The organism is Noviherbaspirillum agri (assembly GCF_054780595.1).
In genome coordinates this window covers 172,190-229,860 of the sequence record NZ_BAAGWA010000004.1, presented here as the reverse complement: position 1 = coordinate 229,860, position 57,671 = coordinate 172,190, and the positions used below count along the sequence as shown (strand labels likewise).

Sequence of the window (57,671 nt, the reverse complement as noted above, 5' to 3'; positions counted from 1 at the left end):
GCAAGCGCCATCATCACGATGACTGCAAGCGGATAGAACAACTTCTTCCAGAATGCAATCTCGTAACGCTCGGTGCTCTGTTTATTTTCTGCCAGATGCCGCGTGTACATTGCCAGTCCGTACGCAGACATGCGATCCGGATCCGAAAACAGCACCGAGAGAATATTCGGCGTAACCTCCGACACCAGGTCTCTGCTTGGCGCGGTCTTCGTGGACACGGTGGCGGTGAGGTCTGGTTTGCCCGCTGAAAAGCGAGTTTCCGTCACGTTGGCAAGTCGCCAGAGGTTTTCACCCTGGTAGTCGCCATATTCCGCAGTGAGGACCGCAGTGAGTTGCAAGTCGCGATCGAACTCATACACTTTCACTTCCTGCAGGCGACCATCGGACGTAACGTCCCTGACGTTCAGAAAACGTGAACCAATCGTTTCGCCGCTCATGCCGCGCTCGCGGATGACATCCTTGGTCCACAAGCCGGAGCGAAATTCTTTAGACACCGTCGAGTCACGCGCCTGCAGCTTCAAGCGCTCGGCCATTTCACTCGTGGCCGGCGCAATGAATTCGCCGAACAGGAAGGTAATTAGCACAAGCACGATTCCCACCCTGGCCAGCATCCAGCCCGCCATGCCCGTCGACAGGCCGGACGCGCGCATGATGGTGAACTCCGACTTGGCAGCCAGTTGCGCCAGCGCGTAGATCGTGCCGATCAGTGCGGCAATGGGCATCAGGTCATAGATATAACCGGGCAGCCCCATCGCCACATACAGGAAGGCGTGTTGCAGCTGGTAGTTGCCACGCCCCACATCACGCAGTTCCTGGATGAGGTCGAAAAAGGCAAACAGCGCCAGGAAGGCAATCAGCGTGAAGAACACCGCGCCGACAATTTCGGACGATACATAGCGATACAAGACTTTCATTACGCAGCCGCCTTCCTGGTGAAATAGGTGCGCTTGAATGCGCCCCACGCAGCCGCCGGATGATATGGGCTATTGATCAGCAAGCGCCATGAAAACAGCACGATGACAAGGAATGCTGCGAGCAGATGCAGTGGCCACCATGCCATGGCGAGCGACAGCTTTTGCTGTACCACCGCGGCCTGGAACACGCTAACCATGTTGCTGTAGATAACAAATAGCAACAGGGCAATCAGCAGGTTCGCGGAACGCCCGCCGCGCGGATTCACGAAACTTAACGGGATCGCAAGCAGCATCAGCAACGTCCCCATCACCGGCACGGAGATGCGCCACAACAGTTCTGCGCTGTTGAACCGATTCAGATTTGCCAGCAACTCCGGCGTCGTCAGGGAACTTGCGGACAGGTCGCCAATCATGGCTTGCGACTGGCGCGCGACCAGCACGCCATAACGTTCGAACTCCATCACCCGGAAGTCAGGCTGGGTCGGAATTCCGTCATAGCGTCTTCCCTGGTCCATCACCAGGAACTTGTCGCCGCGTTCATCGATGTTGATCGAACCTTCCTTGGCGACGACGATGCTGGTACGGCCATCCTTCACCGTATTGACGAATACGTTCTTCACCTTGCTCGCATCGCCGCTCACGCCTTCCACGAAGAAGATGCGATTGGCCGAAGAGGACTCCTGGAACTTGCCCGGTGAAACCCTGGCGATATCTTCCCGCTTCTGGAAGCGCTCCTGGAACTCGGCGCTCTGCCGGTTCGCCCATGGCGTCACCACAAAGCTGAGCGTGGCGGTCAGCAGGATGATCGGCATCCCGAAAATCAGGATCGGCTTGACCCAGCGCGACAAACTCATACCGGAAGCGAACCACACGACCATTTCCGAGTCCTGATAACTTCGGGTGACAACCACGAGCACGGAAATGAAGCCGGTGAGGATGAGGATGATTGGCAGGTACTTGAGGGCTGCAAAGCCGATCAGGGCGACGACATCCGCGGATGCGACCTTCCCCCCGGCCGCGCGGCCGAGAATCTTGATCAGCATGACGGTGATCGTAATCGTGAAGAGTGTGGTGAAGACGGCGCCAGCGGTACTGACCAATTCGCGTCGAAGAGCGCGCTGAAAAATCATTGAATAGAAGACTATAATTGCGTCTCGAGAAGGAGCGACCCATGGACTTTAGCATAAAACCTATCGACGCTAAAACCGGCCTTGCCGGCGTCAAAACAGGCTGTATTGCAGTTGCTGTATTCGAAAACAAGAAGCTGTCCCAAGCCGCACGGGAGCTCGATGGCAAAGGCGAAATCACTGCCGCGCTGAAGTCCGGCGACATTACCGGAAAACCGGGCACCACCTTGTTGTTGCGCGGCATCAACGGCGCGGCGGCAGAGCGCATCCTGCTGGTCGGACTCGGGACCGACGAAAGCATCACCGAAAAGAATTTTGTATCAGCCGTTCAGGCCATCGCACGCGTGTTTTCCACGCTGGGTGCGAATGACGGCGTGATTGCGCTGCCGGTGGAAGACGTTAAGGATCGAGATGCCGACTGGGCTGTCCGTGCGTCCGTACTGGCGCTGCGCGAAGCGGCCTACCGCTACGACATCACCAAGAGCAAGAAGGAACCGGCGCCGAATGGCGTTAAAAAAGTGTCATTCCACCTCGCCGCGCCTGTTGCAGGCGCAGCCAAAAATGCTGTTGCCGAGGCCGTTGCGGTCGCCAACGGCGTGGAGCTCACAAAGGAGCTCGGCAACCTGCCCAGCAATATTTGCACGCCTACTTATCTGGCAGACACCGCAAAGAAGCTTGCGAAGGATTTCGGCTTCGGCGTTGAAGTGCTGGAGCGCAAACAGCTTGAAGCCCTGAAGATGGGCAGCTTCCTGTCCGTCACCAAGGGCAGCGAAGAGCCGCCGAAGTTCATCGTGTTGAAGCACATGGGTGGCAAGGCAAAGGATGCACCGACTGTGTTGGTCGGCAAGGGCATTACTTTCGATACCGGCGGCATTTCGCTCAAGCCGGGTGCCAGCATGGACGAGATGAAATACGACATGTGCGGCGCAGCGTCGGTATTGGGCACTTTCCGGGCCATCGGCGAACTCGGCCTGAAGCTGAACGTCATCGGCGTCATCCCGGCGTGCGAGAACATGCCTTCCGGCCGCGCTTCCAAGCCGGGCGACATCGTGACCTCGATGTCCGGCCAGACCATCGAAATCCTGAACACGGATGCGGAAGGCCGCCTGATCCTGTGCGACGCGCTGACCTACGTCGAGCGGTTCAAGCCGGCGGTCGTGGTCGATATCGCAACGCTGACCGGTGCCTGCGTCACCGCGCTGGGCCATCACAACACCGGTCTGTTCACCCGCCATGACGATGCACATGACCAGTTGGCCAATGAGCTGCTCGCCGCCGGCAAGACGACCGGCGATACCGCCTGGCGCATGCCAATTGAAGATGCTTACCAGGAGCAGCTGAAATCGAATTTCGCGGACATGGCCAATATCGGCGGCCCGCCCGGCGGCAGCATTACCGCCGCCTGCTTCCTCGAACGCTACACGAAGAACTATACCTGGGCGCACCTCGACATTGCCGGCACCGCATGGAAGAGCGGCGCGGCCAAAGGCGCCACCGGCCGCCCGGTTCCGCTGCTGACCCGCTTCCTGCTCAATCGCGCAAACAGTGGCGCAGCCGGCAAGAAAGCCGCATGAAGCTCGCGACCTGGAATGTCAATTCGCTGAAAGTCCGCCTGCCGCAGGTATTGCAGTGGCTGGCGGACAATCCGGTCGACGTCCTCTGCCTGCAGGAGCTCAAGCTCACCGACGACAAGTTCCCGGCGGCGGAAATCGAGAAGGCCGGCTACCAGGCGGTTTTTACAGGACAGAAAACCTATAACGGTGTCGCCATCCTCTCGAAGCATCCAATGAGCGAGGTGGTGAAGAACAATCCCCGTTTCGAAGATGAACAGCAGCGCATCATTGCCGCGACCATCGAAGGCATGCGGGTGGTGTGCGCCTACTTCCCGAACGGGCAATCCGTTGGCTCGGACAAATACGAATACAAGCTGAAATGGATCGCTGCCCTGCATGACTGGATTGCGGAGGAGCTGAAGCAGCACGAGAGCCACGCCTTGCTCGGCGACTACAACATCGCACCGGATGAACGCGACGTACATGATCCAGCCGCATGGGAAGGACAGATATTGTTTTCCGAACCTGAGCGCACTGCATTCCGGCAATTGCTGGAACTCGGCTTCAAGGACGCCTTCCGCCTGTTCGACCAGCCGGAGAAGACCTTCAGCTGGTGGGACTACCGCATGATGGCCTTCCGCCGCAACATGGGCTTGCGGATCGACCATATCCTGCTGTCGCCGCCGCTCGCCGCGCGGTGCACCGCATGCGCAGTCGACCGCGCACCGCGCAAATGGGAGCAGCCTTCCGACCACGCTCCCGTTGTCGCAACCCTTACCTGAGGGTACTGAGTGTACTAAGTGTATTCGAGCACGCCTGCCCCGACAGGCTAGGCGTGCGTTTCACCACCTGCACTTCACCACCTGCACTTCACCACCTGCACTTCATCACCTGCAATCACTGCCTGCATCCGCAGTCCGTGTTTTACTTGTACAGCCATACCCGCAGTTGCGATAACAATTGCTCGGTATCGATCGGCTTGGACGCATAATCCGATGCGCCCGCAGCAAGGCACTTTTCCCGGTCTCCCAGCATCGCCTTCGCCGTCAGCGCAATGATCGGCAGGTCCTTGAACTGCGGATCCTGGCGAATTCGCTGCGTGGTTTCGTAGCCATCCATTTCCGGCATCATGATGTCCATCAGTACGATGTCGATGCCTGGCGTGTCGTGCAGCCGTTCAATTGCGTCCATGCCATTCTCGGCGGTGACCACCCGCATTCCCTGGTTTTCAAGCAGGCCGGTCAATGCGAACAGATTACGGACATCGTCATCGACGACTAGTGCCAGTTTGTCCTTCAATAGCTCGCCCGACGGTGAAAGCTGCTCCAACATCGCCCGTTTTTTTCCGGGCAGTGCAACGGTGACCCGGTGCAGGAACAATGCAGTTTCCAGCATCAACCTGTCCAGTGACCGAGCACCTTCGGTCAGCACGTTCGCGCCCAGTTTCTTGAGCTCGTCTTCCGTCCTGCGATCGAGCGGGCGCGCGGTATAGATCACGACAGGCAGCTCGGCAAGTTTGGGATTCTCCCGGATCTCCTGCAGCAACGCGTGGCCATCCGTGTCAGGCAGGTCGAGATCCAGCACCATGCCCTGGTAGGCGCGTGACGCCAGCGCCGCGCGCGCCTCCGTGGCGCTGGACACGGCTTCCAGCGCAATGTCCTCGCCTTCGAGCTGGCGAATGATGGCATCCCGTTTCTCCGGATCCTTTTCGATCACGAGCAGCGCCCGCAATGGCTGCTTCGTTTCCTGCGCAATCTGTGCGAAAACATGCGCCAGCGCCGCGATATCGGCCGGCTTGGCAAGATAGCTCATGATGCCGTACTGCTCCGTCGATGCCGGCTGGTCACGCACCGATATCACATGGACCGGAATGCCGCTCGTCTGCGGGTCGGCCTTCAGGTGCTCGATGACATCCCAGCCGTCACAGTCCGGCAGGCTGAGGTCGAGCGTAATGGCATCCGGCCGCATCGCCCCGGCAAGAGCGATACCTTCGTTTCCGCTTGCCGTCATCACGACCCGGAAGCCGCGCTCAAGCGCCATTTCCTCGAGCGCCTTTGCAAAGATCGGATCGTCCTCGATGATCAGCAACTGCGGCGACTGCAATGCGCCTTCCGCAGCTTTGCGTTCAGGTATGGGCCTGGGCGGGGCGGCTGGGGCCACGGAGGGTCTCGCCGCCTGCCGTTCCCGCTCGATTTGCGGCGCGGAAGCAGCCGAAGGCGTTAACGGCGCGGGCGGCAATGCAGCCGTCGGTGGCAATGCCGCCGCAGCACCACCCAGGCGAATCGGTACATAAAAGGTGAACGTGCTGCCAACGCCTTCCTCGCTTTCCACCTGCAGCTCCCCCTCCAGCAACTGCGCGATTTCGCGGCTGATGGCCAGCCCGAGCCCGGTGCCGCCATAGCGGCGCGAGGTGCTGGCATCGGCCTGCTGGAAGGCCTCGAAGATCAGTCGCTGTTTGGAGGCGGGAATGCCGATGCCGGTGTCGGCAACACTGAATGCGATTACCTGGGACACGCTGTTGAGTGTCGGGTGATCCGCACGCCAGCCTGCACGCGCCGGTTGCACGGAAAGGGTCACCCCGCCTCGGGACGTGAACTTGATGGCGTTGGACAACAGGTTCTTCAACACCTGTTTCAGGCGCTGGCCGTCCGTATGGATCGTGGCCGGCAGGTCCGACGAAAACTCCAGCCGGAATGCCAGCCCCTTCTCCTCCGCAACATGGCGGAAAGTTTGCTCGACGTGTTCCGCGAGCTCTGCAAAGGTCACATCCTCCACGTTGAGAGTGACACTGCCGGACTCGATTTTCGACAGGTCGAGGATGTCATTGATGAGGTGAAGCAGTTCGCTGCCGGCGCCATGAATAATGCGAATCATCTCGAGCTGCTTCGGCGTCAGGTTGCGCTCGATGTTCTGCCGCATCTGCTCGGCAAGCAGCAGCAGGCTGTTGAGTGGCGTGCGCAGCTCATGCGACATGTTGGCGAGGAATTCCGACTTGTACTTGGACGTCAGCGCCAGCTGCTCCGCCTTATCCTGCAGGCTGCCGCGTGCGACTTCGATCTCGCGGTTCTTGCGTTCAACCTCCGCATTTTGGTCCGACAGCTGGCGTGCCTTCTGCTCCAGCTCGGCATTGGTTTTCTGCAGTTCGTCCTGCTGTGCCTTCAGTTCACCGGCAAGCGACTGCGATTGCTGCAGCAGGGTTTCGGTGCGGGATGCGGTTTCAATGGAGTTGAAGACGATGCCGAGGCCTTCCGCCAGTTGGTCAAGGAAATTCAGGTGCACTGCCTGGAATTGTTCAAACGTCGCCAGTTCAATCACTGCCTTGACCTGCCCTTCAAACAGGATGGGCAGCACGACGATATTGCGCGGTGCTGCCTGCCCAAGACCGGACACGATCTGTACGTAGTTCTCCGGCATGTTGGAGATCAGGATGCGCTGCTTCTCGAACGCGGCCTGGCCAACGACACCTTCGCCAAGCGACCACTCGTTGGACAAGTTCTTGCGCTCCTGGTAACCATAACTGGCCATCAGCTTCAGCCGGACCACGCCGGACTGCCCAATGCGCTGCATGATGTACAGCACCGCATGCTGCGAGCCGACCAATGGTGCCAGCTCCGACAGCAGCGTGCGGCCGAGCGTCATGATGTCGCGCTGCCCCTGCAGCATGCGGGTAAAGCGTGCGAGGTTCGTCTTGAGCCAGTCCTGCTCGGTATTGCGCTGCGTGGTCTCCTTCAGGTTGCGGATCATCTGGTTGATGTTGTCCTTCAGTTCCGCCACTTCACCCCGCGCAGCAACCTGTATCGAACGCGTGAGGTCGCCCTTCGTCACGGCAGTCGCCACTTCGCCGATTGCGCGCACCTGCGTGGTCAGGTTGGCCGCAAGCTCGTTAACGTTGTCCACCAGGTCTTTCCAGCTGCCCGACGCGCCCGGCACCACCGCCTGGCCGCCAAGGCGCCCTTCCACGCCAACCTCGCGCGCCACGCGGGTTACCTGGTCGCTGAAGGTAGCGAGCGTATCGATCATGTTGTTGATGGTTTCCGCAAGCGACGCGACCTCTCCTTTCGCGGGCACCATCATTTTCTGTTTCAGGTTGCCTTGCGCCACGCCGGTCACCACCTTGGCGATACCTCGAACCTGGTCGGTGAGGTTATCGGCCATCATGTTCACGCTCTCGGTCAGATCCTTCCAGACGCCGGAGATGCCCGTCACTATTGCCTGCCCGCCGAGCTTGCCTTCCATGCCCACTTCGCGTGCCACGCGCGTCACTTCGCTGCCAAAGGCATTGAGCTGGTCGACCATGACATTAATGGTGTTCTTGAGCTCCAGTATCTCGCCCCGCACATCGACCGTGATCTTGCGTGACAGGTCGCCGTTGGCAACGGCGGTGGTCACGGCAGCAATGTTGCGCATCTGCCCAGTCAGGTTGCTCGCCATGAGGTTCACATTGTCGGTCAGGTCCTTCCATACGCCGCCGACGCCGGGCACGTAGGCCTGCCCGCCGAGGCGCCCTTCCGTACCCACCTCGCGTGCCACGCGTGTCACTTCGCCGGCAAATCCATTCAGCTGGTCGACCATCGTGTTGATAGTCTCCTTCAATTGCAGCACCTCACCGCGCACGTCTACCGTGATCTTTTTCGACAGGTCGCCGGTTGCGACAGCTGTCGTGACGGTGGCGATGTTGCGCACTTGCGCGGTCAGGTTGCTCGCCATCAGGTTCACGTTGTCGGTCAGGCCGCGCCACACGCCGGACACGCCCCGCACCTCCGCCTGCCCGCCGAGTTTGCCTTCAATGCCCACCTCCCGTGCCACACGGGTCACCTCGCCGGCAAAGCCATTGAGCTGATCGACCATCGTGTTGATTACATCCTTGATCTGCAGGATTTCGCCCTTCACGTCGACGGTGATCTTCTGCCCGAGGTCGCCGCTCGCAATCGCGGTGGCCACCTTCGACACATCGCGCAGTTGCACCGTCAGGTTGCCCGCCATCGCATTGACGTTGTCGGTCAGGTCCTTCCACGTCCCTGCCACACCCGGCACCTGCGCCTGCACACCCAGCTTGCCCTCGGTCCCCACTTCGCGGGCTACCCTCGTGACTTCGCCGGCAAAGCCGTTCAGCTGATCGACCATCGTGTTGATCACGTTCTTGATCTGCAGGATCTCGCCCCTTACGTCCACCGTGATCTTCTGTGTGAGGTCGCCGCTCGCAATCGCGGTGGCGACCTTCGATACGTCCCGCAGCTGCACCGTCAGGTTGCCCGCCATCGCATTGACGTTGTCGGTCAGGTCCTTCCATGTCCCTGCCACGCCCGGCACCTGCGCCTGCACGCCAAGCTTGCCCTCGGTCCCCACTTCACGCGCGACACGGGTGACCTCGCCGGCAAAACCATTGAGCTGGTCGACCATCGTGTTGATCACGTCCTTGATCTGCAGGATCTCGCCCTTCACATCGACGGTGATCTTTTGTCCAAGGTCGCCACTCGCGATCGCAGTGGCCACTTTCGATACGTCCCGCAGCTGCACCGTCAGGTTGCCCGCCATCGCATTGACGTTGTCGGTCAGGTCCTTCCATGTCCCTGCTACGCCCGGCACCTGCGCCTGCACGCCGAGTTTGCCCTCGGTACCGACCTCCCGAGCCACGCGCGTGACCTCACTGGCAAAACCATTGAGCTGATCCACCATCGTGTTGATCACGTCCTTGATCTGCAGGATCTCGCCCTTCACATCGACGGTGATCTTCTGCCCGAGGTCACCGCTCGCGATCGCAGTGGCCACCTTCGACACATCGCGCAGCTGCACCGTCAGATTGCCCGCCATCGCATTGACGTTGTCGGTCAGGTCCTTCCATGCACCGGCGACGCCGGGCACCTGCGCCTGCACGCCAAGCTTGCCCTCGGTCCCCACTTCACGCGCGACACGCGTGACCTCGCTCGAAAAGCTGTTGAGCTGGTCGAGCATGGTGTTGATGATCTTCGCGTTCTTCAGGAACTCCCCCTTCAGCGGCCGTCCATCCACCTCGAGGTCCATGCTTTGCGTCAGCACGCCACGCGCCACTGCGCCGATCACCCTGCCGGAGTCGCGAATCGGCTGTACGAGGTTGTCGATCAAGGTATTGACTGCGCATGCCTTGACGCTCCACGAGCCGAGGTTCGAGTCGAATGCGACGCGCCGGCCGAGATTGCCTTCCGTACCGACCACGTGCGAAACATCGGCGATGGCGTTCGTCAGACGCTCACTGCTTGTGACGATGGCATTGAATGTATCCGCGATCTTGCCATCGATACCGTCCCAGTCGAGGGGAAGGCGCACGGAGAAGTCTCCGTTGCGCATGGCGTCGAGCGCCTGGAGCAAGACAACCTTGTCAAGCATTGCAGTTTGCTGCGCCACGTCCTTCTCCTTAAGCTGTATGGTGTGCGAGGTCGAAATAGCCGCGTTTGAGCAGTGCCAGCGCTTCGTCGGTCGGTACCGGCTGGCTGAAGTAGTTGCCCTGCATCTCGTCGCAGCCGTGCTTGATCAGAAAAGCCACCTGCTCCGCGGTTTCCACACCTTCGGCAATCACGGTCAGGTTAAGGCTGTGCGCCAGCGTGATGATGGCCAACACGATCGCCTCGTCTTCGGGGTCGGTCGCAATGTCACGCACAAAGGCGCCGTCAATCTTGAGCTTGTCGAGGGGAAAACGCTTCAGGTAGGCGAGCGACGAGTAGCCGGTGCCGAAGTCGTCGATGGAAATGCGCACGCCCAGGTCGCGTATCTGGTGCAGCGCCTGGATCGCCTTCGACGGATCCGTCATCACGGCCGATTCCGTCAGCTCGGCTTCCAGCATGCCGGGCGGGATGCCGGTTTCCTTGAGCACCGACTCGATGCTGCGCGCAACGCTGTCCTGTCGGAACTGTCGCGCCGATACATTGACGGCAATCGGACAGCAGTCCTCGCATTCGCCGCGCCAGCGCTGCACCTGCTGTGCGGCTTCCTGCAATGCCCATTTGCCGATCGGCTCGATACGCCCGGTTTCCTCGGCAATCGGGATGAACTGGCCGGGCGGCATCCACTGGCCGTTCTCCTGCGGCCAGCGGATCAGTGCCTCGAAGCCGCTGATGCGTCCGTTGGAGGCACGCACCTTCGGCTGGTAATGCAGGATGAATTCGCCCTCCTGTATTGCGCGCTGCAATGCGCCGCCGACGGCGAGGCGGCGGCTCGCCGCATCGTTCATGTCGTGCGTGAAGAACGAGAAGCGCCCGCGCCCTTCCTGCTTGGCGTGGTACATCGCGGTGTCGGCGTTACGCAGCAGCTGGTCCATGTTCTGACCATCACCGGGAAAGATCGCAATGCCGATGCTCGGCGAGATGCGCAGCTCCTTGCCGCCGATATGGCACGGCTCCGACACCCTGTGCACGATCTTGTCCGCCACCACGGCCGCGTCCTGCACGTCATGCAGTCCGGCCAGGAGCACGACGAATTCGTCACCGGACAGGCGTGCCACCGTATCGCCCTCGCGCACACAATGTCCGAGACGCTCTGCGACTTCCTGCAGCAAGCGGTCGCCGGCGGCATGCCCGAGGGTATCGTTCACATCCTTGAAGCGGTCGAGGTCGATGAACAGCACCGCTACCGGCGCATGCTGGCGCCCCATATGGGCGGTTGCCTGCTTCATGCGGTCTTCCAGCAGCAGTCGATTAGGCAGGCCGGTCAGGGTGTCATGGAAGGACTGGTGCAGGATGTAGGCCTCCATTTCCTTGCGCTCGCTGATGTCGCGCGACACCATCACCACCTGCACCACCTTGCCGGACGCCTCCCTGATCGGACTGGCCTCGGACTCCAGGTGGCGTTCGCCGCGCTCCGGCGTCTTCACCCTGTACTGCAGACGGGAGTTGGCACCGCCCTCTGCGATCTTCGAGAAGGCGGAGGCGACCTTGTCCCGGTCCTCGGCATGCACGATCTCGAAGTATTCGCGGCCCTCCTCAATCCCCGCGCCAAACTCGGTGTGATAGGAGGGACTTGCATACACCCAGCGCGCGTCTGCGTCCAGCAGTGCCACATAGTCGCCCGCATGCTGAACGATCAGTCGCTCTGTTTCACTGCGCTGCGCCAGGTCCTCGGCCTCGCGACGGGCGGCGACCTCGGCACGCAAGGCCTCGTTCAATCGCGTCACGTGTTCCAGTTCCTGTTTCAGCGCCTGGTTCAGGTATTCCAGCTCGACATCCTTGCGGTCGCGCCGCCGATTCTTCCTGGCGAGGTCGATGAAAACCTGGGTCTTGGACTTGAGCAGCTCGGGTGCGACCGGCATGAACAGGTAATCGACTGCACCAAGTTCGTAACCCGTGGCGCGGTCAAGGTCGGTGGCACGATGCGCTGTCAGGAAGATGATCGGCGTGTATTTCGAACGCGGCCGCTGGCGGATCAGGCGCGCGGTTTCGAAACCGTCGAGCCCGGTCATTTTGACGTCGAGGATGATGACTGCGAAGTCACGCTTGAGCAGCAATGCCAGCGCTTCCTCACCGGAGGCGGCAGTCTCGATGGTCGCGTCGAGATCGTTCAGGATGGTGTGCAGCGCAAAGCGCGATCCGGCATCATCATTGACGAGCAGGACCCGAACCTCGTCAGCTGTGGTCATGAAGTGTTCGACCTTGCATATTGAATATTCCTGCTGTGAAAGCCGTTCCACCCTGACGGCGATCCCTGCTTGATGTGCGACGCCGGCGTGGCGTCATGTCTTCTGGATAGCGACAAGAAGGCTGAAGCAAAAAAACCGCGTCGTGCGAACGCGGTTCACTGCCTGCATGCTGGTCCGATATGAAGTGCATTGTCCTGCTCCCACTGCGCCGCTGCCGATGCAACGCCCTCTCCCTCGCTTCCGATGCGAGTGCCAATGTGCCGAGGCGCTGCTCCCTGTCTGCCCTGCCGCATGCACGGCCCGGAATCTCTCCATCGAGCACGCGCGCACCATCGCGCGTCATGGGATGGAGGCGCACGCGTGAACCTTTCTGACGCGCGCGCACGCCATCACGCGGCGCGATGCAGTGCGGATGGGTTTGACAACAATTGGTTTATTAATGACAACAGAACTTGGACGAGGAAAGGCTGGCGATGTTCCCGTCCGCACAATATAGAGCGGGCCCCTTGTTCCGCGGGCAATCCGCCTCGGCGTCAATCGGCCAGTCAGACCAAAACTGCTCTAGAAAGACAGAGAGCCCGGGGCAGCGATGCTCCCGGGCTCTCGAATGACACGTCATGCGTGTTGCGAAGGCAGACTACAAGTTACGAGGCGCTCTTCACCAATTCACACATGTATCGCTTCGGCAAAACATGCGCACGCATCAGGCGCTTGTAACTGCCGCCTTCACTTGCTGCAGCGAGGTCGGATCCTCGATCGTGGTCAGGTCGCCCGGATCACGTCCTTCACAAATTGCCTGGATGGAACGACGCAGCAACTTACCAGAACGTGTTTTTGGAAGCGTCGTGACGAAGTGAACGCGTGCGGGACGCGCAACCGCGCCGAGCTGCTTGTCGACCACGGCCATCACTTCGGCTTCCAGTGCCTTGCGGCCTTCCGGCGTGGCAGCAGGATCCGCATTCTTCAGGATTGCGAAGGCAACTGCCACCTGGCCCTTCAGCTTGTCTTCGACGCCGACGACAGCAACCTCGGACACATTCGGATGGCTGGAGATGCTTTCCTCGATCTCGCGCGTGCCGAGGCGATGGCCGGCAACGTTGATCACGTCGTCCGTGCGGCCGAGGATGAAGTAATAGCCGTCCGCATCACGGATACCCCAGTCGAAGGTGGAGTACACCTGTTCCTTGAAGTTCGCCCAGTAGGTATTGACGAAGCGCTGGTCGTCGCCCCACACCGTCTGCATGCAGCCCGGGGGCAATGGGCCTTCGATCACGACCACACCCTTTTCATTCGGTCCGCACACTGCGCCGGTAGTCTCGTTGATCAGCTTGACGTTGTAGCCGTACATCGGCACGCCAGGGCTGCCCAGGCGTGTCGGCTTGTCTTCGATGCCCTTGGCGATCGACAGAATCGGCCAGCCGGTCTCGGTCTGCCAATAGTTGTCGATGATCGGCACGCCGAGCTCTCCGGAAATCCATGCGGACGTTGTCTCGTCCAGCGGCTCGCCAGCGAGATACAACGCCTTCAGCGACGACAGGTCGTACTTCTTCATGAATTCCGGCGGCTGCTTCTTCAGCACGCGCACGGCGGTCGGCGCGGAGAACATGCGCGTGACCTTGTACTTCTCGACGATGCTCCACCAGATGCCGGCGTCCGGACGGATCGGCAAGCCTTCGTACATCACGGTCGCCATGCCGGCGATCAGCGGGCCATACACGATGTAGGAGTGACCGACGACCCAGCCGATGTCAGACGTGGAGAAATAGGTCTCGCCCGGATTGCCGCAGAAGATGTGCTTCATCGACGACGCGAGCGCCACCGCATAGCCGCCGACGTCGCGCTGCACGCCCTTGGGCTTGCCAGTCGTGCCGGACGTGTAGAGGATGTAGGAGATGTCGTTGGATTCCAGCCAGGTGACCGGCACCTGTGCCTTCATGTGCTGCTCGCGCAGCGTGGAGTAATCGACGTCGCGTCCCTCCACCGTTGCCATCGGCACGAGTCCGCGATTGACCAGCAACACCTTCGCCGGCTTGTGCTGCGCGAGGTTGATTGCTTCATCGAGCAACGGCTTGTACGCAACGGCCTTGCCGCCGCGCGAGCCGGCATCGGCAGAGACGATGAGCTTCGGCTTCGCATCGTCGATGCGGGTGGCGAGACTGTTCGATGCAAAGCCGCCGAACACGACGGAGTGGATCGCACCGATGCGTGCGCAGGCCAGCATCGCGAATGCCGCTTCGGCAATCATCGGCATGTAGATCAGCACGCGGTCGCCCTTGCCGACGCCCAGCGATTGCATCATCGCCGCGGCACGCATGACTTCTGCCTGCAGCTCCTTGAACGAATAGACCTTCTCCTGGTTGGTCTCGGTGGAGATCGCAATCAGTGCCGGCTTGTCGGCCTGCGTCGCAACCCAGCGATCCACCGCGTTGTGACACAGGTTGGTCTTGCCGCCGACAAACCACTTGGCGAACGGCGGCTTCGCGTAATCGAGCACCTGCGAGAAAGGTTCGTTCCAGTCGATCAGCTTCGCTTCGTTCCCCCAGAACGCTTGCGGATTGTCGATCGATTGCTTGTAGAAGTCTGCGAAGTTCATGATGTCTCCAGGTCAGATCAGATGAGGGCTGTGCCCGGCTGGGACACAGTGAATATTCCTTGTTGCCAATTATCGGAAACGTGACTTACCGAGCACTTACGCTGAGCCTCGGCCAGCAAAAAAACCTTGAAAAAAAAGCGCGATGACGAAAGTGTCGTTGCGCTTTTTATCCGTGTCACGGTTGCGTTATTTCTTAGAACGCATCACCGGGAACGCGCACCCAACCTTCCATGAGCACCCGGGCGCTGCGGCTCATGATGGCCTTGGTTACCGTCCATTCACCATTCACCAGTTTGGCTTGGGCGCCAACGCGCAAGGTGCCCGAGGGATGACCAAACCGCACCGCCTCGCGCTCCCCTCCTCCGGCGGCGAGATTGACCAGCGTGCCGGGGATGGCCGCCGCAGTGCCGATGGCCACGGCGCACGTGCCCATCATGGCATGGTGCAGCTTGCCCATGGACAGCGCACGTACCAGCAGGTCCACTTCAGATGCCTTCACGTCCTTGCCGCTGGACGCCTTGTAGTCCTTGGGCTTGGAGACGAAGGCGATCTTGGGCGTGTGCTGGCGGGTCGCTGCTTCTTCCGGCATCTTGATGAGCCCCATGCGCAACGCACCGGCCACACGGATCTTCTCGAACCTGGCCAGCGCGGCCGCATCGGAATTGATCTGCTCGCGCAGCTCGGTGCCGGTGTAGCCGATCTCTTCGGCATTCACGAACACAGTGGGGATGCCTGCGGTGATCATGGTGGCCTTGATCGTGCCGATGCCGGGCACGTCAAGGTCATCCACCAGATTACCAGTGGGGAACATCGAGCCACCCTCTTCTGCATCATCGGAGGGATCGATGAACTCCAGCACGATTTCAGCGGCCGGGAAGGTCACGCCGTCCAGTTCAAAATCACCGGTCTCCTGCACCTGGCCATTGGTGACCGGGACATGGGCGATGATGGTTTTCTTGATATTGGCTTGCCAGATGCGTACGACGCAGGTGCCGTTTTCCGGAATGCGCGAAGGATCAACGAGGCCTGCATGGATTGCGAAAGCACCTGCTCCCGTGGAGAGATTGCCGCAGTTGCCGCTCCAGTCCACGAATGCCTTATCGATGGAAACCTGGCCGTAGAGATAATCCACGTCGTGATCGGGCACGTTGCTCTTGGAAAGAATCACGCATTTCGAGGTGGAGGACGTAGCGCCTCCCATGCCATCGATATGCGCCGAATAAGGATCGGGGCTGCCGATCACGCGCATGAAGAGCCTGTCGCGCGCTTCGCCCGGCACGCGTGCTGCTTCCGGCAAATCCTGCAGGCGGAAGAACACGCCTTTGCTGGTGCCGCCGCGCATGTAGGTGGCGGGGATTTTGATTTGGGGTACGTGGGGCATATGTTGTCCTGAGATTTCAGTTTCGCTGAACTGTCCCATCCCCCTGCCAGGGGGATGGTTAGGGTGAGGGTAGTGAGGTTGGATCACCTTATTCGGATGCACGACCTTCCTACCCCCATCCCAGCCTTCCCCCTGGAAGGGGGAAGGTGCCTTACAAGGTTGCGGATTACACCGCCTTCACATCCGAAGCAGTCGTTCGCGTAGGGCGGAAAAGCGAAGCGCCTTCCGCCGCACAACAAGCTCTTACGCTGCCTTCACTGACGACGCCAGGAAGTCCTGCGCAAAGCGCTGCAACACACCGCCCGCTTCGTAGACAGACACTTCTTCTGCCGTGTCGAGACGGCAGGTCACCGGCACTTCCACGCGCTCGCCGTTCTTGCGAGTGATCGCAAGAGTGAGGTCCGCACGCGGCTTGAGAGCGCCGATCACATCATAGGTTTCGGTGCCGTCAATGCCCAGCGTCAGGCGCGTCGTGCCTGGCTTGAACTCCAGCGGCAGCACGCCCATACCGATCAGGTTGGTACGGTGGATGCGCTCGAAGCCTTCGGCCGCGATGGCTTCCACACCAGCAAGGCGCACGCCCTTGGCCGCCCAGTCACGCGACGAACCCTGGCCGTAGTCGGCACCGGCGATGATAATCAGCGGCTGCTTGCGGTTCATGTAGGTTTCAATGGCTTCCCACATGCGCATGACCTTGCCCTCCGGTTCGACGCGGGCCAGTGATCCAGCCTTCACCTTGCCGTCCGCATCGCGCACCATCTCGTTCTTCAGCGTCGGATTCGCGAACGTTGCACGCTGTGCGGTCAAGTGATCGCCACGGTGGGTCGCGTAGGAGTTGAAGTCTTCCTCCGGCAGGCCCATCTTCGCGAGGTATTCACCAGCAGCCGAATCCAGCAGGATCGCATTCGACGGCGACAGGTGGTCGGTCGTGATGTTGTCCGGCAGGACTGCCAGCGGACGCATGCCTTTCAGCGTGCGCTCACCTGCCAGCGCGCCTTCCCAGTATGGAGGACGGCGGATGTAGGTGGACATCGGGCGCCAGTTGTACAGCGGGCTGACGGACGTTGCAGCCGACTTGCGCTGGTCGAACATCGGGATGTAAACCTTGTTGAACTGCTCCGGCTTCACGGCGGCCTTGACGATGGCGTCGATCTCTTCGTCCGACGGCCACAGGTCCTTCAGCGTGATCGGATTGCCGTTCTTGTCGGTACCGAAGGCATCGCGCTCGATGTCGAAACGCACCGTACCGGCGAGGGCATAGGCGACAACCAGCGGCGGCGATGCGAGGAAGGCCTGCTTCGCGTACGGATGGATGCGGCCGTCGAAGTTGCGGTTGCCCGACAGCACAGCAGTCGCGTACAGATCGCGGTCGATGATCTCCTGCTGGATCTTCGGATCGAGCGCACCGGACATGCCGTTGCAGGTGGTGCAAGCGAAGGCGACGATACCGAAGCCGAGCTTTTCCAGGTCCTCCGTCAGCCCGGCTTCATCCAGGTACAGCTCGACCGCCTTCGATCCCGGAGCGAGCGAGGTCTTCACCCATGGCTTGCGGGTCAGGCCGAGGCGATTCGCATTGCGTGCCAGCAGTGCAGCGGCAATCACGTTGCGCGGGTTGGAGGTATTGGTGCAGCTGGTGATCGCAGCGATGATGACAGCACCATCCGGCATCTGGCCCGGAACTTCCTGCCACTTGCCTGCGATGCCCTTGGCAGCGAGATCGGTCGTTGCTACGCGTGCGTGCGGGTTCGACGGGCCAGCCATGTTGCGAACAACAGAAGACAGGTCGAACTTGAGCACGCGCTCGTACTGCGCATTCTTCAGGCTGTCCGACCACAGGCCGGCTTCCTTCGCATAGGTCTCAACCAGTTTCACTTGCTCCGGCGAGCGGCCGGTGAGTGTCAGGTAATCGAGCGTCTGCTGGTCGATGGAGAACATCGCCGCAGTCGCGCCGTATTCCGGTGCCATGTTGGAAATCGTTGCACGGTCGCCCAGCGTCAGCGACGAAGCGCCTTCGCCATAGAACTCAAGGTAGGAACCAACCACCTTCGATTTGCGCAGGAACTCGGTGAGTGCCAGCACGATGTCGGTCGCAGTGATGCCGGGCTGGCGCTTGCCAGTCAATTCCACGCCGACGATTTCCGGCAGGCGCATCCAGGACGCGCGGCCAAGCATGACGTTCTCTGCTTCGAGGCCGCCGACGCCAACGGCGATGACGCCGAGCGCATCAACGTGCGGCGTGTGGCTGTCGGTGCCGACGCAGGTATCCGGGAAGGCGACGCCGTCGATCGCATGGATCACCGGCGACATTTTTTCCAGGTTGATCTGGTGCATGATGCCGTTACCGGCCGGGATCACGTCCACGTTCTTGAAGGCTTCCTTCGTCCATTCAATGAAGTGGAAACGGTCTTCGTTGCGCCGATCCTCGATCTCACGGTTCTTGCGGAAGGCATCCGGATCGAAGCCGCCGCACTCCACTGCCAGCGAGTGGTCGACGATCAGCTGCACCGGAACAACGGGGTTAACTTTTGCCGGATCGCCGCCCTGGTCGGCAATCGCGTCACGCAGGCCGGCGAGGTCCACCAGCGCAGTCTGGCCGAGGATGTCGTGGCACACCACACGTGCGGGGAACCACGGGAAATCGCGCTCGCGCTTGACCTCAATGATCTGCTTCAGGCATTCGGTGAGGATCGCGGGTTCGCAGCGGCGCACCAGGTTCTCGGCATGCACGCGGGAGGTATAGGGCAGCTTTTCCCAGGCGCCCGGCTGGATCGCCTCGACCGCAGCGCGCGCATCGAAGTGATCCAGATTTGTACCCGGGAGGGGTTTGCGGTAGGCGTTGTTCATGGCTCGTCAAAAAAAAGAGAGATTTGCGTAGGGTGCGCCATGCGCACCGCTTTTCCGCTCGGCGGGCAAGGTGCGCGGAGCGTACCCTAACTGCTATAGCTTTGAGCATCGAGCAGAATGCGTAGCGAGCGGCCCAAGGGCCGGCCGAGAAGCGCAACCGTACGTGATGTACGGTGAGCATCGCAGGCCGGTCCTTGGGTTGCGCAGTAGCATTATGTCGACGGTCTTACTTGCGCTTGTTGATTGGCACGAATTTGAGATCTTCCGGACCAACGTAGTTGGCGCTCGGGCGGATGATCTTGTTGTCGATGCGCTGCTCGATGATGTGCGCGGACCAGCCGGAAGTACGTGCGATCACGAACAGCGGCGTAAACATCGCGGTCGGCACGCCCATCATGTGGTATGAGACCGCGGAGAACCAGTCGAGGTTCGGGAACATCTTCTTGATTTCCCACATGACCGATTCCAGGCGCTCGGCGATGTCGAACATCTTCATCGAGCCGGCTTCCTTCGACAGCTTGCGTGCGACTTCCTTGATCACCTTGTTGCGCGGGTCGGACACGGTGTACACCGGATGGCCGAAGCCGATCACGACTTCCTTGTTCTCGACACGACGGCGGATGTCGGCTTCCGCTTCGTCCGGATTGTCGTAACGCTTCTGGATCTCGAACGCGACTTCATTCGCGCCGCCATGCTTCGGACCGCGCAGCGCGCCGATGGCGCCGGTGATTGCGGAATACATGTCGGAGCCCGTGCCGGCGATGACGCGGCCGGTGAAGGTCGATGCATTGAACTCGTGCTCTGCGTACAGGATCAGCGAAGTGTGCATCGCCTTTTCCCACATTGCGGACGGCTTCTCGCCATGCAGCAGGTGCAGGAAGTGGCCGCCGATGGAATCATCATCGGTTTCGACTTCGATGCGCTTGCCGTTGTGGCTGTAGTGGTACCAGTACAGCAACATGGAGCCGAGCGATGCCATCAGGCGGTCGGCGATATCGCGTGCGCCCGGGGTGTTGTGGTCGTCCTTCTCCGGCAGCACGCAGCCCAGTGCGGACACGCCGGTGCGCATCACGTCCATCGGGTGCGATGCTGCAGGCAGCCATTCCAGCGCAGCCTTCACATTCGCCGGCAAGCCGCGCAGTGCTTTCAGCTTGGCCTTGTAAGCGCGCAGTTCGGCAGCGTTCGGCAGCTTGCCGTGCACCAGCAGATGGGCGATTTCTTCGAATTCGCAGGCGTCGGCGACATCGAGGATGTCGTAACCGCGATAGTGGAGGTCGTTGCCGGTACGGCCGACCGTGCACAGCGCGGTATTGCCGGCGGTCACGCCGGACAGGGCAACGGATTTCTTGGGTTTGAAGCCTGCAGCTTGTTGGTCACTCATCAGAATCTCCCGAAAAAATTACTTGGCTTTTTGTTGCGCGAACAGGGCGTCGAGTTTCTGTTCGAAGTCATGGTAGTTGATGCGCTCGTACAGCTCCATGCGGGTCTGCATGGTGTCGACCACATTCTTTTGCGTGCCGTCACGGCGGATGGCGTTGTAGACGTTCTCGGCTGCCTTGTTCATTGCCCGGAAGGCAGACAGCGGATACAGCACGAGGCCGACGTCAACGCTCTTCAGTTCCTCGACGGTGTACAGCGGTGTCGCGCCAAACTCGGTAATGTTGGCCAACACCGGCACCTTCACCGCGTTAGCGAAGGTTTTGTACATGTCGAGCTGGGTAATCGCTTCAGGGAAAATCATGTCGGCACCGGCTTCGACGCAGGCCTGTGCGCGGTCGAGTGCCGCTTCCAGCCCTTCGACGGCGAGCGCATCGGTGCGCGCCATGATCACGAAATTCTCATCGGTACGTGCATCGACGGCGGCCTTGATACGGTCAACCATCTCTTGCTTGCTGACGATTTCCTTGTTCGGACGGTGGCCGCAGCGCTTCGCGCCAACCTGGTCTTCGATATGGATCGCGGCTGCGCCAAACTTGATCATCGACTTGACGGTACGTGCCACGTTGAACGCGGAAGAGCCGAAGCCGGTATCAACGTCCACCAGCAACGGCAGGTCGCACACGTCGGTGATGCGGCGCACGTCGGTCAGCACGTCGTCGAGGTTGGAGATGCCGAGGTCGGGCAAGCCGAGCGAGCCGGCAGCCACGCCGCCACCGGACAGGTAAATCGCGCGGTAGCCGGCACGCTTGGCCAGCAACGCGTGGTTGGCGTTGATGGCGCCGACCACTTGCAACGGGGATTCTTCTTTGACGGCCTTGCGGAAGGCGGCACCTGCGGAATAGAGACTCATGTCTTCACCTTGTGGGTTGATGTTTCAACTGTATTAACTCTGCTGACTGTTTCAACGGAATGCGTTTGCCGGTTTATTGCAATCCCTGTGCCACTCGGAAAATGCCTTGCAACAAAGACATCTGCCGAGATGAATGTTCTTGTTTTTCATCGACTTAGCGGGCCGCAGACTCATTCAAGCTTACTCCCAAAATGTTTCATTTGGCGTTACACTTGAAACGCTGAAACGGATTCTGAAACATGCGCCATCCTTCCCATCCTGCAACGGAGAACGTCGACAAGCCGGTTATCTGGACGGTCTCGATCTCCCGTCTCTCCGACCTCTTCCGGGACATCACGCCGGAATACGACGATCGCGCGACCATCGAGCCGATCAATCTCGGTTTTGAAGACGCCGTCCGCCATATCCGCGAACGCCTCGCCAACGAACGCTGCGATGCCGTCATCGCTGCCGGCTCTAACGCGGCCTACCTGAAGAGCCGTCTCTCACTACCTGTCGTTATCGCCAAGGCCAGCGGCTTCGATGTGATGCAGGCGCTCGCCCGCGCACGCAAGATCACGCCCGCGATTGGCCTCGTCACCTATCAGTCGCCGATGCCGGAACTTGCCGAATTCCAGGCCACCTTCGGCCTGAAAATCACGCAACGCACTTACATCACCGAGGAAGATGCACGGGCACAGATCAACGAACTGAAGGCAAGCGGCATCAAGGCAGTCGTCGGCACTGGCCTCGTCACCGATCTGGCGGAAGAAGCCGGTCTGGCCGGCGTGTTTCTGTATTCCGCCGCATCGATCCGGCAGGCTTTCGAAGATGCACTGGAGATCGCCCGCTTCACGCAACTCGAATCGGGGCGTGTACTGCCCGTCGCGGAAACGCTGCGCGCGAAACATGGCTTGAATGACTTGCGCGGCGACTCACCGGCGATGCAGTCAGTGCGCCACTCGATAGAACTCTATGCAAAGTCTCCGGCCACCGTACTGATCCAGGGCGAAACCGGCACGGGCAAGGAATTGGCGGCACAGGCGATCCATCGCGAAAGCCAGCGTGCACGGCAGCCGTTTGTCGCCGTCAATTGCGGCGCCGTCGCGGAATCCTTGCTGGAATCTGAACTGTTCGGCTACGAGGAAGGGGCATTCACCGGCGCCCGTCGTGGCGGACGTCCCGGCCTGTTTGAAGCGGCCGACCGCGGCACTTTGTTTCTCGATGAGATCGGCGAAATGCCGCTACAACTGCAGACGCGACTGCTGCGTGTCCTGGAGGAGCGTGAGGTGGTGCGCGTCGGCGGCACGCGTCCGGTTCCGGTCAATGTGCGCATTGTGAGCGCAACCCACTGCGACCTCGAACAACGCGTGCGCGAAGGGCGCTTCCGCGCCGATCTTTTCTATCGCCTCGGTGTGCTGCGCCTGAAATTGCCGCCGCTGCGCGAGCGTCCAGAGGATCTGGTGCCACTGGCGGAATGGGGACTGAAGAATGCGCTCGCCTCGCTCGGCGTCCGTCCGCATGCCAACCTGCATGCGGAAGTGCTCGCCTGTGCCTCGCTGCTGAGCAGCTACGATTGGCCCGGCAATGTGCGCGAACTGCGCAACCTGATGGAGCGCCTCGCCCTGTTCCTCGCGTCGGAACCGCTGCAGGCCCTCTCCCCGAGCTTCGTGATGGCGCTGGCGCCCGAACTGACCGGCACGCCACATCAGGTCGAAGCGCCAAAGTCCTTACCCGTGCCAGCGGCAGAATCGATCGAGCAGGTGCTTGCGCGTTTCAATGGCAATCGCGAGGCGGTCGCAAAACACCTCGGCATCAGCCGCACGACCCTATGGCGAAAGCTCAATCGCCTGCAGGCAGGACAAGGCAAGAACACTGATTGAAGTACATGTTCAGATGAGCGGATCCGCCAAACCTTCCTGCTGAAACGCTCGCTGAATCGCCGGGCGCTCGAGCAGGCTGCGCAGATAAGGCCCCAAATGAGGACGGTTCCGCGCCGGATGGTGCATCATGCGCGTCCAGCGCGACAGCATTAACAGGTAGGGATCGACAGCGCTATACCGATTACCCAGCAGGAAGGGGCCACCGCTGTCGGCCACAGCCTTGTCGAGCAGGTCCAGCATGCCTCCAACGCTCTCCTCGGCGTGCGCCTTCACCTGTGCAATCGCTGTCGCCTCATCGGCGAGCCGCTCCGGATAAAAATATGTGAGCAGCTCCGCCTGCAAGGTGTTGGTCAGGTAGACCAGCCATTTGTAGAATTCCGCGCGCTCGGCAGTGCCAACGGCGGGAGCCAGCCCCGCTTCCGGATGGCGGTCCACCAGGTGCAGGCAGATCGCCGCCGTTTCGAAGAGTACAAGATCGCGATCGATCAATACCGGAATACGCCCGGTGGGATTGAGCTTCAGGTAATCGGCCTGCTTGTGCGCATTCTGCTCCCGGTCGACCAATACCAGTTCGTAAGGCACGCCAAGCTCTTCCAGCAGCATGTGTGGCGCAAGGTTGGCATTGCCGGGGTAGTAGTAGAGTGTGTACATCGATTCGCCTATGATTGTTTTTTTGAGGCTGCCATTATGCAAAATTCTTCCCGTCCCGACACGCCCTGCGTCGCCGTCTGCTCGACCACATTCGACGATGTCTGTCGCGGTTGCGGACGCACTGTCGCCGAAGTGGCGAACTGGGTGTTCATGAGCGAGGAAGAAAAAGAACGCGTGTGGAAGCGCATTACTGCCGAAGGTTATCCGCGCCGTAATTCATAGCTGCCAGCGGCAGCCCTTCTCAAAGCTGCTTGCCAAGCAACGACGCGGCGTGCTCGATCAGCTTCTCCGACCACGGCCTTGCCTGCCACTGTTCCAGCGTCATGCGGCGCGTACGCTTCAGGTCTTTTTCGAACACCTCTGTCATCTGCCGGGCAAAGGCTTCATCGTAGATATTCAGATTTGCCTCGTCATTCAGCCGGAATGAACGATTGTCGAAGTTGGTGGAACCGGTCGACACAACGAAACCGTCGACGACCATGATTTTGCAGTGGAACATGGTTTCCTGGTATTCATGGATGTCGATGCCCGCCTCCAGCAGTTTTCCCCACCGTGCGCGAGACGCGCGCCGCACCGTTTCGGCATCAATATGTTCCCCGGGCGTGATGATGCGAATCCTCACGCCGCGGCGTGCAGCTGCAACGAGTGCATCGATCGCAAGTTCGTCCGGAACGAAATAGGAACTCGACAAGAGGATGCTCTCCTTCGCTGATGCGATGGACAGCAGATACATCAGATGCATGCTCTCGCTGCCGCCAGTGGGCGAACTGCTGAACATCTGCGCCGGAACACTCCCGGCGTTGGCGATCTCCGGGAAGTAATCGGCGGAATGCAAAACGCGCCCGGTAGTCTTCATCCAGTTGTCGACGAACACTGCCTGGAGCTCGGCAGTCACCGGACCTTCGATGCGGAAATGCGCATCGCGCCAGTGCCACTCGTCCTGCGCATCGCCGGTCCATTGATCGGCGATGCCGACGCCGCCGGTAAAGCCCACGATACCGTCTACGATCAGCAGCTTCCGGTGCGTTCGGTTGTTCAGCCGGGACAGGTTGTACCAGCGCGGCTCGTGATAACGCTCCACCTCGACGCCGCCGCGCAGCATCTCCTCCAGCAACGCCTCGTCCATCTTCTGGCTGCCCACCCAGTCGAGCAGGACGTGTACCTTGATGCCCGCCTCTGCCCTTTCGCGCAATGCTTCGGCGAACGTCCGCCCGATGTCGCCGGACCAGTAGATGAAGGTTTCGAACGTGATCGTTTTTCTCGCGGCACGAATCGCATCCAGCATTGCGGGGAAGATCTCCTTGCCGTTCTCGAGGTAGCGCACTCTGTTTCCCTCGACGATGGACGGGCCGAGCAGCACACCCATCGAGCGCAAATACTGAGGATCCCGCACACCGTAAAGGCTGTCGACCCGAGTGTCGATCTTCTTCTCGCCCTCGCCGAGATTGGCGACGAGCAGCGTCAGCACGATGGTGATCGCAACAGCGATGCTGATGTGTACGTAATTGACCATTCGGTGCGCAATGACTGGAGGAGCAAAAAATTGACCGGCATCCATGATGGTATGCCGGTCAAGCCTGTCAGTATTGCGATCGGTAAAGCTTCGTGCGTGCAGGCATGATGCCTGTCAGAAAAGTCACTCGTCCTTTGCGCCGTCGATGCCCAGTTCGTGGATCTTGCGCGTGATGGTGTTACGCCCGATGCCAAGGCGAACGGCCGCATCGTTCTTGCGGCCATGCGTATGTTTCAAGGCCGTCTTGATCAACGCCGACTCGAACTGACGGCCAAGCGCATCCATGACCTCCGGCTGTCCGGCCGCGAGCATGTGTGCCGCCTCGGTTTCAAGCAATGCGATCCAGTCAGCCTTGTCTGCGCCATTCGGTACGCCGACGGCTGCATGGACCGCAGCGCCGTTTGCACTGGCGACGGTTTGCGGCGCGGCATAAGACGGTGCAGAAGCCGCCATGCCAGCCGGCACGACGCGCTGCTCGGCTGCCTGCGGTTGCACAGGAAATGGCATAGGCGCTGCCGGAGCCGGCGCACTGGTCACCGCTGGTGGAACATACTCGGGGGAAGTCATACCCTGTGTGAGATCCGGCGGCAAGTCTTTGACATCTACCGTCTGTCCCGGTGCCATCACCGTGATCCAGTTGCACAGGTTTTCCAGCTGCCGGACGTTACCCGGAAAGTCCAGGCTGCTTAGAAACTGCATCGCGCTGTCCGACATGCGCTTGGCTTCGACACCTAGTTGCTTGGCGCTCTGCGCCAGAAAGTGGCGCGTCAGCAGCGGAATGTCCTCGCGGCGCTCCCTCAAACTGGGCAGGCGCAGGCGAATCACATTCAGGCGGTGATACAAGTCCTCGCGGAACAGGCCTTCCTTCACGCGCTGCTCGAGGTTCTGGTGGGTTGCAGCGATCACGCGCACATTGGCCTTCAGCGGCTGGTGTCCGCCAACGCGATAAAAGTGGCCATCCGAGAGCACGCGCAACAGGCGTGTCTGCAGGTCAAAGGGCATGTCGCCAATCTCGTCGAGGAACAGCGTGCCGTTTTCCGCCTGCTCGAAGCGGCCGCGACGCGTTGCCTGCGCCCCGGTAAAGGCGCCTCGCTCATGGCCGAACAATTCTGACTCAAGCAAATCCTTCGGAATCGCTGCCGTGTTCAGCGCGATGTAAGGCTGCGCTGCACGCGGGCTGTGCTTGTGCAGCGCGCGGGCGACAAGCTCCTTGCCGGTGCCCGATTCGCCGGTAATGAGGACAGTGACATTTGATTGCGACAGACGACCGATCGCACGGAACACATCCTGCATCGCCGGTGCCTGTCCGAGGATCTCCGGCGTCTCGGTTGCGGACTGCTCCACATCGGACTCGCGCAGGCTCTCTTCCAGTGCACGGCGGATCAGCTCGACCGCCTTGTCGACGTCGAAAGGTTTGGCGAGGTATTCGAATGCACCACCCTGGAACGCGGCAACTGCGGAGTCGAGGTCCGAAAACGCAGTGATCACGATGACAGGCAAGCCCGGATGCTTGGCCTTCACCATTTGCAGCAGTTCAAGTCCCGATGCGCCGGGCATCCGGATGTCGGACACCAGAACCTGCGGCACACTGGTCTGCAGCGCGTCCATCGCGTCGCGCGCATTCGAAAAACTGCGCGTCGCGAGGTTTTCGCGGGCAAGTGCCTTTTCCAGCACCCAGCGGATCGATTCGTCGTCGTCAACAATCCAGATTGGCTTCATATACTTTTCGGTGTCCCGCGTCGTGTGGCGTTATGCAGAGCGCTCCAGCAGGATGTTGAAAACGTAGCGAGCGGGCCGAGGCTGGGGCCGAGGAGCGCACGCGTACACATCGTACGCTGAGCACCGCAGGCCTCAGGATCGGCCCGCGCAGTAGTTCTTCAACAGCCTGCTATGGGAGCGGTATCAAGATCCTGAAGTCCGTGTACCCCGGCCGGCTTTCGCATTCGATCACCCCCATGTGCTGCTGCACGAAGGTTTGCGCCAGCGTCAGACCCAGTCCGCTCCCGCCATCCTTCCCCGAAACAAGCGGATAAAAGATGCGGTCGCGAATGTCAGGCGGGATACCCGGTCCATTGTCGATGATATGCAAGTCCAATGCCAGCCTGTAACGTACCTTGGCGAGCGTCACTTGCCGCGCGACCCGGGTACGGAAAGTCAGTTCGGCGTCGCCCGACTCGATCCTGTCCCGGAGCGCCTGTGCCGCATTGTGCGCGATGTTCAGGACGGCCTGGATGAGCTGCTCCTTGTCGCCGCGGAACTCCGGCACCGACAGGTCATAGTCACGCTTGATGGTGAGCCCGTTCGGGAACTCGGCCATGATCAGGCTGCGCACTCGCTCGCACACCTCATGGATATTGACGTCGCCGACAATGTGCGGGTGGCGGTGCGGCGCCAGCAGGCGGTCGACCAGCGTTTGCAGCCGGTCCGCCTCCTTGATGATGACCTGCGTATATTCGCGCAGCTCTTTTAGCTGCCGCTCGGGCAACTCCAACTCAAGCAGTTGCGCCGCACCGCGGATGCCGCCGAGCGGATTCTTGATCTCGTGTGCAAGATTGCGGATCAGCTCCTTGTTGGCCTGGCTCTGGTCAAGCAGCCGCTCTTCGCGGTCCAGCTTGAGTTGCTGCACGTTCTCGCGCAGTTCAATCAGCACAGGCATGTCGCGCCGGTCCAGCGCGGTGACGATCACATGCACTTGCAGCGGCTCGCGCCCGACACGTTCGAGCGTCAGGTCGAGACGCTTGTCGGCAAACTGCTGCTCCATCGCCTGCCGGATGACGCCATCGAGCTTCTCCACGTCGACGAACAGCTCATTGAGCTTCTGGTTGGCCAGTGTCTTGAACGAGCTTTCCAGCAGGTTCTCGGCGGCGGCGTTTGCATAAGCCACACGTCCGTCGGCATTCAGGATGATGACGGCCGAGGCGAGCAGGTCGAGTCCGTCCAGTGGAATCTTGGCAGTTTTAGACGTCATAAAAAAGGAAGCCGCAAAAAATAAGGGCCGCATCACGCGGCCCGTCTTGTGCAAGCGTTATGCCTTACTTGATGTTACCAAGTTCGCGACGCAATGCCTCGACGTTTTTCTCGGTGCGGGAGATGTCTTCCTTCAGCGTTGCGACCCGCTCCTGGTATTTGGCATAGTTCCGCTCGTCGCCGCGCCGCTCCGGCTCGCCGTTGTTGAACTCCTGCTTCAGGTTCGCGAGCTTCTGCTCCTCATTCTTTACCTCGTCCATGAGGATCTGCCGACGGTCATTGTCGCGCGCCTTTTGCGTGTCGCTGTCAACCTTCGGGAAGTCGGCCGGAGTGCTTGCAGCCGGCTTGGCCGACGCGGTCTGTGCGACGACGCGCTTCTGCATTGCCGGAGCCGGAATCGTCGTGATACCGGGGAGCTCAACCCGCTTGCATCCCTTGGTCGTGCCGGTGTTCTTGTATTCCTTCTTGCCGCTGTCATCGACACATAAAAAGACTTCGCTCTGCGCCTGTGCATAGCCGCCTAGTGTCGCTAGCAGCAACAGTCCAAAAAATTGTTGTTTCATAATCTTTCTTTGCAGAAACAGTTTGACTGCTTACTAGTTTAGGATAAGAAACAGGGCTTTACAAACCTTGCCGTCAGAATGCGTTGTCATGACAACAGTTCCCGGTATGAATCCCGTACAAAGAAAAGCGGGGAAGCCGAAGCTTCCCCGCTGTTTTGCCCGTCGGCTAACTACTAATACGACCGTTGATTACAGCGAGTAGTACATGTCGAACTCGACCGGATGGGTCGTCATGCGGAAGCGCTGGACTTCCTGCATCTTCAGCTCGATGTATGCGTCGATCATGGTGTCGCTGAACACACCGCCACGGGTCAGGAACTCGCGATCCTTGTCGAGGTATTCCAGTGCCTGCTCGAGCGAGTGGCACACGGTCGGGATCAGCTTGTCCTCTTCCGGCGGTAGGTGGTACAGGTCCTTGGTCGCTGCTTCGCCCGGGTGGATCTTGTTCTGCACGCCGTCCAGGCCGGCCATCATCAGCGCCGCGAAACCGAGGTACGGGTTCATCAGCGGATCCGGGAAGCGTGCCTCGACGCGGCGGCCCTTCGGGTTCGCAACGTGCGGAATACGGATCGATGCGGAACGGTTCTTGGCGGAGTAAGCCAGCTTCACCGGCGCTTCGTAGCCAGGCACCAGGCGCTTGTACGAGTTCGTACCCGGGTTGGTGATCGCGTTCAGCGCGCGAGCGTGCTTGATGATGCCGCCGATGTAGTACAGCGCGAAGTCGGACAGGCCTGCGTAGCCGTCGCCTGCGAACAGGTTCTTGCCGTCCTTCCAGATGGACTGGTGAACGTGCATGCCCGAGCCATTGTCGCCGACGATGGGCTTCGGCATGAAGGTGACGGTCTTGCCGTAGGTGTGTGCGACGTTCCAGATCACATATTTCATGTTCTGGGTCCAGTCAGCGCGCTCGACCAGCGTGGAGAACTTGGTGCCGAGCTCGTTCTGGCCGGCGCCGGCGACTTCGTGGTGATGCACTTCGACCGGGATGCCCATTGCTTCGAGGATCAGGGACATTTCCGAACGCATGTCATGGAAGCTGTCGACCGGAGGAACCGGGAAATAGCCGCCCTTGACGCTCGGACGATGACCGGTGTTGCCGCCTTCGAGGTCCTTGCCGGTGGTCCAGGAGGCTTCATCTGAGTTGATCTTCACGAAGCAGCCGGACATGTCGATCTTCCAGCGCACGCTGTCAAAGATGAAGAATTCGGGTTCCGGGCCGAAGTAGGCGGTGTCGCCCAGGCCGGAGGACTTCAGGTAGGCTTCGGCGCGCTTGGCGATGGAGCGCGGGTCGCGGTCATAGCCCTTGCCGTCGGCCGGTTCGATGACGTCACACTGCATGAACAGCGTGGTCTCTTCCATGAACGGGTCGATGTTGGCGGTATTCGGGTCCGGCATCAGCAACATGTCGGAGGCTTCGATGCCCTTCCAGCCGGCGATCGAGGAGCCGTCAAACGCATGGCCGGACTCGAACTTGTCCATGCCGAACTGCGAAACCGGCACGGTCACATGCTGTTCCTTGCCTCGGGTGTCAGCAAAACGAAAATCAACGAATTTGACTTCGTTGTCTTTCGCCATCTTCAAGACGTCTGCGGCCGTCATTGCCATGCGAATCTCCTAGTATGAGCAAAGTGATACGAAAATTTTGAACAGTTGAGCCTACCCGGTATCGCCCAAGGCGTCCATACCTCGAAGTAGGCCAGAACTTGCAACCATTGATAGCAGAATTCGTGCCATCAACTTGAGTAATGACAAGTTTCGTGTCTGCGTCTGATAGCGGCGGAAATCACGTAATTAATGTGCTTTTGAAATATTTTGCTGAAGACGACATCTCGGCGCCCAATCACCAAAAGAGTGCATCGACAAAAGAAAGCACCATTTCTGTGCAAGATGCTCGATTCGACCCGCTCACCGCACAAAGCCGGTGCAAACATCGTTCCACAGGAAAAGGAAGACAAAAGTTAAACTATCGAAAACCTCAACCTCAGGGTCGGCACTATCATGAACATCGACATTCTCATGCAAGCTCGTCAACGCGGACGGGAAAGCGACTTGCCGTATGCCGGGGCAATCACACCGGCCGAAGCCTACACGCTGCTTCAGCAAGACCTGAAGGTCAGACTGGTGGACGTCCGAACCAATGCCGAGCGTGACTGGGTGGGTCGGGTTGTCATCCCTGAAGCCCAGCACGTCGCCATACAGTGGAGCCTCTACCCTGGCGGCGTCCCCAATCCCGATTTCATCTCCCAGCTTAGCCAGGTGGTCGGCAAGGAAGACATCATCCTGTTCCTGTGCCGCTCCGGCGTTCGCTCGCGGCATGCCGCGAAGCTGGCGACCGAGCATGGCTACTCGCACTGCTTCGACATCCTGGAGGGTTTCGAAGGCGACAAGGATGCGCATGGCCACCGGAAGACGGTTGGCGGATGGTGCAAGGCCAACCTGCCATGGATAGGGGCTTGAAACTATCCGGCTTTCATCAATCCGAGCACACGACGCCGCACAAAATTGATGTGGCTGCGCAGGCCGTAGAGTTCATCCGCAAACGATAGCGGTATGGAGATGCGGTTTACCCGCTCCTCGATATCGTTCAGCCGCTTCAGTTGGGCAGGATAGACATTCGCCCGATGCTCCTCTGACACGTCCTCAATCGCCTGTTCAACCGCGCGCAGTTGTCCGTACCAACGGAATACCCGGGAGCGGACCCTCCACACATAAAGTGGCGGAATAATCCGTGACAGCGGCAGGATCAATGCGCCCAGTGCGACAATCACCACCCACATCCGCTCAAAAAAATTGGCGAGCCAGAATGGCAGATACCGCTGCAACAGCGGCGGACCACTGGTATAAAACCGTGCCGCTGCCGGTGAAACCGGGATTTCCGTATAGCTGGCTGTCGGGAATTCCCCCTTTTTCTGGAACCAGCCGGTCCGGCCGTGAACTTCCGCCGCAGCCTGCACGAACAGGTTGACCAGTGCAGGATGCACACCTTCACGTGCGACGAGCGTCGCCGTCGGCGCAATCAGGTGGTGCTCCTTGGACGGAATGTTCCGGCCCAGATCAACGATCCCGCGCGGAAGCACGACATGCGACAGGAACGGAAAACGACGCGTGTAGGCCTCGGCCTGGGGAAAGTCGAACAACCTGATCCCCGGCGTTTGCAGCAGCATCTGGATCAAGGGCGCATCCGGGGCGGAACTGAACACCAGCCCGTCGATCCGGCCCTCCAGTAACTCCACCGTCGCCGGAGTATTTTCGAGGCTGCCAAGCACAAGCTGGTCAGGCTCTACGCCGTTGGCTGCCAGCAGTTTCCTGAACAATCCCGGCACTCCTGTGCCTTCGGGACCAACGTTGATTTTCAGGCCACGCAATTGCGTCAGCTGCGCGACGCTCTTCTTTTCGCGCAGGAACAGCCAGACCGGCTCGGTGAACAGGCTGCCGAGTGATATCAGTCCCGCGCGCTCCGCATCTTGCTCGTCGGTCGACCCGCTTTGCACGAACGCCAGATCGACACCGCCCTCTTTCAGGCGTTGCAGGTTTTCCTGGGATCCCAACGAAGGGCTCAGCTGTGCCGTGATGCCAAAGCGGCCAAGCTTTTCAGCATATTCCTTCCCGAATACCTCATAGGCACTGTTGTCCTGTCCGGTTGCCAGTACCACTTCGGACGGCGGAAAGGGATCAATCAGCCAATATGCGAGCAGGCAAGTGGCAATGACAGCGATCGCTGCGGGGCCCGCCGCAATGAGGAAGTCACGCAAGGAAAAGCGTGTGAAATGAAAGATTTTTGGCATGCGTGACCCGAGAAAAACCATGGCCACACCATGCCAAGAAACTGTGCTTTAAGCAAGACCCTGGAGATCGGCACAGAGCACAACAAGGAAGGCGCGCACTAACGCAGCGCCGCAGACTGATGCGGCGTCATTCTTCTGGCAAACCTGATTATGAGCGGACGTTCATCACGCGGTTGCCGAGCACGCCCGCTGTACGATGCAGCGGGCGACGCTTCCGCCTTCGACCGAGTGCTGTAGTTTCATCGGAAAGGAGCTGCGCGGCAATGGAAAACCACTCCTCGGTCGAAAAATGGCTGCGCGCCATCGGCAGTAACTCCTTATCCTCTCTGTCAAGACGCAAGGCGAGTTTGCGGCAATACAAGTCCATTGCCTGACAAATTTCCGAGAATCGGATCTGCCCGGCGAAAAATGCCGCCGTCAACTGTTCACCAATGGAGCGCAGAATATTACTTGCAGCGCTGCTCAACGCATCCAGCTCCTCCACAAGCACCTCAGCCTCCCGGCTTGCACGGCGTAGCGCCGGGATCAGGCACACCTCAATCTTTCGGTTGCGGCAAAACTTGTCAAATTGCATCAGCTTGTTCAGTGCATTTTCGATAAAGCCGAAGTCAATGCTTTGCAGGCTTTTCCAAGCGGTATGAATGTACTGTTGCAGCCGGTCGAGCCGGCTGCGCGTATTGTCCTGCTCAGCCGCAATAGCGACGAGAGAATATGTTGCGGTCAGCATCGTTGTTCCTTGAACCTGTTACTGCGGAATAGCAATAGATAATCAGGGATGCTCCGATCTCCTGAGCACGAGCAGGAAACAGAGCGGAAGAAGAGGGTTGAAAAAGTGTTGGGAGAGTATAGGCGGACGCCTCTACTGCCCTTTGAGACATATCAAGTCTGGAGCAAAAGCACTCCAGTTGCCGACACATTAAGCATCACTTGACGACATTTGCGAACAGTAAGGAACGTTCACTAAATTAAGTCGCATGAGCTTCACTTCCCTGTTGAGGAAAGTGAAGTCACCGACGAGGCTTGATTTGACGCGACAGTAAGACAGCAAGGAAGCGATGCCCGCAAACGGGGCAATCGCCATCTCAGCTCAGTTTTACTGCATGCTCGCGAGTCGCGTGGAAGGTCAGCTGCGGCCAGCGCTCCTGCGTCAGTTTCAGGTTCACACCGGATGTCGCAAGATAGGCCATGTTGCCGGCGGCGTCATAGGCGATGTTTGCGCCTGCAGACGACTTTTCGAAATCGGCCAGCGCCTTCTTGTCCTCACTGGAGATCCAGCGTGCACTGCTGATGCTCGTCCCCTCGAATACAGCGTCGACGCCATACTCGTTCATCAGACGGCTTGCCACCACTTCGAACTGCAGCACGCCCACCGCGCCAAGAATCAGGTCTCCGCCGCTGACCGGCTTGAAAACCTGCACCGCGCCCTCTTCGCCCAATTGCTGCAGCCCCTTGTGCAATTGCTTGATCTTCAGCGGGTTGCGAATCCGCACCGAGCGGAAAAAGTCGGGCGCAAAATAGGGAATGCCTGTGAACTGCAGCATTTCTCCTTCGGAAAAACTATCGCCGATCTGCATGTTTCCGTGGTTCGGCAGGCCGATAATGTCGCCGGCGTAGGCCTCTTCCACCTGCTCGCGGCTGGACGCCATGAAGGTCACGACGCTCGACACCTTGATTTCGCGGTTCAGCCGAAGATGCTTGATCTTCATGCCGCGCTCGAAACGGCCAGAACACACGCGCAGGAACGCGATGCGGTCACGGTGCGCCGGATCCATGTTCGCCTGGATCTTGAACACAAAGCCGGAGAACGGCGTCTCGGTCGGCTCCACCGAGCGGACGGTAGCGTCGCGCGAGCGCGGAGCAGGCGCCCACTCCAGCAAGGCATTCAGGATTTCACGTACGCCGAAGTTGTTGATCGCAGAGCCGAAGAACACCGGCGTTTGCGTCCCCGCCAGGAAAGCTTCCAGATCGAACGGATGCGACGCGCCATGCACGAGCTCAACCTCCATCTTCAGCTGTTCCATTTCCAATGGGAACATTTCCGTCAGACGCGGATTGTCGATGCCCTTGACGACTTCAAATTCCTGATCGGCACGCTCCTCGCCCGCCTTGAACAACAGGATTTCGTCGCGCAGCAGGTGATACACGCCGCGGAAGTTCTTGCCCATGCCGATCGGCCAAGTCACCGGTGCGCACTGGATTTTCAGCACCGACTCCACTTCGTCCAGCAGCTCCAGCGGATCGCGCGTTTCGCGGTCCATCTTGTTCATGAACGTCAGGATCGGCGTGTCGCGCATCCGGCACACGTTGAGCAACTTGATGGTCTGCTCTTCGACGCCCTTCGCCGCATCAATCACCATCAGGGCCGAGTCAACAGCTGTCAGCACGCGATAGGTGTCTTCAGAAAAGTCCTGGTGGCCGGGTGTATCGAGCAGATTCACGACGTGATCGCGGTACTCGAACTGCATCACCGAACTGGCCACCGAAATGCCGCGCTGCTTTTCAATTTCCATCCAGTCCGACGTCGCATGGCGGCCGCTCTTGCGCGCCTTGACGGTGCCTGCAAGCTGGATCGCGCCCGAAAACAGCAGCAGTTTCTCGGTCAACGTGGTTTTACCCGCGTCCGGGTGGGAAATGATGCCGAAGGTACGACGCCGCGCAACTTCGCGCGCGATCAGTTCGGACGGGACATTGCGTGATTCTGGTACAGCGTCGACGGCGTCGGTCGACGGTAAGTCTGGTGCGGAGGCCATGTTGCGCCTATGAAAAAAGGACTGGAGTTTAACGGCTCCCGGACGCGAAGTCGAACGCTTCCGGAAGCCAGGGGGACAAGAAAAATCAGAGCTTGATGAAATGCTCGCGGTAGTAGCGCAACTCTTCGATCGATTCAACGATGTCAGCGAGCGCGGTGTGCTTCTGGTGCTTCTTGAAGCCACTCGCAAGATCGGGCTTCCAGCGCTTGCACAGTTCTTTCAGTGTGGACACATCGAGGTTGCGATAATGGAAAAACGCTTCCAGCTTCGGCATGCCACGCGCCATGAAACGGCGGTCCTGGCAAATGCTGTTGCCGCACATTGGTGATTTGCCCGAAGGAACGAAATGCTTGAGGAAGTTGATCAAGGCTTTTTCTGCATCCGCTTCCGATACGGTGGATGCCTTCACGCGATCGATCAGCCCGGAGCGGCCATGGGTGCCCTTGTTCCAGGCATCCATGCGGTCCAGCACTTCATCGGGCTGGTGGATCGCAAAGACGGGACCTTCGGCCAGGACGTTCAGGTCGGAGTCGGTAACGACCACGGCGACTTCGATGATGCGGTCATTGTCGGGATCGAGCCCGGTCATCTCCATGTCGAGCCACACGAGGTTGAATTCGTTCGGGCGGGCGGGCGCGTTGGCAGGAGCATTCGGTGTGGAAGCTTGTGACATAATTTGTTTTCCTCAGTAATCCGCCATTTTCTCATAGGCACGGGATGTCATCACTTGCGTTTTCGGCACTGTTTGTCGCCTTTCTTACCATTACACTCGTCGTGCGCTTCTGGCTGGGCTCGCGGCATATTCGCCATGTGCTCGCCCATCGCAGTGCCGTGCCGGCCGAATTTGCGGAAAAGGTTCCATTGTATGCGCATCAGAAGGCGGCCGATTACACGGTAGCCAAGACCAAGCTGGGTTTGCTGACCATGCTGGTCAATGCCGCCGTCCTGATCGGATTTACGCTGCTCGGCGGCCTGCAATGGCTGTCAGTCACGATCTTCAACGCGACCGGCCCTGGCATGGTGTACCAACTGGCATTGCTGGCGGCATTTGCCGCCATCTCTGCAATCGTCGAGTTGCCATTCGATTACTACCGGCAGTTCGTGCTCGAGGCACGGTTCGGCTTCAACAAGATGACGCTACGTCTGTTCATCACCGACATGCTGAAGAACACCGCAATCGGCCTCGTGATCGGCCTGCCGTTGATCTGGGTAATCCTGACGCTGATGGAGAAATCCGGCGACCTATGGTGGCTGTATGCCTGGGTCGTATGGAGCGGCTTTCAGCTGCTGATGCTGGTTCTCTACCCGACGGTCATTGCGCCAATGTTCAACAAATTCACGCCGCTGCAAGACGAAAACCTGCGCAAGCGCATCGAAGACCTCATGCATCGTGTTGGCTTCGCGTCCAAAGGCCTGTTCGTGATGGACGGTTCCAAGCGCAGCGCACACGGCAATGCGTATTTTTCCGGCTTCGGTGCGGCCAAGCGCATTGTTTTCTTTGACACCCTGCTCGAGCGTCTCGGCCCCCAGGAGGTCGAAGCCGTGCTCGCACATGAACTCGGCCACTTCAAGCTCAAGCACATCGTCAAGCGCATTACGGTGATGTTCGCGCTGTCGCTTGGCTTCCTTGCCCTGCTCGGCTACCTGAAGACGCAGACCTGGTTCTACATCGGCCTTGGCGTCGATCCGATGCTCGTCGGGAACAACGACGCGATGGCGCTGATCCTGTTCATGCTGGCCTTGCCGGTGTTTACCTTCCTGTTTTCCCCGCTGGTTTCGCTCACATCGCGCAAGCACGAATTTGAAGCCGACGCGTTTGCGGCGAAGCACTCCAACGCGCAAGACCTCGTGTCGGCGCTGGTGAAACTGTATGAAGACAACGCCTCGACGCTGACACCTGATCCGCTGCACTCCGCCTTTTATGATTCGCACCCGCCGGCAAGCGTGCGTATCCAACATCTACTTGCCAGCCGATAAAGGGGACACCATGGTTACTGCTGCTGAACTGCTCAATAAAAAGGGGCAGCATCTGGAAACAGGTTTGACTGATGCGGAAATCAAGGAACACCTTGCCGCAGTTGACAACTGGGCGCTGGAAGGCGGAAAGATCGTCAAGACGTTTCAGTTCAAGAATTACTACGAAACGCTTGCTTTCGTGAACGCGATCGCATGGATCATTCATGCTGACGATCATCATCCCGAACTGGTGGTGACCTACAACCGCTGCGTGGTGAAGTTCGATACACACTCGGTCAACGGCGGACGAGGCGGCATTTCGGAAAATGACTTCATCTGCGCGGCCAAGATCGACGCGGTGTACCGGCAGGGCGCGCGCTGATCGATGGGCGGCATTATCGGAACCGTCATCGCAGCACACGGCCGGCATTATCTGGTTCAGGCCGGCGACTCCCGCCTCCAGTGTGTCACGCGGGGAAAGAAAAGCGATGTTGCCGTCGGCGATATCGTCACATTGAAGCAAACATCGCCCGACCAGGGCGTGATTGAATCCATCGGTGAGCGGAAGACGCTGCTCTACCGCTCCGACCAGTACAAGTCGAAACTCCTCGCTGCAAATGTCACCCAACTATTCATCGTGGTGGCAACTGAGCCGGGTTTTTCCGACGATCTGGTATCGCGTGCACTCGTCGCCGCCGAAGCAGCAGACATCAAGACCCACCTGATCCTGAACAAGATCGATGTGGTGGAACTGCTGCCCAAGGTGCGCGAGCGCCTCGCTGCCTACGCAAGAATTGGTTATCCGATCCATGAGGTTTCGGCACATGCTGTACCGGAAGAGGCCTGCGCCACCCTACGTCCACTGCTCAATGGCCACTCAACAATCCTCATCGGGCAGTCCGGCATGGGCAAGTCCTCGCTCATTAATCTGCTGGTGCCCGACGCCGAGCTGGCGACCCGGGAGATCTCGGCCGCACTTGACTCAGGCAAGCACACGACAACCTTTACGCGCCTGTTTGCCCTTGACGAGCGCACATCGATCATCGACTCCCCCGGTTTTCAGGAATTTGGCCTGTACCACCTGACCGAAGGCATGCTGGAGCGTGCCTTCCGCGAGTTTGCGCCGCATCTCGGCAATTGCCGTTTCTACAATTGCCACCACCTCAACGAGCCTGGCTGCGCAGTCCTTGCAGCGATGGAGACGAGCGACATCGCGCCGATGCGGCATGCCTTGTATCAACAGCTCGTGCACGAATCATCGCAGAAGCTGTACTGAGGGGGACTGGAACGGCCTTCCGGCATGCATTCCCATGCCGTCTTTGTTATCTTTTCACGTACAAATCCCTTATAATTCACCGGCTTACCACAATATCGGCGGCGGGCGCCACGCCAGCACCCGCCGCCGTTTTCGTTTATGGCCATCAAACACTTCCTCCAGTTTTCTGACTTTACGCTTGATGAGTTCGAGTACCTGATCGAACGCTCGCGAATCATCAAGCGCAAATTCAAGAATTACGAAACCTATCACCCGCTGCTCGACCGCACGCTGGTCATGGTCTTCGAAAAGAATTCGACCCGCACCCGCCTGTCGTTCGAGGCCGGCATGCACCAGCTCGGCGGCGCCGCCATCTACCTCAATACCCGCGACAGCCAGCTCGGCCGCGGCGAACCGGTCGAAGACGCGGCGCAAGTCATGTCCCGCATGTGCGACATCATCATGATCCGCACCTTCGGCCAGGACATCATTGATCGCTTTGCGGCACACTCGCGCGTGCCGGTGATAAACGGCTTGACCAATGAACACCATCCCTGCCAGGTGCTGGCCGATGTCTTCACCTACATCGAGCACCGCGGCTCCATCAAGGGCAAGACGGTGGCATGGATCGGCGACGCCAACAACATGCTTTACTCGTGGCTGCAGGCGGCGCAAGTGTTCGGCTTCCACGTGAACGTATCGACGCCGAAACGCTACGAAATCGATCCCTCGCTCGTCGCTGCGGACAACAAGAACTACACCACCTTCGCCAAACCGGCCGACGCCTGCGACGGTGCCGACCTGGTAACGACGGACGTGTGGACCAGCATGGGCTACGAAGAGGAAAACGCAGCGCGCCTGAAGGCGTTCGCGGGATGGATCGTCGATAGCGAGAAGATGAAGCGTGCGCGTCCTGATGCGCTGTTCATGCACTGCCTGCCGGCCCATCGCGGCGAGGAAGTTTCCGCCGACGTCATCGACGGTCCGCAATCGGTCGTCTGGGACGAAGCCGAGAACCGGCTGCATGTCCAGAAGGCGCTGCTCGAATACCTGGTGCTGGGCAAACTCTCATAGATCTGAATTAGCCCATTTCCTTTCCGCTTCCTTTCAGTCTCCCGAAATTTCAATCTCAGCAAATTAGGCAGGAATCATGTCGACCATACTCCAATCCGTTCCCGTCAACCAGAAAGTGGGCATCGCCTTTTCTGGCGGCCTCGACACCAGCGCCGCTCTGCACTGGATGCGCCAGAAGGGCGCCATCCCGTACGCATATACCGCCAACCTGGGTCAGCCGGACGAATCCGATTACAACGAGATCCCGAAGAAAGCGAAGCTGTACGGCGCCGAGCAGGCACGCCTGATCGACTGCCGCGAACAGCTGGTTGCTGAAGGCATTGCCGCACTGCAGAGCGGTGCCTTTCACATCTCGACGGCTGGCATCACCTATTTCAACACGACACCGCTGGGCCGTGCCGTGACCGGCACAATGCTGGTCTCCGCAATGCAGGAAGACCAGGTCAACATCTGGGGTGACGGCAGCACCTTCAAGGGCAACGACATCGAGCGTTTCTATCGCTACGGCCTGCTGGTCAACCCTTCGCTGAAGATTTACAAGCCCTGGCTCGACCAGCAGTTCATCCAGGAACTCGGCGGCCGCAAGGAAATGTCGGAGTTCCTGATCAAGTCCGGCTTCGACTACAAGATGTCGGTGGAGAAGGCCTATTCGACTGACTCCAACATGCTCGGCGCAACGCACGAGGCCAAAGACCTCGAGCACCTGAATAGCGGCATGAAGATCGTCGAGCCGATCATGGGTGTCGCCTTCTGGCGCGACGATGTCGAAGTCAAGAAGGAAGAAGTCACGGTCCGTTTCGAGGAAGGCCGTCCCGTTGCACTGAACGGCATCACGTTCGCCAACGCGGTTGACCTGATGATGGAAGCCAATCGCATCGGCGGCCGCCATGGTCTCGGCATGAGCGACCAGATCGAGAACCGCATTATCGAAGCCAAGAGCCGCGGCATCTACGAGGCTCCCGGCCTCGCACTGCTGTTCATCGCTTACGAACGCCTGGTGACCGGCATCCACAACGAAGACACAATCGAGCAGTATCGCGAAAACGGCCGTAAGCTCGGACGCCTGCTGTATCAAGGCCGCTGGTTCGATCCGCAAGCCATCATGCTGCGCGAAGCGTCCCAGCGCTGGGTTGCGCGCGCCATCACTGGCGAAGTCACATTGGAACTGCGTCGTGGCAACGACTACTCGATCCTGAATACGGATTCGCCGAACCTGACCTACCAGCCGGAACGCCTGACCATGGAAAAAGGCGAAGGCGCGTTCACGCCGCAAGACCGTATCGGTCAACTCACGATGCGCAACCTGGATATCACCGACACACGCGAAAAGCTCGGCATCTACAGCAAGGTCGGCCTGCTGCCCTCGGGTTCATCAGTGGCCATGCCGCGTCTGGGCAAGAGCGACGACAAGTAATACGGTTTTCGATATTGAACGCGATATTTGATCTTGTAACGAAAGGATAGAAGACGTTGGAACCCGGTACCATTTTCGGATTTACGGAAGCACAGATTTCACAGTTTGGCAGCACCTGGGGCGTAGGCGCACTGATCGTATTCATGCTTTTCATCGTCGGTGAAATCGCCTGGCGTTCACAAGCCGGCAAGCGCGGTACGTTTGTATTATTTCTCGTACTGACTGTCGGCATGCTGGGCTTTGTCACAAAGACAGTCCTGCAAGAAGTAATGAAGATTTAGCCGCTGTCGATTAAGACCACATGCATTCAAGGACCCGTCAAGGGTCCTTTTTTTGATTTGTATTGTCCCGATTTTCAACTTTCACCAAGGAGCCTGCATGACCACGCAATTCGATAACGTCTCGGTCGTCAAGAAAGCCAACATCTACTTCGACGGCAAATGCGTTTCGCACTCCGTCCTGTTTGCGGATGGCACGAAAAAGACCATCGGTGTCATCTTTCCGTCTTCCCTGACCTTCAACACCGGCGCGCCGGAAATCATGGAACTGAACGCCGGCAAATGCCACATCCGCCTGAAGGGTGAGAATGAGTGGAAGACCTACGAAGGGGGCCAGAGCTTCAACGTGCCGGGCAACTCCAGCTTTGATATCGAAACGCTGGAAACGCTGGATTACGTGTGCCACTTCGTCGCAACCTGATCGGATTGCAGAAGGAAACAAAAAGGGCGATCAATTGATCGCCCTTTTTTTCGCATAGCCTGCCGGAATGCATGACAGTTGTGCGGCATGACCACATGCACGGTTGCGCTTATATGTAGACCGGCTCCGGCTCAAGCATCACCCCGAAGCGTGACATGACATCTTCCTGGATCGCCCGTGCGAGCTTTACGATGTCCTCTCCGGTCGCGCCGCCGCAGTTCACCAGCACCAACGCCTGTTTCTCGTACACCCCCGCTGCCCCAAGTGACTTGCCTTTCCATCCGCACTGGTCGATCAGCCAGCCAGCCGCAAGCTTGAAGCTGCCATCCGGCTGCGGATAGCTCACCAGCTGCGGATATCGTTCCAGCAGCGTAGCGCGCTGTTCCTGCGATACGATCGGGTTCTTGAAGAAGCTGCCGGCATTGCCGATTTTTGCTGGGTCCGGGAGCTTGCGGGTGCGAATTGCGATGACCGCGTCGGCGATGTCCTTCGCTGTCGGATTCTGCACTCCGCGTGCAGTCAACTCCTGCGCCACATCTGCATATCGGGCGTTGGGCTGCCATGCCTTGGGCAAGGCAAAAGTCACATCGAGAATCACGGCGGTGTCACGTAGCTCATGCTTGAATACGCTGTCGCGATAGCCGAACCGACATGCGGCCTTATCCAGGACAATGCTTGTTCCCGTGTTGAGATCGAAGGCGGTCAGCGAATGGAAGCGATCCTTGATTTCAACACCGTACGCGCCGATGTTCTGTATCGGCGCAGCGCCGGCACTTCCCGGAATGAGGGACAGGTTTTCCAATCCGCCCAACCCTTGCTGCAGCGTCCATTGGACGAACTGATGCCAGTTTTCTCCGGCCTCCGCTCTCACGTAGACCGCATCATCATCCTCGCCCACGATGCTGATTCCCTTCGTGCACATATGCAGCACCAGGCCGCGATAATCGCAGGTCAACAGAAGATTGCTCCCGCCTCCGAGCACGAGCCGCGGCATGGCAGCAAGCTCCGGACATGAACTGACCTCACGCAGCATGTCAGCCGATGTCACTTGCAGGTAGGCGTGTGCCTTGACATCGATGCCAAAGGTATTCAGGGAGCGCAGCGGGAAAGCGTGTTGGATGGAAAGAGCAGCTGTCATAGCGCACGCATTATAGAGGCTGGCCCGTCTAGCCACCCGTTTTTTTGTCGGCTAGAATGGCCCGTTGATTTACTCACAACATGGTCCGCCAAATGCGTATTGCGCGTGCCGATTCCCAACAAACAAGCCCAACGAAGCAGAGAGAATAACCATGCCATCTTTTGATGTCGTATCCGAAGCCAATATGGTGGAAGTCAAGAATGCGGTTGACCAGTCGAACAAGGAGATTTCGACCCGCTTCGACTTCAAGGGCAGCGACGCCCGCGTGGAACAGAAAGAGCGCGACCTGACTGCGTACGCAGACAGCGAATTCCAGCTGAACCAGGTCCGCGACGTATTGACTGGAAAAATGGTCAAACGGAACGTTGACGTTCGTTTCCTTGATCTCGGCAAGATCGAGAAGATCGGCGGCGACAAGGTCAAGCAGGTCATCAAGGTCAAGAATGGCATCGATTCCGACGATGCAAAGAAGATCGTGAAGATCGTCAAGGAAAGCAAGATCAAGGTACAGGCAAGCATTCAGGGCGATGCTGTTCGTGTCACCGGCGCCAAGCGCGACGACCTGCAATCGACCATCGCGCTGCTCCGCAAGGAAGTCACGGACCTGCCGCTGGAATTCAATAATTTCCGCGACTGAGGGCAACAGCCAACAAGCGGGCGGGAACGTCATGCGAGGTGGAAGTTGTTCGTCGGAATCGTCGAATGGTATTCTTGCCGCGAAAGCCATTTCGGCATTGACCTAACCGACTTTCCGAATCTTATGCGCCTGACAAGCTTCGCCGCCCTCCTGCTCTTCGCAGCCCATACCGCCCAGGCCGCAGATATCAGCGTTGTCGGCCTTTTTCCAAACAAGGCAGTCCTGGTTGTCGATGGCCGCCCTCCGAAGACCTACTCTGTTGGCACAACGATCGCTGAAGGCGTCAAGCTGGTCGCGGCAGATCAGTCCACGGCAACGATTGAAGCGAACGGCAAACGGGAAAGCATTGCAATTGGTGAACACATCAATCGCAACACATCGAGTGGTCGGGCCAGCGTAACGCTTCAGGCCGACGGTCGCGGGCATTACATGGTGCCTGGCCAGATCAATGGCGGTACCGTTCGTATGCTGCTCGATACTGGCGCTTCTGCCGTTGCACTTCCGGCTTCCGAGGCAGCTCGACTGGGGATCAACTACAAGGCAGGTCGGCAGGTCTTCGTCAATACCGCCAACGGAACCACCACGGCATATCTGGTCAACCTCAACACCGTCAAAGTGGGCGATATTGAAGTCAATCAGGTCGAGGCAGTCGTCCAGGAACAGGGGCTGCCATTTATTCTGCTCGGCATGTCCTTCCTCAATCGCACCGAGATGCGCCGGGAAGGCGAGCAGATGATCCTGACAAAGCGCTTCTGACCGGAAGGATTGCGCGGGCCTCCTTCCGTGCCCACGCAATCGCCCTCTTCAGCTCATCCCGGCAGCCGCACTGCATCGTCAAGGACGGCTGCGGATGTCCAGCGGACACAGCCAACGCTGCGCCCGCAAAAACGACGATGAGCGTCAGTCGTCCGTATCGTTCAGGCGACGCTGTTTCACCGCCTCGGCCAGCCCTTCCAGCACCTTGACACTGGACTCCCAGTCAATGCAGCCATCCGTCACGGATTGGCCATAGGTCAGTTCCTTGCCCGGCACCAGGTCTTGGCGCCCCGCGACGAGGTGCGATTCGACCATCACGCCGACGATGCGCGTATCTCCCGCGGCAATCTGCCTTGCGATATCCGCGCAGACGGGAACCTGATTCTCCGGCTTCTTGCTGCTGTTCGCATGTGACGCATCGATCATCAGACGCGACGCCAGTCCGTTGGCAGCGATGTCCTTGCAGGCAGCTTCGACACTCGCAGCATCGTAGTTCGGCGCCTTGCCGCCACGCAGGATGATGTGGCAATCCTCGTTGCCGCTGGTAGAAACAATCGCCGAGTGCCCGCCCTTGGTGACCGACAGGAAGTGGTGAGGCTGGGAAGCGGCCTTGATCGCGTCAACAGCGATCTTGATGCTGCCGTCAGTCCCATTCTTGAAACCGACCGGACAAGACAGCCCGGACGCCAGTTCACGGTGTACCTGCGATTCGGTGGTACGTGCACCAATCGCGCCCCAGCTGATCAGGTCAGCGACGTACTGTGGACTGATCACGTCGAGGAATTCGGTACCGGCAGGTAGTCCCAGCTCATTGATGTTCAACAGGAGTTCACGCGCCATGCGCAGGCCATCGTTGATGCGGAAGCTGTTGTCCATGTACGGATCGTTGATCAGGCCCTTCCAGCCGACGGTGGTACGCGGTTTTTCGAAGTAGACGCGCATTACGATTTCCAGCTCCCCCTTGAAACGCTCGCGCTGCTCAACGAGGCGGCGCGCATATTCCATTGCAGCCTTGGTGTCGTGGATCGAGCAAGGGCCGATCACGACCATCAGGCGGTCGTCCTGGCCGTGAAGAATACGATGCAATGCCACACGGGAGTTGGCAACGGTGCTGGATGCTTTTTCAGTGCAGGAGAACTCACGGATCAGATGCGATGGCGGTGTAAGTTCCTTCATTTCCCGTATGCGTAAATCATCTGTGCGCGGCATGGTGTTCTCCTGATAGGTTCAAAGTCTGCATAAACGAAAAGACCGCCATCTCTGGCGGTCTTTTCTAGGAATTCGGTTGGCTCGTTTAACTGTGCGCTTACCGCTTTTCCACCGCCTTTGGGTTGGAATAGCTAAAGTAAAAATAAAAGTAAAAGTGCACGAAAGCCATGTTTTTACGATTTTTAAAGCGAATTGGAATTAATAGTGCAATAAATCAAGGGATTTGGCAAGCCGCAGAATAGATTATTCCATTGCTGTCAGCTTGCCAAGCCCGGCATTCGACACACTGCGATTACGTCAGGCTGTCCCTCCGACTGTCATTCCATCGATGCGTAAGGTCGGCTGGCCGACGCCCACCGGTACGCTTTGCCCCTCCTTGCCGCAGACGCCGATACCGCTGTCGAGCCGCATGTCGTTGCCGATCATGCTTACACGGTTGAGCACATCCGGGCCATTGCCGATCAGGGTTGCGCCCTTGACCGGATAGGTCACCTTGCCATCTTCGATCATATACGCTTCGCTCGCGGAGAACACGAACTTGCCGTTGGTGATGTCGACCTGGCCGCCGCCGAAGTTCACCGCATACAAGCCGTTCTTCACCGATGCGATGATTTCCTCCGGATCCTTGTCGCCCCCTAGCATGTAGGTATTCGTCATGCGAGGCATCGGCAGGTGCGCGTAGGACTCGCGGCGGGCATTGCCAGTCACAGCCATGTTCATCAGGCGCGCATTCATCGTGTCCTGGATGTAGCCTTTCAGGATGCCGTCCTCGATCAGCGTCGTGCACTGCGTCGGGTTGCCTTCATCGTCGATATTGAGTGAACCGCGGCGGTCGGCGATCGTACCGTCATCGACCACGGTGACGCCCTTGGCTGCAACGCGCTCGCCGATGCGGCCGGAGAAGGTGCTGGACCCCTTGCGATTGAAGTCTCCCTCGAGGCCATGGCCGATTGCCTCGTGCAGCAACACGCCCGGCCAGCCCGGGCCAAGCACAACCGTCATCGCGCCTGCTGGTGCAGGCCGCGCATCGAGATTCACGATTGCCGAGTTGACAGCCTCGGTTGCATAACGCTCCAGCAGCTCATCGCTGAAGTAGCCGTAATCGTAGCGCCCGCCACCGCCGCTGGATCCGACTTCGCGGCGCCCATTCTGCTCGGCGATCACCGTGATCGACACGCGCACAAGGGGGCGGATGTCCGCCGCGAGAACGCCGTCACTGCGGACAACGAGGACCACGTCATACTCTCCGGCCAATCCGGCCATGACCTGGACGACGCGCGGGTCCTTGGCGCGGGCGATACGCTCGATTTTTTCGAGCAATTTCACCTTCTCCGTAGCGTCAAGCGATCCGAGCGGATCGTACGGCAAATAGAGCGAGCGTCCGCCAACAGCCTGGACCGAGGACGGCACCTTGATCTTCCCCGCGCCTTGGCGGGCGATGGTGCGGGTCGCTGCAGCGGCATCCAGCAAGGCACGCTCGGAGATTTCGTCGGAGTAAGAGAAAGCCGTCTTGTCGCCGGAGACGGCGCGCACGCCGACACCTTGGTCAATTGAAAAGCTGCCGGTCTTGACGATGCCTTCTTCGAGGCTCCAGCCTTCGTTCTTGGTGAACTGGAAGTACAGGTCGGCATAGTCGACGCGATGCGTGAAGATCGCCTCGATGGCTTTCATGATTTTTGACTCATCGAGGCCAAATGGCGTCAGCAAGATGTCGCGCGCCACGGCCAGCGTCTGGAGATTCGGTTCGAATAGATTCATGGTTTCCGGGATTCACGCCTGCAAGCGGCGAGTTCAAAATGATTCAAGGATGAACAGATTGTAGAACATCTGTTTGCCGGGCGTTCTTGCGCAGGAAAGCAACACCTCGCTTTCGGCACCAGATCAAGCGTATTTCTGAAACCGAGACGGGCGCACGCAGCACGCCACTTAAAGCTAAAGCTTACGATGCCGCAACGCCGGCAGGCTTTCACGCACTTGTTGCAGGTACATGGGGTCGACATCGCCAACCACAACTCCCTCGCCTTCCGTCAATACCGCCTTGACCTCGCCCCACGGATCCACGAGCATGCTGTGCCCCCAAGTGCGACGGCCATTCGGATGATGTCCGCCCTGCGCTGCCGCCAGCACATAGCACTGGTTCTCTACGGCACGCGCACGCAGCAGGATCTCCCAGTGCGCCCGGCCGGTGGTGTAGGTAAACGCTGCGGGCATGACGATCAGCGCGCACTCGCCCATCGCCCGGTAGAGTTCCGGAAAACGCAGGTCGTAACAGACGGAGAGTCCGACCCGCCCGAATGGCGCCTCGAGCGTGGCGACCTTGGTGCCATGCACGATCGTCTGCGCCTCGTCGTAAGATTCCCCGCCTTTGGTGAAGCTGAACAGATGGATCTTGTCGTAACGGACGACATGCCGGCCGTCCGGGTCGTACACCATCACCGTGTTCAGCACTTTGTCCGCTTCGGGCGCCACCATGGGCAGTGTTCCGCCGATCAGCCAGATACGGTGTTCGCGAGCCATGGCCGCCATGAATTCCTGGATCGGGCCGGCATCGATGTGCTCCGCGTGCGCTACCTTGTCGGAGTCCTGCATGCCCATGATCGGCCAGTATTCCGGCAGCAGCACCAGTTCCGCGCCTTGCTGCACGGCCTCTCCTATCAAGCGGCGCGCAGTTACAAAGTTCTGCTCCACGACAGGCGTGGAGACCATTTGAATCGCTGCGACTCTGACAGCTTTATCAGCCATGATTTTCCTCAACCATTGGGTATTGGCACGTTCGCAGCCTCTCCCCCTGCGGGGGCGAGTGGTTGCCGCGCCAGCTTCGTCACGATCGGATCCGTCCACAGTCCGGTGATCCGGTATTCGAACGTGAATGCCCTCATCAGCGGATCACGCAGGAAAAGCTGCGCAAGGAAGGTGCCGACACCGATCACCGGGTTCACCGCCAGGCCATACACAACGGATGCAGCACCCACATTAATCTCGGGAATGACAGCCACATGCAGATTCTGCGCTTCCCTGGCGATGTCCGCTGTGCCGTCGATCAACACTGTGGCCGCGACTCCCCGCATCTTGAAATTGTCCGTCCGCGCAACGCCCTGTTCAATGGTGGCCGTCGCCGTCACGCCGTCGAAGGCAAATCCTTCGGAGAAAACGTCACGAAAATCCAGCACAAGCCGCCGTGGCAAGGATTGCAGGCTCAGAACGCCCAACAGCTTCGCTGCACTCGGATCGACTTTCAGGAACTGACCAGCTGCCAGATCCAATTGGATCCGTCCACCCAGGCTGGGAATATCGAGGGCGAACGGCATGCCCTTCCAGCTGATCTCGCCCTCCATCCTGCCCTTGCCGCCACGTAGCACGTTCGCAAAACCGAAGCGGTCGAGCAGCCTGCCGGCGTCGGCAATATTGAGTGTATAGGCGAGCTCGGAAAGGCTTTTCCCGTTCCGGAACGCCCACTTGCCTGTTGCCTTGAATTCTGCATCGCGATTCTCGACAGACAGCTTTCTGATTTGCCATTCGCGCCCGGACGAACCACGCTCATTCTGTGCCAGCAGCTCGACGTAACCGAACTTCTTGCCAAACAGCTCGAAATTCTCCGCGATCAAGTCAACTGCCGGCATCTGGGTAGACGTGTCTTTGCCCTCCAGAAGCTCGGTCACCTCGGTGGCAGCCGACTCGGGAATGACCAGGGACGCAAGGCGCGCCGTCACCTTGCCCAGCCCGCGCCCGGAGCGCGGCTCAGCCCAGGTTAGATACCCCGACACCTGTTCGGAATTGATGTTTGCCTGCCAGACGCCGTTCTGATGCGAGGCCCCCACAACCACGTCGTCCAGCTTGCGGTCCATGATCAGCAGTTCCGTAGCCCGTGCGGCGAGCACTTCGGGTTCGATGTACTGCTCGATGGATGGCGCATCGGCCGGCTTCCGCGTTTCATCCTGCTTGCCGGCAGTCGTCACGGAGCTGAGTGCGCGTCGCCATGCGTCAATGTCCAGCGTTTTCAGATTGACGTTGGCGATCACGCCATTGTCGGGGAGCGGTGCAGGCACATTGACGCCAATGCCGCCCCGCACTACGCGCCATTGGCTGCCCTTTTCCTCTGCCCTCTCCCGCTGGTAATGCGCGGAAATCGACGGGCCGAGCGTCACCTTCATCTCATCGCGCGCCACGGCTGCATCAACAGATGGCAGACCGGCCAACTCGAAGCGAAGCGGCATGCTTTCATTCGCGGCCTTGCGGAGCGGCACCGGAAAATCCAGCCCGATACCGACAAGACTGGATTCGACCACGATTTCCGGATGGCCGTTCTTCACCCGGACCACCGTGCTGTACCGTGCACTGCCTGAAATGCGCTCCACCGAATTGCTTGTCACCGGGATACGGTAGATCTTGCCGATTCCCGCAGCCGTCAGCGTCCCATCGGCCCGAACAAGGGTGCTGCCGTCGCGTTGCGTGCCGCCGGAAATCGTCACCGGGCCGCCGAGGAAAGTGGACTTGATGCCGCCGATGGAGAATCCCTTCTCATGGAATTCCAGCTTGCCGGTCGATCCCGCGAGGGGCGGCAGTGCATTCATCAGCGTCACCGTATTGCCGGCAAATTGCAGGCTTCCGTTGACCTTTGCGTCGTGCATGTGATGTAACGGCAGTTGCAGCTTCAGTGCCAGCTTCGCATTCCCTGTTGCCTTGGTTTCCTCCGTAAAGTGCCCGATCCAACCGGCAACCGGGCTCTCATTCGTAAAGCGGAGAAATTCCTGCAGCGGACCTGCCGCGTTACCATCCACGTCCAGCATCATGTCAGGCGCTGCCATGTCGGGAATGATGGCCTTTACCTTGGACAAGGCCGTGCCCGAAGTCCTGGCAGTGTCCGCAGTGATCTCCATGCGGGTGCGGTCAAAGGCAATGGTGCCGACAATCTGGTCGATCACCGGCCACAAGGGCGACGTGCCGTTCTCGGCAAACTGGTCCGGCGCATAATTGAGGACCCCATTGTCGAGCTTGCCGAGAACAGTGAATTCGCCCTTGGCACGGTCGCCCGGGACGTGAAATGGAAACCGTGCCAGATCCCCCTTCAGCCGCAGACGGACATCCTTGACGCTGCCGCCAACCAGTGCACCGGTCAGCCACTGCCTCAGCGTCGCGGGCGTCTGCAAAGGCAAATAGCGGCCAATCTGAGCCAGTTCGACGCGGTTGAGTTTGCCGCTGACCTCGATCACGCCCGGCGATTCGCCTTCCTTGCGATGCAGCGGCATCTGGTGCTTGCCCGCGAACGCACCGGCCAGGTCGCCCTGAACGAAATCCAGCTTCTGCACATCGACCAGCAATTGGTCAGGGTCGTGAAAAGCCCAGTTGGCTTGCACCGTCAATTTGTCCAACGGCATGACGGGGTCGGCAAAATACCCCGGCAGATGCAACGCAAGCCGGTTGGATGCAAGGCTGAAGGTGCCGCCACGGTCGCTGGCGTCGATACGGCCAGTAAGGTTTTCGAAACCGGGAAGCGCAGGCACTGCCACCTGTGCAGGCAGGTTTTCGGTATTCGGGCGGGCTTCACGCGCCGGCAGTGGATTGAGTGACAAGCCGGCAAACTGGCCTTTGACACTGTAGGCGGCAATGTCAGGATAGATGCCCTGCCAGTTTGCGGAAAAGTCCTTCAGCACGCCGCGTGGCGCGAGTTCATTCAGCATGCGGCGCTGCTCGAATGGCAAAGGCAAGCGTTCGGCAAATTTTGCAACTGTCTGCAAGTCGAGCAATTTTGCGCTGATTTCTGTCCTGGCAGGCCGCCCCTTTCTGGCCGGGACGTAACGCTCGCTGATGGTCGTGCGCGGCAGGAAGAGCCCGTCATCCGTGCGCAGGCTGAAGTCGGTGAGCGAAATCGCATGCCCGTTATCTCCGAAAGACCGGTTGCGCGTATCGCTGCCGGAGACAATGTCTTCACTGACCGAAATGCGGCCCTCGACCTCTACCAGATTCATCAGGTCGAGGCCCTTGTCCAGGCGCGCCGAAGCGTTCGACAGGCTCAGGTCTGCAGTGAAATCAGCGACATGTGCATGATCGAACTTCAGCCAGGCACGCACCGAACCCTGCCCCTGCCGCACATCGACCGGATAGTCGACATAGGACTTCCACGCGGCGAGATCGGTATCCCGCACGTCGACATAGACTTCGCCTTTCCATTGGGTCGCATCAGAGATGCTGCGTGTGAACGCCGGATGGTCGAAGGCTGCGCGCACATCGAGCGGCGCAGCAAACGCCGCCGGCGGCGTCGCCTTCAGGGCCAGCCGGTGATGCCGCCAGTTATTGCGCAGGAGGATATTGACGTTCTCGAGTGCGAGTTCCGGCGCTGCGCGCTTGTAGTCATTCCAGCGCAGCCGGCCGTTGCGAATGACGATCTCCTCCTGCGACAAGACCCAGTCCGCGCCTTTGCCGTCCCCGGTCTTGCTGGTGTCGACAAAGATGCCTGCAACATACAGCTGGCCATCCGCATCGCGCCGCACGTCCATGTCCGGACCGGTGATCTCGAGGCGTTGCAGGCGCAGCTCCAGCGCAACCAGGGACCACCACGACAATGTCGCCGTGACATTGGGAAGCGTCAGCGATGCATTGCCGAACTTGTCATGGATGATCACCTTGTCCAGCGACAGGCGCGGCCGGATTCCGGCCCAGGATGCATCAATGCCGGTGATGGAAACCTTGTTTCCGATGGCCTGCGTGGCAGCCTGTTCAAGGTCCGGCTTGTAGGAGTCGATGTTGGGCAATACCAGATAGCGCAGGCCCAACACCAATATGCAAAAAATGAAATAGGCGGCCAGTGCCAGCTTGAACAATGCGCCAAGCGCGTGATGGGTCACCGCATTGAGAATTAGATAACATTCTTTCAGCGCGAACCAGAACCTGCCGAGCTGGGCAGTTGCCTGCCTGAGAATGTATTTATCGATGGCCATCAATCAGAAAACAAGTACACGCGGCGGAAAAAACATCAATTCGACGTTGCAAACCGGATGTTTGCATGGATATCATCAACTTGGTATTGCATGGATCAATTGGTCAGGGCGTGTCATCGAACGGTTTGGAAGATGCGCGCATGTCACGCAACCAATCGATCACGCGTCCCAGATGTCCAAGCAAAGCCAAGCATCCCGCCCTCACTTTCATCCCTGACATTGTGACCAAATCCCTTTTGACCAGCACTGTTGCTTCCAGGTTCTACGCACGTTGGCTCAATGCCGATCCCGCACGCGCAGGACAGATAGTGGAAATTGCTGAATTATCCATTACCCCTGCGATTTTTGCTCGCCTTTTACAAAATGAAATCGACGCCGGAATGCCTTTAATACGGGCAATGCGGCGTGTACGCAACCTGGTTGTGGCCACCCTGATCGAGCGGGACCTAAGCGGGCGAGCCGACCTGTCGGAGGTGCTTTCCGCGATCAGCCACTTTGCCGATTTTGCAGTGCAGACGCACGTCGCTGCACTCCACGCGGAACTGAAGGAAGCGCACGGCACGCCCATCGGCGCCGAGTCCGGGCAGGAACAGGAAATGATCGTCCTCGGCATGGGCAAACTCGGCGGCTACGAACTCAACGTTTCCTCCGACATCGACCTGATTTTCATCTATCCGGAGGACGGTGAAACGGTGACAACATCGCCTGAGCAGCGCCAGTTGTCCAATCACGAGTTTTTCATCCGACTGGGCAAGAAACTAATCGGTGCGATTTCTGAAATCACCGAGGACGGTTTCAGCTTCCGTGTCGACATGGCCTTGCGTCCCAACGGCGCATCCGGTCCCTTGGCAGCAAGCCTCAACATGGTTGAGGAATACCTCATCGTGCAGGGACGGGAATGGGAACGTTATGCCTGGGTCAAGGCGCGTGCCATGACGGGCCGTGCGTCGGACATCGAAACGCTGGACAAGATCGTCAAGCCATTTGTCTATCGGCGCTACCTGGATTTCGGCGCGATCGAAGCGATGCGCACAATGCATGCGCAGATCCGCGCGGAGGTCACGCGCCAGGAGCTGCGCCATCCTGGCCGGACCAACAACGTCAAGCTCGGCCGCGGCGGCATTCGCGAAGTCGAGTTCCTTGCGCAGGTCTTCCAGCTGATCCGCGGCGGGCGCGATACCTCGCTGCGCGACCGTTCCACCCGCGCGACGCTGAACACGCTGGCGGAGAAGAACCTGCTGTCCGCGGACGAAGTACAGCAGCTGCAGGATGCCTACACTTTCCTGCGCAACCTGGAACACAGGCTGCAATATCTGGACGATGCGCAGACCCACACCTTGCCCGCCAATCCGGACGATCAGCTGACCATTGCGCAAATGATGGGCTTTAGTGACATCGAATCGCTGCTGGCAGAACTGGACGCGCATCGCGCTATCGTGGCGGCACAATTTGACGCCATGTTCAGCGACAAGAAAAGCGCTACGCCCGGACAAGCGCAGGCCGACCAAACAGACGCTGCACAGGCAGAGGCGCAAGCCAGTGCGCCCCTGCATGCGACGCTCTCCGACGCGGATAACCGGGAGACGATCGAAGCACACCTGTCTGCGCTTGGGTTTGATGGGGCACGCGATGCAGCGCAGCGCCTGCTCCTCACCGCTCAATCGCCGAAAGTGCAGTCCTTGCCGCAGGCAAGCCGTGAAAAGCTGATGGCGCTCATCAACGCTGCCCTGCCGATCATTGCGAGCGTTTCCGAGACTCGCTCGGCCACGATGGGGCGGCTGCTCGACTTCTTCGAAGCCATCGCGCGGCGTGCAGCCTATCTTGCGCTACTGACCGAGTATCCGCATACGCTGGAGCGCGTGATCCGCATGATGAGCGCCAGCGACTGGGCCGCCAAGTACCTGACCCGCCATCCCATCCTGCTGGATGAACTGCTGGATGACCGCACGCTCCATGCGGTGCCCGACTGGCCGGCGTTTGCCGGCGAAGTCCAGCGCCAGCTTGACGCGATGGGCGACGACACCGAACAGCAGATGAATGTGCTGCGCGACCTGCACCATGCGCAACTGTTCCGCCTGCTGGCGCAAGACCTTGAAGGCGCGCTGACTGTCGAGAAGCTGGCCGATCACCTCTCCGCATTAGCGGACATCCTGGTGGAAGCAACGGTCAAGGCCGTCTGGAACACGATTCATAACCGGCATCGCGAAACGCCGAAGTTTGCGGTCATCGCCTACGGCAAGCTGGGCGGCAAGGAACTCGGCTACGCCTCCGACCTGGATGTGATCTTCCTGTTCGACGACGACGACCAGGAAGCGCCGGCACTGTATGCAAAACTTGCGCAGCGCTTCATTACCTGGATGACCAGCCACACGCCGGCGGGCATCCTGTTCGACATCGACATTGCGCTGCGTCCGGATGGAGCGAGCGGGTTGCTGGTATCGCGGCTGTCCGCCTTCGAGAAGTACCAGGCCGAATCCGCATGGGTATGGGAACACCAGGCATTGACCCGCGCCCGCTTCTGTGCCGGCGATGCCGACATCGGTGCGCGCTTCGAAGCGATCCGTGAAGCGGTGCTGCGGCAACCGCGCGACGATGTCAAGCTGAAACAGGAAGTGCGCTCGATGCGGAAGAAGATGCATGACGCGCATCCCAACCGTACTGCGCTATTCGACCTGAAGCATGATGACGGCGGCATGATCGACATCGAGTTCATCGTCCAGTATCTGGTCTTGCGCCACGCGGCACAGTATCCGCAATTGACAGCGGACATCGGCAATATTGCCCTTCTCAAACTTTGCGGACAACTTGGCCTGATCGACGCCGCGCTCGCCGGTGATGTCGCGGATGCCTACCGCACTTTCCGCAAGCTGCAGCATCAAATCCGCCTTCAGGGCAGCGAACGCGCGCGCGTGGAAAGTGAGCGTGTCGCACGCGAGAAGGATCGGGTGATGCAATTGTGGGAAGCAACGCTGGGAGACTCCAGTGCAGGCTGATGCAAACGGATAACTACGGATGTTTCCCTTGGACTTGATGCGGGCTTGATGCGGGCTTATTGCGACTGGCGGCGGACGTTGCATTCATCCCAATTCCTATTATCTTGATAGACAGATAACAGGATGCGACGCCATACTATGGCGTCGCACAGGCCCGCAGGGCCTTTTGGAGTCAGCATGTTCAAGCAAAATGCAAAAGGCCAACGCCTCGTCGCCATATTCCTATTGGGAAATCTGCTTTTCAACTATCCCCTGCTCGCGTTGTTCAACCGGCCTGATAGTCTTTTCGGCATCCCGGTCCTGTACTTGTATATCTTTGGCGCCTGGGCTCTGCTCATTGCCCTGCTCGCGTATGTTGTCGAAAAACGGTAGGACAGTGGCGTCGGGACATTCCGCGGCATCGAGGCTTGCATGATCGCTGGCTGGCAGATCGCACTTGTCTCCTTTACCTATCTCGGGTTGCTGTTCGCCATTGCATACCAGGGCGACAGGGCGGCAGCGGCCGGGCGTAGCATCATTGCCAATCCTTACGTCTATTCGCTGTCGCTGGCGGTGTATGCAACCGCATGGACCTTTTATGGCAGTGTCGGCCGTGCAGTAGGCAGCGGCATAGGCTTTCTGCCCGTGTACCTCGGCCCGACCATCATGATCACATTATGGTGGGTGGTCCTGCGCAAGATCATCCGTATTGCCAAGGACAACCACATCACCTCCCTGGCCGACTTCATTTCCTCGCGCTACGGGAAGAGTGGAATGCTTGCAGGATTGGTCACCACCATCGCCGTTGTCGGCGTGACACCTTACATTTCGCTGCAGCTCAAGGCCGTTTCCACCAGTTTCAATGTGCTGCTTGATTATCCCGACCTGGTTGCTGCATCGCTCGCCGAGCCGCAGTCGATCTGGAGCGATACCGCCTTCTATGTGGCGTTGATCCTTGCCGCCTTCACCATTGTTTTCGGCACGCGCCATATCGACGCGGCCGAAAGGCACGAGGGCATGGTGGCGGCGATTGCCTTCGAGTCGGTGGTCAAGCTCGTCGCGTTCCTGTGCCTCGGCCTGTTCGTCACGTTCGGCATGTTCAACGGATTCGGCGATCTGTTCGAACAGGCATCGCGCCTGCCCGAAGCCCGGGCAGCACTCACGATCGGACATGACACTGTGAGCATCCTGCAGAGCTGGGCATCGCTGTTCTCGGTCGCCTTCATCTCGATGCTGGCGATCATGTTCCTGCCGCGCCAGTTCCAGGTGGCGGTGGTGGAAAACGTGGATGAGGCGCACCTGAACAAGGCGATCTGGCTGTTTCCGCTCTATCTGCTGCTGTTCAATATTTTTGTGCTGCCCGTTGCGCTTGGCGGTCTCCTGCACTTTCCGGGACAAGGCATCAATCCCGACACCTTCGTGCTTACGCTACCGTTGTCTGAACGGCAGCCTGCCCTGGCACTGCTGGTGTTCATCGGTGGACTTTCTGCGGCGACCGGCATGGTGATCGTTGAAACCATCGCCTTGTCGACCATGGTTTGCAACGACCTCGTCATGCCGACACTGCTGCGCATCAAGCGCCTGCGCCTGAGCGAGAGCAACGACCTGTCCGGCCTGCTACTGCTTATCCGCCGTACAACCATCGTACTTGGCTTGCTGCTGGGCTATGCCTACTTCCGTGTGGCCGGGGAAGCGTATGCGCTGGTATCGATCGGGCTAATTTCCTTTGCAGCCGTTGCGCAGTTTGCACCGGCAGTACTGGGCGGCATTTACTGGAAAGGCGCCACACGCGCCGGCGCCCTAGCCTCGCTGGCTTCTGGCTTCCTTGTCTGGACCTACACCCTGCTGCTGCCGTCGTTCGCGCGTTCCGGATGGCTTTCGATGGATTTTCTGGAACATGGACCGTTCGGCATCGAGCTGCTGCGCCCATTGCAGCTGTTTGGCTTGACCGGCCTTGATGAAATCACGCATGCGATGGTCTGGAGCATGCTTGCCAATGTCGGCACGTTCATTGGCGTGTCGGTGGTCACCGGCCAGAGCGCTATCGAGCAGACACAGGCTGCGCTGTTTGTCGACGTATTCAAGCACGAGCGCGGCGCTGCAGATCGCGTCTGGCGCGCACACGGATCACTGCCGGAGCTGCACGGGCTGCTGTCGCGCTTTCTCGGTTCCACGCGAGCGATCGAGATCTTCCGCAACCACGCCCGCCAACGCGGCGAGGACTGGCC

General features: G+C 59.4%; 41 protein-coding genes (2 of these 41 running past the window's edge). 17 read left to right on the top strand and 24 right to left on the bottom strand.

What is annotated here, in order from left to right; genetic code table 11:
* Together lptG and lptF are read right to left on the bottom strand one after the other, a co-directional pair.
* Nucleotides 1–914, bottom strand: the 5' portion of a protein-coding gene (lptG, locus tag ACYVIA_RS09235; RefSeq protein WP_460840078.1) for an LPS export ABC transporter permease LptG. Its footprint begins 214 nt before the window's first position; only the first 914 of its 1,128 coding nucleotides appear in the window; the start codon lies at nucleotides 912–914; its stop codon lies beyond the left edge, outside the window.
* Nucleotides 914–2,044: an LPS export ABC transporter permease LptF gene (gene lptF / locus ACYVIA_RS09230; RefSeq protein WP_460840076.1), complete on the bottom strand. Its 1,131-nt coding sequence runs from the start codon at nucleotides 2,042–2,044 to the stop codon at nucleotides 914–916. Before lptF ends, lptG begins: the two co-directional genes overlap by 1 nt.
* Before the next feature lie 41 nt (nucleotides 2,045–2,085).
* Between lptF and ACYVIA_RS09225 the strand changes: the two genes are divergently transcribed.
* Complete coding sequence (locus tag ACYVIA_RS09225) at nucleotides 2,086–3,615, top strand: leucyl aminopeptidase (protein ID WP_460840074.1); 1,530 nt, start codon at nucleotides 2,086–2,088, stop codon at nucleotides 3,613–3,615.
* Nucleotides 3,612–4,376, top strand: coding sequence for an exodeoxyribonuclease III (gene xth, locus ACYVIA_RS09220; RefSeq protein WP_460840072.1), 765 nt, complete (start codon nucleotides 3,612–3,614; stop codon nucleotides 4,374–4,376). The genes ACYVIA_RS09225 and xth overlap by 4 nt, the downstream gene beginning before the upstream one ends.
* Nucleotides 4,377–4,518: 142 nt before the next feature.
* Here xth and ACYVIA_RS09215 read toward each other — a convergent pair whose 3' ends face one another.
* The 7 genes from ACYVIA_RS09215 to prpB form a co-directional block, all read right to left on the bottom strand.
* Entirely contained in the window at nucleotides 4,519–9,975 is a 5,457-nt protein-coding gene (locus ACYVIA_RS09215; RefSeq protein ID WP_460840070.1) for a HAMP domain-containing protein, read from the bottom strand.
* A 10-nt stretch (nucleotides 9,976–9,985) separates the two neighbouring features.
* Entirely contained in the window at nucleotides 9,986–12,199 is a 2,214-nt protein-coding gene (locus tag ACYVIA_RS09210; protein WP_460840069.1) for a GGDEF/EAL domain-containing response regulator, read from the bottom strand.
* 703 nt (nucleotides 12,200–12,902) lie between these two features.
* Entirely contained in the window at nucleotides 12,903–14,792 is a 1,890-nt protein-coding gene (locus tag ACYVIA_RS09205; RefSeq protein ID WP_460840066.1) for a propionate--CoA ligase, read from the bottom strand.
* Between the two features lie 193 nt (nucleotides 14,793–14,985).
* Nucleotides 14,986–16,173, bottom strand: coding sequence for a 2-methylaconitate cis-trans isomerase PrpF (gene prpF, locus ACYVIA_RS09200; protein ID WP_460840064.1), 1,188 nt, complete (start codon nucleotides 16,171–16,173; stop codon nucleotides 14,986–14,988).
* Between the two features lie 243 nt (nucleotides 16,174–16,416).
* Nucleotides 16,417–19,017 (bottom strand): Fe/S-dependent 2-methylisocitrate dehydratase AcnD, encoded by a 2,601-nt coding sequence (gene acnD, locus ACYVIA_RS09195; RefSeq protein ID WP_460840062.1) that lies wholly within the window; start codon nucleotides 19,015–19,017, stop codon nucleotides 16,417–16,419.
* Nucleotides 19,018–19,243: 226 nt separating this feature from the next.
* A complete protein-coding gene (gene prpC / locus ACYVIA_RS09190) occupies nucleotides 19,244–20,398 on the bottom strand; it encodes a bifunctional 2-methylcitrate synthase/citrate synthase (protein ID WP_460840060.1) in 1,155 nt (384 codons plus the stop codon).
* 18 nt (nucleotides 20,399–20,416) lie between these two features.
* Nucleotides 20,417–21,307 carry a methylisocitrate lyase gene (prpB, locus tag ACYVIA_RS09185; RefSeq protein WP_460840057.1) on the bottom strand — a complete coding sequence of 297 codons (891 nt, stop codon included), beginning with the start codon at nucleotides 21,305–21,307 and terminating at the stop codon, nucleotides 20,417–20,419.
* Between the two features lie 239 nt (nucleotides 21,308–21,546).
* Here prpB and prpR point away from each other — a divergent pair, with 239 nt between their 5' ends.
* Nucleotides 21,547–23,169 carry a propionate catabolism operon regulatory protein PrpR gene (gene prpR / locus ACYVIA_RS09180; protein WP_460840055.1) on the top strand — a complete coding sequence of 541 codons (1,623 nt, stop codon included), beginning with the start codon at nucleotides 21,547–21,549 and terminating at the stop codon, nucleotides 23,167–23,169.
* Nucleotides 23,170–23,178: 9 nt separating this feature from the next.
* Here the strand turns inward: prpR and ACYVIA_RS09175 are convergent, their stop codons facing one another.
* The gene (locus ACYVIA_RS09175; protein ID WP_460840054.1) at nucleotides 23,179–23,820 is read right to left on the bottom strand and encodes a glutathione S-transferase family protein; all 642 of its coding nucleotides are present in this window, start codon (nucleotides 23,818–23,820) and stop codon (nucleotides 23,179–23,181) included.
* A 36-nt stretch (nucleotides 23,821–23,856) separates the two neighbouring features.
* Here ACYVIA_RS09175 and ACYVIA_RS09170 point away from each other — a divergent pair, with 36 nt between their 5' ends.
* Nucleotides 23,857–24,042, top strand: a complete 186-nt coding sequence (locus ACYVIA_RS09170) for a DUF1289 domain-containing protein (RefSeq protein WP_460840052.1) — start codon at nucleotides 23,857–23,859, stop codon at nucleotides 24,040–24,042.
* A 19-nt stretch (nucleotides 24,043–24,061) separates the two neighbouring features.
* Here ACYVIA_RS09170 and cls read toward each other — a convergent pair whose 3' ends face one another.
* The 5 genes from cls to glnA form a co-directional block, all read right to left on the bottom strand.
* Entirely contained in the window at nucleotides 24,062–25,333 is a 1,272-nt protein-coding gene (gene cls, locus ACYVIA_RS09165) for a cardiolipin synthase (protein WP_460840530.1), read from the bottom strand.
* 123 nt (nucleotides 25,334–25,456) lie between these two features.
* Complete coding sequence (gene ntrC, locus ACYVIA_RS09160) at nucleotides 25,457–27,052, bottom strand: nitrogen regulation protein NR(I) (RefSeq protein ID WP_460840050.1); 1,596 nt, start codon at nucleotides 27,050–27,052, stop codon at nucleotides 25,457–25,459.
* Nucleotides 27,053–27,221: 169 nt separating this feature from the next.
* Nucleotides 27,222–28,301 (bottom strand): nitrogen regulation protein NR(II), encoded by a 1,080-nt coding sequence (glnL, locus tag ACYVIA_RS09155; RefSeq protein WP_460840048.1) that lies wholly within the window; start codon nucleotides 28,299–28,301, stop codon nucleotides 27,222–27,224.
* Nucleotides 28,302–28,365: 64 nt separating this feature from the next.
* Complete coding sequence (locus ACYVIA_RS09150; protein ID WP_460840046.1) at nucleotides 28,366–28,863, bottom strand: DUF4124 domain-containing protein; 498 nt, start codon at nucleotides 28,861–28,863, stop codon at nucleotides 28,366–28,368.
* Between the two features lie 189 nt (nucleotides 28,864–29,052).
* On the bottom strand, nucleotides 29,053–30,468 hold the full coding sequence (gene glnA / locus ACYVIA_RS09145; protein WP_460840044.1) for a type I glutamate--ammonia ligase: 1,416 nt from the start codon (nucleotides 30,466–30,468) through the stop codon (nucleotides 29,053–29,055).
* A gap of 393 nt (nucleotides 30,469–30,861) precedes the next feature.
* On the opposite strand from glnA, the gene ACYVIA_RS09140 reads away from it, so the two are divergent.
* On the top strand, nucleotides 30,862–31,320 hold the full coding sequence (locus ACYVIA_RS09140) for a rhodanese-like domain-containing protein (protein ID WP_460840043.1): 459 nt from the start codon (nucleotides 30,862–30,864) through the stop codon (nucleotides 31,318–31,320).
* A gap of 2 nt (nucleotides 31,321–31,322) precedes the next feature.
* Here the strand turns inward: ACYVIA_RS09140 and ACYVIA_RS09135 are convergent, their stop codons facing one another.
* The 4 genes from ACYVIA_RS09135 to orn form a co-directional block, all read right to left on the bottom strand.
* On the bottom strand, nucleotides 31,323–32,648 hold the full coding sequence (locus tag ACYVIA_RS09135) for a TAXI family TRAP transporter solute-binding subunit (RefSeq protein WP_460840041.1): 1,326 nt from the start codon (nucleotides 32,646–32,648) through the stop codon (nucleotides 31,323–31,325).
* A 148-nt stretch (nucleotides 32,649–32,796) separates the two neighbouring features.
* Nucleotides 32,797–33,375, bottom strand: coding sequence for a hypothetical protein (locus ACYVIA_RS09130; protein ID WP_460840040.1), 579 nt, complete (start codon nucleotides 33,373–33,375; stop codon nucleotides 32,797–32,799).
* Between the two features lie 355 nt (nucleotides 33,376–33,730).
* Nucleotides 33,731–35,398 (bottom strand): peptide chain release factor 3, encoded by a 1,668-nt coding sequence (locus ACYVIA_RS09125; RefSeq protein WP_460840038.1) that lies wholly within the window; start codon nucleotides 35,396–35,398, stop codon nucleotides 33,731–33,733.
* Nucleotides 35,399–35,483: 85 nt separating this feature from the next.
* A complete protein-coding gene (gene orn / locus ACYVIA_RS09120; protein ID WP_460840036.1) occupies nucleotides 35,484–36,071 on the bottom strand; it encodes an oligoribonuclease in 588 nt (195 codons plus the stop codon).
* Between the two features lie 44 nt (nucleotides 36,072–36,115).
* Between orn and ACYVIA_RS09115 the strand changes: the two genes are divergently transcribed.
* The 7 genes from ACYVIA_RS09115 (at nucleotide 36,116) to ppnP (ending at nucleotide 41,796) form a co-directional block, all read left to right on the top strand.
* Nucleotides 36,116–37,375 carry a M48 family metallopeptidase gene (locus ACYVIA_RS09115; protein ID WP_460840035.1) on the top strand — a complete coding sequence of 420 codons (1,260 nt, stop codon included), beginning with the start codon at nucleotides 36,116–36,118 and terminating at the stop codon, nucleotides 37,373–37,375.
* Nucleotides 37,376–37,385: 10 nt separating this feature from the next.
* Entirely contained in the window at nucleotides 37,386–37,736 is a 351-nt protein-coding gene (locus tag ACYVIA_RS09110) for a 4a-hydroxytetrahydrobiopterin dehydratase (protein ID WP_460840033.1), read from the top strand.
* A 3-nt stretch (nucleotides 37,737–37,739) separates the two neighbouring features.
* Nucleotides 37,740–38,630, top strand: coding sequence for a ribosome small subunit-dependent GTPase A (rsgA, locus tag ACYVIA_RS09105; protein ID WP_460840031.1), 891 nt, complete (start codon nucleotides 37,740–37,742; stop codon nucleotides 38,628–38,630).
* Between the two features lie 138 nt (nucleotides 38,631–38,768).
* The gene (gene argF / locus ACYVIA_RS09100) at nucleotides 38,769–39,683 is read left to right on the top strand and encodes an ornithine carbamoyltransferase (RefSeq protein ID WP_460840029.1); all 915 of its coding nucleotides are present in this window, start codon (nucleotides 38,769–38,771) and stop codon (nucleotides 39,681–39,683) included.
* Between the two features lie 76 nt (nucleotides 39,684–39,759).
* Complete coding sequence (gene argG, locus ACYVIA_RS09095; RefSeq protein ID WP_460840027.1) at nucleotides 39,760–41,097, top strand: argininosuccinate synthase; 1,338 nt, start codon at nucleotides 39,760–39,762, stop codon at nucleotides 41,095–41,097.
* 56 nt (nucleotides 41,098–41,153) lie between these two features.
* Complete coding sequence (locus ACYVIA_RS09090) at nucleotides 41,154–41,378, top strand: DUF2788 domain-containing protein (RefSeq protein WP_460840025.1); 225 nt, start codon at nucleotides 41,154–41,156, stop codon at nucleotides 41,376–41,378.
* A 97-nt stretch (nucleotides 41,379–41,475) separates the two neighbouring features.
* Entirely contained in the window at nucleotides 41,476–41,796 is a 321-nt protein-coding gene (ppnP, locus tag ACYVIA_RS09085) for a pyrimidine/purine nucleoside phosphorylase (RefSeq protein ID WP_460840023.1), read from the top strand.
* 109 nt (nucleotides 41,797–41,905) lie between these two features.
* Here the strand turns inward: ppnP and murB are convergent, their stop codons facing one another.
* On the bottom strand, nucleotides 41,906–42,934 hold the full coding sequence (murB, locus tag ACYVIA_RS09080; protein ID WP_460840020.1) for a UDP-N-acetylmuramate dehydrogenase: 1,029 nt from the start codon (nucleotides 42,932–42,934) through the stop codon (nucleotides 41,906–41,908).
* Between the two features lie 151 nt (nucleotides 42,935–43,085).
* Here murB and ACYVIA_RS09075 point away from each other — a divergent pair, with 151 nt between their 5' ends.
* Both ACYVIA_RS09075 and ACYVIA_RS09070 read left to right on the top strand, forming a co-directional pair.
* Nucleotides 43,086–43,571 (top strand): YajQ family cyclic di-GMP-binding protein, encoded by a 486-nt coding sequence (locus ACYVIA_RS09075; protein ID WP_460840018.1) that lies wholly within the window; start codon nucleotides 43,086–43,088, stop codon nucleotides 43,569–43,571.
* Nucleotides 43,572–43,616: 45 nt separating this feature from the next.
* Complete coding sequence (locus tag ACYVIA_RS09070; protein ID WP_460840016.1) at nucleotides 43,617–44,327, top strand: retropepsin-like aspartic protease family protein; 711 nt, start codon at nucleotides 43,617–43,619, stop codon at nucleotides 44,325–44,327.
* Between the two features lie 144 nt (nucleotides 44,328–44,471).
* Here the strand turns inward: ACYVIA_RS09070 and aroG are convergent, their stop codons facing one another.
* The 4 genes from aroG to ACYVIA_RS09050 all read right to left on the bottom strand — a co-directional run bounded on the left by aroG (nucleotide 44,472) and on the right by ACYVIA_RS09050 (nucleotide 52,471).
* On the bottom strand, nucleotides 44,472–45,536 hold the full coding sequence (aroG, locus tag ACYVIA_RS09065; protein ID WP_460840015.1) for a 3-deoxy-7-phosphoheptulonate synthase AroG: 1,065 nt from the start codon (nucleotides 45,534–45,536) through the stop codon (nucleotides 44,472–44,474).
* A 297-nt stretch (nucleotides 45,537–45,833) separates the two neighbouring features.
* Entirely contained in the window at nucleotides 45,834–47,294 is a 1,461-nt protein-coding gene (tldD, locus tag ACYVIA_RS09060; RefSeq protein ID WP_460840013.1) for a metalloprotease TldD, read from the bottom strand.
* Between the two features lie 174 nt (nucleotides 47,295–47,468).
* Nucleotides 47,469–48,278 (bottom strand): carbon-nitrogen hydrolase family protein, encoded by an 810-nt coding sequence (locus ACYVIA_RS09055; protein ID WP_460840012.1) that lies wholly within the window; start codon nucleotides 48,276–48,278, stop codon nucleotides 47,469–47,471.
* Between the two features lie 8 nt (nucleotides 48,279–48,286).
* Nucleotides 48,287–52,471 carry a YhdP family protein gene (locus ACYVIA_RS09050; protein ID WP_460840010.1) on the bottom strand — a complete coding sequence of 1,395 codons (4,185 nt, stop codon included), beginning with the start codon at nucleotides 52,469–52,471 and terminating at the stop codon, nucleotides 48,287–48,289.
* A 221-nt stretch (nucleotides 52,472–52,692) separates the two neighbouring features.
* Between ACYVIA_RS09050 and glnE the strand changes: the two genes are divergently transcribed.
* The 3 genes from glnE to ACYVIA_RS09035 all read left to right on the top strand — a co-directional run.
* Entirely contained in the window at nucleotides 52,693–55,464 is a 2,772-nt protein-coding gene (glnE, locus tag ACYVIA_RS09045; RefSeq protein ID WP_460840008.1) for a bifunctional [glutamate--ammonia ligase]-adenylyl-L-tyrosine phosphorylase/[glutamate--ammonia-ligase] adenylyltransferase, read from the top strand.
* Between the two features lie 177 nt (nucleotides 55,465–55,641).
* A complete protein-coding gene (locus tag ACYVIA_RS09040) occupies nucleotides 55,642–55,836 on the top strand; it encodes a hypothetical protein (protein ID WP_460840007.1) in 195 nt (64 codons plus the stop codon).
* A 39-nt stretch (nucleotides 55,837–55,875) separates the two neighbouring features.
* Nucleotides 55,876–57,671, top strand: the 5' portion of a protein-coding gene (locus ACYVIA_RS09035; RefSeq protein WP_460840005.1) for an EAL domain-containing protein. It continues 1,408 nt past the right edge of the window; only the first 1,796 of its 3,204 coding nucleotides appear in the window; it begins with the start codon at nucleotides 55,876–55,878; its stop codon lies off the right edge, out of view.

Bases quoted from the DNA above. Each gene is read 5' to 3' on its own strand.
- lptF (WP_460840076.1), bottom strand. From the start codon at position 2,044: ATGATTTTTCAGCGCGCTCTTCGACGCGAATTGGTCAGTACCGCTGGC.
- ACYVIA_RS09225 (WP_460840074.1), top strand. From the start codon at position 2,086: ATGGACTTTAGCATAAAACCTATCGACGCTAAAACCGGCCTTGCCGGC.
- xth (WP_460840072.1), top strand. From the start codon at position 3,612: ATGAAGCTCGCGACCTGGAATGTCAATTCGCTGAAAGTCCGCCTGCCG.
- ACYVIA_RS09210 (WP_460840069.1), bottom strand. From the start codon at position 12,199: ATGACCACAGCTGACGAGGTTCGGGTCCTGCTCGTCAATGATGATGCC.
- ACYVIA_RS09205 (WP_460840066.1), bottom strand. From the start codon at position 14,792: ATGAACTTCGCAGACTTCTACAAGCAATCGATCGACAATCCGCAAGCG.
- prpF (WP_460840064.1), bottom strand. From the start codon at position 16,173: ATGCCCCACGTACCCCAAATCAAAATCCCCGCCACCTACATGCGCGGC.
- acnD (WP_460840062.1), bottom strand. From the start codon at position 19,017: ATGAACAACGCCTACCGCAAACCCCTCCCGGGTACAAATCTGGATCAC.
- prpC (WP_460840060.1), bottom strand. From the start codon at position 20,398: ATGAGTGACCAACAAGCTGCAGGCTTCAAACCCAAGAAATCCGTTGCC.
- prpB (WP_460840057.1), bottom strand. From the start codon at position 21,307: ATGAGTCTCTATTCCGCAGGTGCCGCCTTCCGCAAGGCCGTCAAAGAA.
- prpR (WP_460840055.1), top strand. From the start codon at position 21,547: ATGCGCCATCCTTCCCATCCTGCAACGGAGAACGTCGACAAGCCGGTT.
- ACYVIA_RS09175 (WP_460840054.1), bottom strand. From the start codon at position 23,820: ATGTACACACTCTACTACTACCCCGGCAATGCCAACCTTGCGCCACAC.
- ACYVIA_RS09170 (WP_460840052.1), top strand. From the start codon at position 23,857: ATGCAAAATTCTTCCCGTCCCGACACGCCCTGCGTCGCCGTCTGCTCG.
- cls (WP_460840530.1), bottom strand. From the start codon at position 25,333: ATGGTCAATTACGTACACATCAGCATCGCTGTTGCGATCACCATCGTG.
- ntrC (WP_460840050.1), bottom strand. From the start codon at position 27,052: ATGAAGCCAATCTGGATTGTTGACGACGACGAATCGATCCGCTGGGTG.
- glnL (WP_460840048.1), bottom strand. From the start codon at position 28,301: ATGACGTCTAAAACTGCCAAGATTCCACTGGACGGACTCGACCTGCTC.
- ACYVIA_RS09150 (WP_460840046.1), bottom strand. From the start codon at position 28,863: ATGAAACAACAATTTTTTGGACTGTTGCTGCTAGCGACACTAGGCGGC.
- glnA (WP_460840044.1), bottom strand. From the start codon at position 30,468: ATGGCAATGACGGCCGCAGACGTCTTGAAGATGGCGAAAGACAACGAA.
- ACYVIA_RS09140 (WP_460840043.1), top strand. From the start codon at position 30,862: ATGAACATCGACATTCTCATGCAAGCTCGTCAACGCGGACGGGAAAGC.
- ACYVIA_RS09135 (WP_460840041.1), bottom strand. From the start codon at position 32,648: ATGCCAAAAATCTTTCATTTCACACGCTTTTCCTTGCGTGACTTCCTC.
- ACYVIA_RS09130 (WP_460840040.1), bottom strand. From the start codon at position 33,375: ATGCTGACCGCAACATATTCTCTCGTCGCTATTGCGGCTGAGCAGGAC.
- ACYVIA_RS09125 (WP_460840038.1), bottom strand. From the start codon at position 35,398: ATGGCCTCCGCACCAGACTTACCGTCGACCGACGCCGTCGACGCTGTA.
- orn (WP_460840036.1), bottom strand. From the start codon at position 36,071: ATGTCACAAGCTTCCACACCGAATGCTCCTGCCAACGCGCCCGCCCGC.
- ACYVIA_RS09115 (WP_460840035.1), top strand. From the start codon at position 36,116: ATGTCATCACTTGCGTTTTCGGCACTGTTTGTCGCCTTTCTTACCATT.
- ACYVIA_RS09110 (WP_460840033.1), top strand. From the start codon at position 37,386: ATGGTTACTGCTGCTGAACTGCTCAATAAAAAGGGGCAGCATCTGGAA.
- rsgA (WP_460840031.1), top strand. From the start codon at position 37,740: ATGGGCGGCATTATCGGAACCGTCATCGCAGCACACGGCCGGCATTAT.
- argF (WP_460840029.1), top strand. From the start codon at position 38,769: ATGGCCATCAAACACTTCCTCCAGTTTTCTGACTTTACGCTTGATGAG.
- argG (WP_460840027.1), top strand. From the start codon at position 39,760: ATGTCGACCATACTCCAATCCGTTCCCGTCAACCAGAAAGTGGGCATC.
- ppnP (WP_460840023.1), top strand. From the start codon at position 41,476: ATGACCACGCAATTCGATAACGTCTCGGTCGTCAAGAAAGCCAACATC.
- murB (WP_460840020.1), bottom strand. From the start codon at position 42,934: ATGACAGCTGCTCTTTCCATCCAACACGCTTTCCCGCTGCGCTCCCTG.
- ACYVIA_RS09075 (WP_460840018.1), top strand. From the start codon at position 43,086: ATGCCATCTTTTGATGTCGTATCCGAAGCCAATATGGTGGAAGTCAAG.
- aroG (WP_460840015.1), bottom strand. From the start codon at position 45,536: ATGCCGCGCACAGATGATTTACGCATACGGGAAATGAAGGAACTTACA.
- tldD (WP_460840013.1), bottom strand. From the start codon at position 47,294: ATGAATCTATTCGAACCGAATCTCCAGACGCTGGCCGTGGCGCGCGAC.
- ACYVIA_RS09055 (WP_460840012.1), bottom strand. From the start codon at position 48,278: ATGGCTGATAAAGCTGTCAGAGTCGCAGCGATTCAAATGGTCTCCACG.
- ACYVIA_RS09050 (WP_460840010.1), bottom strand. From the start codon at position 52,471: ATGGCCATCGATAAATACATTCTCAGGCAGGCAACTGCCCAGCTCGGC.
- ACYVIA_RS09040 (WP_460840007.1), top strand. From the start codon at position 55,642: ATGTTCAAGCAAAATGCAAAAGGCCAACGCCTCGTCGCCATATTCCTA.